43 protein-coding genes and 1 pseudogene are annotated in these 43782 nt (G+C 70.9%); 21 read left to right on the top strand and 23 right to left on the bottom strand.

Going from position 1 to position 43782, the window contains the following annotated elements:
• From AC1DU4_RS16675 to yhjD, 3 genes and pseudogenes are all read left to right on the top strand, one after another.
• Window positions 1–214 (top strand): annotated as a pseudogene (locus AC1DU4_RS16675) (hypothetical protein); the annotation flags it as partial.
• A gap of 63 nt (window positions 215–277) precedes the next feature.
• Window positions 278–1336 (top strand): tryptophan--tRNA ligase, encoded by a 1059-nt coding sequence (trpS, locus tag AC1DU4_RS16670; RefSeq protein WP_477841608.1) that lies wholly within the window; start codon window positions 278–280, stop codon window positions 1334–1336.
• A gap of 19 nt (window positions 1337–1355) precedes the next feature.
• Complete coding sequence (gene yhjD / locus AC1DU4_RS16665) at window positions 1356–2384, top strand: inner membrane protein YhjD (RefSeq protein ID WP_477841606.1); 1029 nt, start codon at window positions 1356–1358, stop codon at window positions 2382–2384.
• A 1-nt stretch (window position 2385) separates the two neighbouring features.
• Here yhjD and AC1DU4_RS16660 read toward each other — a convergent pair whose 3' ends face one another.
• Genes AC1DU4_RS16660 through AC1DU4_RS16645 form a run of 4 tightly spaced genes read right to left on the bottom strand, consistent with a single transcriptional unit; the run spans window position 2386 to window position 5637 of the window.
• On the bottom strand, window positions 2386–3693 hold the full coding sequence (locus tag AC1DU4_RS16660; protein WP_477841604.1) for a D-alanyl-D-alanine carboxypeptidase family protein: 1308 nt from the start codon (window positions 3691–3693) through the stop codon (window positions 2386–2388).
• A complete protein-coding gene (locus tag AC1DU4_RS16655; RefSeq protein ID WP_477841602.1) occupies window positions 3690–4697 on the bottom strand; it encodes a hypothetical protein in 1008 nt (335 codons plus the stop codon). Before AC1DU4_RS16655 ends, AC1DU4_RS16660 begins: the two co-directional genes overlap by 4 nt.
• A complete protein-coding gene (locus AC1DU4_RS16650; RefSeq protein ID WP_477841600.1) occupies window positions 4694–5209 on the bottom strand; it encodes an ImmA/IrrE family metallo-endopeptidase in 516 nt (171 codons plus the stop codon). The genes AC1DU4_RS16655 and AC1DU4_RS16650 overlap by 4 nt, the downstream gene beginning before the upstream one ends.
• Window positions 5209–5637 (bottom strand): hypothetical protein, encoded by a 429-nt coding sequence (locus tag AC1DU4_RS16645; RefSeq protein ID WP_477841598.1) that lies wholly within the window; start codon window positions 5635–5637, stop codon window positions 5209–5211. Before AC1DU4_RS16645 ends, AC1DU4_RS16650 begins: the two co-directional genes overlap by 1 nt.
• An 88-nt stretch (window positions 5638–5725) precedes the next feature.
• Here AC1DU4_RS16645 and AC1DU4_RS16640 point away from each other — a divergent pair, with 88 nt between their 5' ends.
• Window positions 5726–6106, top strand: a complete 381-nt coding sequence (locus AC1DU4_RS16640) for a hypothetical protein (RefSeq protein WP_477841596.1) — start codon at window positions 5726–5728, stop codon at window positions 6104–6106.
• Between the two features lie 370 nt (window positions 6107–6476).
• Here the strand turns inward: AC1DU4_RS16640 and AC1DU4_RS16635 are convergent, their stop codons facing one another.
• The 5 genes from AC1DU4_RS16635 to sdhC form a co-directional block, all read right to left on the bottom strand.
• Window positions 6477–6896: a helix-turn-helix domain-containing protein gene (locus tag AC1DU4_RS16635; protein WP_072843700.1), complete on the bottom strand. Its 420-nt coding sequence runs from the start codon at window positions 6894–6896 to the stop codon at window positions 6477–6479.
• 247 nt (window positions 6897–7143) lie between these two features.
• Window positions 7144–7917, bottom strand: coding sequence for a succinate dehydrogenase iron-sulfur subunit (locus tag AC1DU4_RS16630; RefSeq protein WP_072843699.1), 774 nt, complete (start codon window positions 7915–7917; stop codon window positions 7144–7146).
• Window positions 7917–9668, bottom strand: a complete 1752-nt coding sequence (gene sdhA, locus AC1DU4_RS16625; protein ID WP_072843698.1) for a succinate dehydrogenase flavoprotein subunit — start codon at window positions 9666–9668, stop codon at window positions 7917–7919. Before sdhA ends, AC1DU4_RS16630 begins: the two co-directional genes overlap by 1 nt.
• 15 nt (window positions 9669–9683) lie before the next feature.
• A complete protein-coding gene (locus AC1DU4_RS16620; protein WP_072843697.1) occupies window positions 9684–10121 on the bottom strand; it encodes a succinate dehydrogenase hydrophobic membrane anchor subunit in 438 nt (145 codons plus the stop codon).
• A gap of 1 nt (window position 10122) precedes the next feature.
• A complete protein-coding gene (sdhC, locus tag AC1DU4_RS16615) occupies window positions 10123–10527 on the bottom strand; it encodes a succinate dehydrogenase, cytochrome b556 subunit (RefSeq protein ID WP_072843696.1) in 405 nt (134 codons plus the stop codon).
• A 265-nt stretch (window positions 10528–10792) separates the two neighbouring features.
• On the opposite strand from sdhC, the gene AC1DU4_RS16610 reads away from it, so the two are divergent.
• From AC1DU4_RS16610 to AC1DU4_RS16600, 3 genes are read left to right on the top strand one after another with little or no spacing between them, the layout of a single operon-like run.
• On the top strand, window positions 10793–11203 hold the full coding sequence (locus tag AC1DU4_RS16610) for a cytidine deaminase (RefSeq protein ID WP_072843695.1): 411 nt from the start codon (window positions 10793–10795) through the stop codon (window positions 11201–11203).
• Window positions 11200–12501: a thymidine phosphorylase gene (locus AC1DU4_RS16605; protein ID WP_477841593.1), complete on the top strand. Its 1302-nt coding sequence runs from the start codon at window positions 11200–11202 to the stop codon at window positions 12499–12501. Before AC1DU4_RS16610 ends, AC1DU4_RS16605 begins: the two co-directional genes overlap by 4 nt.
• Entirely contained in the window at window positions 12498–13589 is a 1092-nt protein-coding gene (locus AC1DU4_RS16600) for an adenosine deaminase (protein ID WP_477841591.1), read from the top strand. Before AC1DU4_RS16605 ends, AC1DU4_RS16600 begins: the two co-directional genes overlap by 4 nt.
• Before the next feature lie 32 nt (window positions 13590–13621).
• On the opposite strand, the gene AC1DU4_RS16595 is transcribed toward AC1DU4_RS16600, so the two are convergent.
• The 5 genes from AC1DU4_RS16595 to AC1DU4_RS16575 are packed head-to-tail and all read right to left on the bottom strand — an operon-like array spanning window position 13622 to window position 17123.
• Window positions 13622–14890 carry a primosomal protein gene (locus AC1DU4_RS16595; RefSeq protein ID WP_477841589.1) on the bottom strand — a complete coding sequence of 423 codons (1269 nt, stop codon included), beginning with the start codon at window positions 14888–14890 and terminating at the stop codon, window positions 13622–13624.
• Between the two features lie 10 nt (window positions 14891–14900).
• Entirely contained in the window at window positions 14901–15176 is a 276-nt protein-coding gene (locus AC1DU4_RS16590) for a hypothetical protein (protein ID WP_477841587.1), read from the bottom strand.
• A 23-nt stretch (window positions 15177–15199) separates the two neighbouring features.
• On the bottom strand, window positions 15200–15586 hold the full coding sequence (locus AC1DU4_RS16585; RefSeq protein ID WP_477841585.1) for a hypothetical protein: 387 nt from the start codon (window positions 15584–15586) through the stop codon (window positions 15200–15202).
• On the bottom strand, window positions 15583–16797 hold the full coding sequence (locus tag AC1DU4_RS16580; RefSeq protein WP_477841583.1) for a C40 family peptidase: 1215 nt from the start codon (window positions 16795–16797) through the stop codon (window positions 15583–15585). The genes AC1DU4_RS16585 and AC1DU4_RS16580 overlap by 4 nt, the downstream gene beginning before the upstream one ends.
• 2 nt (window positions 16798–16799) lie before the next feature.
• Window positions 16800–17123 (bottom strand): type VII secretion target, encoded by a 324-nt coding sequence (locus AC1DU4_RS16575; RefSeq protein WP_477841581.1) that lies wholly within the window; start codon window positions 17121–17123, stop codon window positions 16800–16802.
• Window positions 17124–17217: 94 nt separating this feature from the next.
• Here AC1DU4_RS16575 and upp point away from each other — a divergent pair, with 94 nt between their 5' ends.
• Window positions 17218–17847, top strand: a complete 630-nt coding sequence (upp, locus tag AC1DU4_RS16570) for a uracil phosphoribosyltransferase (protein ID WP_477841579.1) — start codon at window positions 17218–17220, stop codon at window positions 17845–17847.
• 12 nt (window positions 17848–17859) lie between these two features.
• Here upp and AC1DU4_RS16565 read toward each other — a convergent pair whose 3' ends face one another.
• From AC1DU4_RS16565 to AC1DU4_RS16555, 3 genes are read right to left on the bottom strand one after another with little or no spacing between them, the layout of a single operon-like run.
• Complete coding sequence (locus tag AC1DU4_RS16565; RefSeq protein ID WP_477841578.1) at window positions 17860–18513, bottom strand: hypothetical protein; 654 nt, start codon at window positions 18511–18513, stop codon at window positions 17860–17862.
• Between the two features lie 22 nt (window positions 18514–18535).
• Window positions 18536–20059, bottom strand: coding sequence for a phospho-sugar mutase (locus tag AC1DU4_RS16560; RefSeq protein ID WP_477841577.1), 1524 nt, complete (start codon window positions 20057–20059; stop codon window positions 18536–18538).
• Complete coding sequence (locus AC1DU4_RS16555) at window positions 20056–20841, bottom strand: purine-nucleoside phosphorylase (RefSeq protein ID WP_477841576.1); 786 nt, start codon at window positions 20839–20841, stop codon at window positions 20056–20058. Before AC1DU4_RS16555 ends, AC1DU4_RS16560 begins: the two co-directional genes overlap by 4 nt.
• 53 nt (window positions 20842–20894) lie before the next feature.
• Here AC1DU4_RS16555 and AC1DU4_RS16550 point away from each other — a divergent pair, with 53 nt between their 5' ends.
• From AC1DU4_RS16550 to AC1DU4_RS16540, 3 genes are all read left to right on the top strand, one after another.
• Window positions 20895–21593: an enoyl-CoA hydratase-related protein gene (locus AC1DU4_RS16550; protein ID WP_477841574.1), complete on the top strand. Its 699-nt coding sequence runs from the start codon at window positions 20895–20897 to the stop codon at window positions 21591–21593.
• 61 nt (window positions 21594–21654) lie between these two features.
• Window positions 21655–22830: an amidohydrolase gene (locus AC1DU4_RS16545; protein ID WP_477841572.1), complete on the top strand. Its 1176-nt coding sequence runs from the start codon at window positions 21655–21657 to the stop codon at window positions 22828–22830.
• Complete coding sequence (locus AC1DU4_RS16540) at window positions 22827–23987, top strand: M20 family metallopeptidase (RefSeq protein ID WP_072843684.1); 1161 nt, start codon at window positions 22827–22829, stop codon at window positions 23985–23987. Before AC1DU4_RS16545 ends, AC1DU4_RS16540 begins: the two co-directional genes overlap by 4 nt.
• Window positions 23988–24038: 51 nt before the next feature.
• Here AC1DU4_RS16540 and AC1DU4_RS16535 read toward each other — a convergent pair whose 3' ends face one another.
• The gene (locus tag AC1DU4_RS16535; RefSeq protein ID WP_072843683.1) at window positions 24039–24512 is read right to left on the bottom strand and encodes a gamma-glutamylcyclotransferase family protein; all 474 of its coding nucleotides are present in this window, start codon (window positions 24510–24512) and stop codon (window positions 24039–24041) included.
• 162 nt (window positions 24513–24674) lie between these two features.
• Here AC1DU4_RS16535 and AC1DU4_RS16530 point away from each other — a divergent pair, with 162 nt between their 5' ends.
• From AC1DU4_RS16530 to AC1DU4_RS16520, 3 genes are all read left to right on the top strand, one after another.
• The gene (locus AC1DU4_RS16530; protein WP_477841570.1) at window positions 24675–26078 is read left to right on the top strand and encodes an NAD(P)H-quinone dehydrogenase; all 1404 of its coding nucleotides are present in this window, start codon (window positions 24675–24677) and stop codon (window positions 26076–26078) included.
• Window positions 26079–26265: 187 nt separating this feature from the next.
• Window positions 26266–27441, top strand: a complete 1176-nt coding sequence (locus AC1DU4_RS16525; RefSeq protein WP_477841568.1) for an aminotransferase-like domain-containing protein — start codon at window positions 26266–26268, stop codon at window positions 27439–27441.
• Window positions 27442–27773: 332 nt separating this feature from the next.
• Window positions 27774–28472, top strand: coding sequence for a type II toxin-antitoxin system prevent-host-death family antitoxin (locus AC1DU4_RS16520; RefSeq protein WP_477841566.1), 699 nt, complete (start codon window positions 27774–27776; stop codon window positions 28470–28472).
• A 13-nt stretch (window positions 28473–28485) separates the two neighbouring features.
• On the opposite strand, the gene glpK is transcribed toward AC1DU4_RS16520, so the two are convergent.
• The gene (glpK, locus tag AC1DU4_RS16515) at window positions 28486–29982 is read right to left on the bottom strand and encodes a glycerol kinase GlpK (RefSeq protein WP_477841564.1); all 1497 of its coding nucleotides are present in this window, start codon (window positions 29980–29982) and stop codon (window positions 28486–28488) included.
• A 55-nt stretch (window positions 29983–30037) separates the two neighbouring features.
• Here glpK and glpD point away from each other — a divergent pair, with 55 nt between their 5' ends.
• Window positions 30038–31783 carry a glycerol-3-phosphate dehydrogenase gene (gene glpD / locus AC1DU4_RS16510; protein WP_477841562.1) on the top strand — a complete coding sequence of 582 codons (1746 nt, stop codon included), beginning with the start codon at window positions 30038–30040 and terminating at the stop codon, window positions 31781–31783.
• A 13-nt stretch (window positions 31784–31796) separates the two neighbouring features.
• Here glpD and AC1DU4_RS16505 read toward each other — a convergent pair whose 3' ends face one another.
• Entirely contained in the window at window positions 31797–32291 is a 495-nt protein-coding gene (locus AC1DU4_RS16505; RefSeq protein WP_477841560.1) for a hypothetical protein, read from the bottom strand.
• Between the two features lie 283 nt (window positions 32292–32574).
• Window positions 32575–33240: a TetR family transcriptional regulator gene (locus AC1DU4_RS16500; protein ID WP_477841558.1), complete on the bottom strand. Its 666-nt coding sequence runs from the start codon at window positions 33238–33240 to the stop codon at window positions 32575–32577.
• A gap of 82 nt (window positions 33241–33322) precedes the next feature.
• Here AC1DU4_RS16500 and AC1DU4_RS16495 point away from each other — a divergent pair, with 82 nt between their 5' ends.
• The 4 genes from AC1DU4_RS16495 (at window position 33323) to AC1DU4_RS16480 (ending at window position 36560) form a co-directional block, all read left to right on the top strand.
• Entirely contained in the window at window positions 33323–34090 is a 768-nt protein-coding gene (locus AC1DU4_RS16495; RefSeq protein ID WP_477841556.1) for an SDR family NAD(P)-dependent oxidoreductase, read from the top strand.
• Between the two features lie 90 nt (window positions 34091–34180).
• On the top strand, window positions 34181–34765 hold the full coding sequence (locus AC1DU4_RS16490) for a TetR/AcrR family transcriptional regulator (protein WP_477841554.1): 585 nt from the start codon (window positions 34181–34183) through the stop codon (window positions 34763–34765).
• Window positions 34766–34848: 83 nt separating this feature from the next.
• Window positions 34849–35214 carry a PadR family transcriptional regulator gene (locus tag AC1DU4_RS16485; protein WP_477841552.1) on the top strand — a complete coding sequence of 122 codons (366 nt, stop codon included), beginning with the start codon at window positions 34849–34851 and terminating at the stop codon, window positions 35212–35214.
• Entirely contained in the window at window positions 35214–36560 is a 1347-nt protein-coding gene (locus tag AC1DU4_RS16480; RefSeq protein WP_477841550.1) for a permease prefix domain 1-containing protein, read from the top strand. The genes AC1DU4_RS16485 and AC1DU4_RS16480 overlap by 1 nt, the downstream gene beginning before the upstream one ends.
• A gap of 7 nt (window positions 36561–36567) precedes the next feature.
• Here AC1DU4_RS16480 and AC1DU4_RS16475 read toward each other — a convergent pair whose 3' ends face one another.
• Entirely contained in the window at window positions 36568–37356 is a 789-nt protein-coding gene (locus AC1DU4_RS16475; RefSeq protein WP_477841548.1) for a DNA-formamidopyrimidine glycosylase family protein, read from the bottom strand.
• A gap of 2 nt (window positions 37357–37358) precedes the next feature.
• A complete protein-coding gene (locus AC1DU4_RS16470; protein ID WP_477841545.1) occupies window positions 37359–41897 on the bottom strand; it encodes an ATP-dependent helicase in 4539 nt (1512 codons plus the stop codon).
• Window positions 41898–41978: 81 nt separating this feature from the next.
• Between AC1DU4_RS16470 and AC1DU4_RS16465 the strand changes: the two genes are divergently transcribed.
• The gene (locus AC1DU4_RS16465; protein WP_477841543.1) at window positions 41979–42383 is read left to right on the top strand and encodes a DUF7144 family membrane protein; all 405 of its coding nucleotides are present in this window, start codon (window positions 41979–41981) and stop codon (window positions 42381–42383) included.
• 24 nt (window positions 42384–42407) lie between these two features.
• Window positions 42408–43782, top strand: a 1375-nt coding sequence (locus AC1DU4_RS16460; RefSeq protein WP_477841541.1) for an alpha/beta hydrolase, incomplete at its 3' end; no start/stop codon positions are given.

Raw genomic sequence — 43782 nt, 5'->3', positions numbered from 1 at the left:
GCGTGGCCTGGTGGTCGTGGTCCGGGACGCCGGCGAGCTGCTCGCCGCCGAGCCCGACGAGCTGCGCTGGTTCGCCGAGGCCGTCGACGACCGCGCCGCGGCCGCGGCCGCGGCGGCGTTCCGGCTGATCCTGCAGGCGGACGAGGACGCCGGTGCGTCGTTGACCGGGAGGTGGGTCGCGGCCGGGCACCGGCTGACCACGCTCGAGTCCTGACCGGTCCCGGCGCCGACGGGGCGTGGCGGTGGGGCTCGGTCGGGACATGAAAGGATCGAGCGCATGTCGAGTTCCGAATCCTCTGCACCAGCGACTTCCGCGCCCACCGGCACCGCCGCCCGCCACCGAGTGCTCTCCGGCATCCAGCCGACCGCCGACTCGTTCCACCTCGGCAACTTCCTCGGTGCGCTGCAGCAGTGGGTGCCGCTGCAGGACGAGTTCGACGCCTTCTACTTCATCCCCGACCTGCATGCGATCACCGTCCCGCAGGACCCGAAGGAACTGCGCCGGCGCACCAAGATCGCCGCGGCCCAGCTGCTCGCGCTCGGCATCGACCCCGACCGGTCCACCCTGTTCGTGCAGAGCCAGGTCCCCGAGCACGCCCAGCTGGCGTGGGTGCTCAACTGCATCACCGGGTTCGGCGAGGCCAGCCGAATGACGCAGTTCAAGGACAAGTCCGCCAAGCAGGGCACCGAGGCCGCCACCGTCGGCCTGTTCACCTACCCGGTGCTGATGGCCGCCGACATCCTGCTCTACCGCCCCCACCGGGTGCCGGTCGGCGAGGACCAGCGTCAGCACCTGGAGATGGCGCGCGACCTGGCGCAGCGCTTCAACACCCGGTTCGGCAAGGCGTTCGTCGTCCCGGAGGCGCAGATCGTCAAGGGCACCTCGAAGATCTACGACCTGCAGGACCCGTCGTCGAAGATGAGCAAGTCCGGACCGTCGCCCGCCGGCCTGATCAACCTGCTCGACGACCCGAAGGTCTCGGCGAAGAAGATCAAGTCCGCGGTCACCGACAACGAGCGTGAGATCCGCTTCGACCGGGAGACGAAGCCGGGCGTGAGCAACCTGCTCACCATCCAGTCGGCGCTCTCGGGTCGCAGCATCGACGAGCTGGTGCTCGGTTACGAGGGCAAGGGCTACGGCGATCTCAAGTCCGACACCGCCGAGGTGCTGGTCGAGTTCGTGACGCCGCTGCGGGCCAAGGTCGAGGGCTACCTCGCGGACGAGGCGGAGCTGGACCGGATCCTCGAGGCCGGCGCGGACCGCGCCCGCGAGGTGTCGGCCCGAACCCTCGCTACGGTGTACGACAAGGTCGGTTTCCTGCCCCAGAAGGCCTGACGGAAGAGGCTGAGACATCGTGCCGGACGTGAAGGCTTTTCTCGAGCGTCAACGGGCGGCACGGCCGTGGCTGGATCACCTGATCCGGGCGGGCGGGCGCTACCAGGACCAGAAGGGCGACTACTTCGCCGCCGGGATCACCTACTTCAGCGTGTTCGCGTTGTTCCCGCTGCTGATGGTGGGGTTCGCTGCGGCCGGTTTCATCCTGGTGCAGCACCCGGACTGGCTGGTGTCGATCCACGACGCGATCAGCAAGGCGATGCCCGGCAACCTGGGCGATCAGATCAACGAGTTGGTCACCGCGGCCATCGACGCCCGCGCCCGCGTCGGGGTGATCGGCCTGGTCGTCGCCGCGTACTCCGGGCTCGGCTGGATGGCGAACCTGCGTGAGGCGCTCAGCGCCATGTGGAACCAGCGGCACCCGGCGACCAACTTCGTGCGTACCAAGTTCAAGGACCTGGTCAAGCTGCTGGGCCTGTTCGGCATGCTGGCGGTGTCGGTGGGGCTGACGGTCATCGCCGACGGCGCCGTGACCGGGGCGGTGTTGACCTGGCTGGGCATCGACGACGTGGGCTGGGTGTCCGTCGTGGTCCAGGTGCTGACCTCGCTGCTGGCGGTGGTGGCGACGTGGGCGCTGTTCGTGTGGACGATCGCCCGGCTGCCGCGGGAGCCGGTGACCGTGCGCAGTGCGGCGGCCGCGGCGCTGTTCGCGTCGGTCGGCTTCGAGGTGTTCAAACGGATCGGCGTCGTCTACCTGCAGGCGGTGACCAACTCGCCCGCCGGGGTGACGTTCGGGCCGATCATCGGCCTGCTGGTCTTCATCTACTTCACCGCCCGGCTGCTGCTGCTGGCCACCGCCTGGGCGGCCACGGCGTCGGAGAACGAGGCGCTGGCCTTCGTGCCGCCGCCGGACCCCGTGGTCCTCGCGGTGAGCGCGCCGCCGGCCAGCGGCCCGACGCTGGCCGAGGCGGTGGCGCTGGTCGGCGTCGGCGCCGCGGCCACCCTCGGCCTCGGTGGGCTGCTGCGCCGTCGTCGCGAACGGGACTGAGTCAGCGGCGGCGACGCTGCAGTCGGTACGCCGCGAGCAGCAGCACCGCGACGAGGACCGCGCCGACCAGAGTGACGGTGGTCCGTGAGATGTCGGTGTCCCCGGCGGTGCCGGGCCCGGCCGCGGACACCTCGCTGGCCGTCTGGGAGACCGTCGGCCGGGCGGCCACGGTGACCGGGGCCGCGCCGGAGGTGGTGGTGCTGCCGGGCTCCACCAGGACACCGACCTGGGCGCCGCTGGGCAGCGCGAATCCGTAGTCGAGCAGGCGGACGGCCTGCTCCCACGGCCGGATCGGGAGGACGTCGCCGGCCATCAGCGTCACCGCGAGCTTCCTGCCGTCCCGCTCGGCGCCGCCGACGAAGGTCTGCCGCGCGTCGTCGGTGTAGCCGGTCTTGCCGCCGAGCGCGCCGTCGTAGTTGTAGAGCAGCTTGTTGTCGTTGGCGAGGGTGAAGCCGGGGTGCTCGGTGTCGTCCGGCTTGGTCGGGTCCTTCGGGAAGCCGGGGAACGGCACGGTCTCGGTGCGGATCAGATCGGCAAAGGTGCTGTTGCGCATGGCCGCCCGGAAGACAACCGCGAGGTCGTAGGCGGAACTGGACATGCCGGGGCCGTCGAGCCCGGACGGGGTGGCGGCGCGGGTGTCCAGCGCGCCGAGCGAGCGGGCCCGCTCGTTCATCTTGGCCACCGTCTCGTCGTCGCCGCCGAGCTGCGCGGCCAACGCGTGCGCGGCGTCGTTTCCGGACGCCATCACCAGGCCCTGCATCAGCTGCCGGTTCGTGTAGTGCCCGCCGCGGCCCAGGCCGACGGCGCTGCCCTCGGTGTTCGCGTCCTCCTCGGTGGCCACGACGGTGCGGTCCAGGTCGAGCTCGTCGAGGGCGACCAGTGCCAGCAGGATCTTGATGGTGCTGGCCGGTCGGTAGCGGCCGTGCGGGTCCTTCGCGGCGAGGACGGTGCCGGAGTCGAGGTCGGCGAGCACCCAGCCGGTGGCGGAGATGTCGACCGGCAGCGGGGGAGCGCCTGCGGGGGCGAGCGCGCCGCACTCGCCGAGTCGGCCGCCGCCGACCGGGTCGGCAGGGACGGGAAGGGGCGAGGGCGCGGCCTTCCCGGGAGCCGGGACCTCGGAGAGGTCGATGGCCGGCGGCGGCGAACTGCGGTGCGGGCAGCCGTCGGTGTTCGGCGTGGCGTAGGGCGTCGTGGTCACGGTGCTGCTGCCGGGGGCCGCGGGCATCGGTTGGGCCGCCGCGGGGGCGCCGATCAGTGCGATCGAGGCCGCGGTGATCAGTGTGGCGAGGGATCGTCCGCGTGCAGTCATCGAGTAGGCAGGGTATCCGATGCCGTGCCGATTGCCGAGGCCGAAGGACCCGCGGCGTAGGCGGTCGCGACGGCGACGACCCAGTCGCGGTCGCTGAGGTGGTCCGGGGTACTGAGCCAGGCGGGGTCGATCAACTCCACCGCGGTGGCGGTGCGGTGCAGCCACTGTGCGACGGCGTCGGCGTGCTCGGACGGCGTGGCGGGCGGGGGTGTGTCGCCCGCCCGGACCAGGCCGCCGCCGGCGTGCAGGTAGAGGCCGTCGAGGATCTGCGAGATACGGTCGCTCGAGGTCAGGGCCGCGGTCGCGGACCGGTAGTCGGTGTCGAGGAGTTCGGGATGCGCGGTGGTCAGCATCGACCACAGGCCGAACGTGCGGCGCAGGTCCGACTTGGCCCGGAACCAGGCCTCCACCATCACCGACGAGCAGCCGGCGCTGATCAGGACGATCGCGACCGACCACCACGGGTTGGAGAGTTCCAGGACCTGCGACGGCCCGGCCACCAGGGCCCGCAGGCTCGCCGCGGCGACGACGAGGGAGCCGGCGCAGAACAGGCCGATCGCGCGGCCCAGCGGGTTCCACCGACACTGCCGAGCGCCGGCGCCCACCGCGAACAGCATGGTCGCGGCCAGGTACAGGTCCGTCACCATGCTGTGACCCGCGTCGAGCAACTCGACGGCCGTCACCGCGAGCCCCGTGACGACGGCGCCGGCCGAGGGCAGCCACTGCGGCCAGGCGCTCACCCGGGGCAGGGAGACGGCGGCGATCAGGGCCGTCGCGGTGGCGAAGACGATCCAGGCCACCGTGAACGTGGTCTCGGCGGTGCCGAGACCCGTGGAGTCAAGCATGTCGATCATCGTGGGGGTGCGTACCGTCGCGGCAACCGTGACCGCGATCGCCGACAGCGCAATGGACACCCGGGCCAGGGACGGCGGGCGGACGGTGAGTCGACCGATTCGCGCGCCGACGGCCGCGGAGCAGATCAGCGCGATGACCCAGGTGATCATCCGAGGGCCTCGTCGTAGCAGAGCAACGGACGCCAGTTCTGGTCCTGCTCGAAGTGCCCGAGCCGCTGGAGCAGTCGCGCGGCGAAGGCCTCGGCCTCCCACTCGTGCAGCGCCTCGTGCGAGACGTCGGCGGACGCCGCGGCCCGCTGGCTGAGCATGTAGGCGATCAGGTCGTCGTCCGCGGCGAGGGTGGTCTCCGCGGTCTCGGCACCGGGATGGCGGAAGACGATGTGACCGATCTCGTGTGCGAGGGTGCGCTCGACGCTGGGCAGGCTGCGGGCGAGCACGATCTCGTCGCGGTCCGAGAATTCGCGACGCTGCCCCCAGACGCCCGGGCCGAGGTCCGCGAACTCGATCTGGATGGGACGGCGCCTGGTCTCGGCGAGCGCGGCGGCGATGTCCTCGATGGTCACCGCGTGTGTCTGCGCGGCCATGTCGAGGACGGCGTCGACCGCCGCGAAGACGCGGCGGTGCGAGCGGATCGGGCGGCTTCCCGACTCGGTTCCAGGCATCAGAGTGGCTCCAGGAACTCGGCGCGGGCCAGGTTGAGGCGCGTGCGGGTGGCCCGGGCACTGCGGAAGCTGGCGAAACCGGTGGCGCCCGCGGCGACCAGCACGGCGCTGACGCCTGCGGTGGCCGCGCCGACGTCACCACGGGGCAGGGCGGGAGCCGCGGAGAGCTCCGTCGCCTCGGCCTCGGTGGTGCGGGCCTGGTGCGGCGCGACGGCCGACGAGATGGACGACGGCGCGGTGCCGATACGTGCGGTGAGCGCTTCGAGTCGGACGTCCGCGGGACGGGCTTCAGACGCCGGGTCGTCGGGCCGTGAGCCATCGGGCCGTGGGTCGGCCGGTGACTGCGCGTCGGGCGCCGTCTCGGGGTGCCCGTCCGGCGACGGCGGGTCCTGGCCCGGGCCGCTCTGCCCCGCATCGTCGCCGGGCACGGCCGGCGCCTCGGTCTTGTCGGGCGCCTCGGTCTTGTCGGGCGGACTGGCCGGGTTGCCGGCAGAAGTCTTGGTGGAGGTCGTGGGCTTGGCCGACGACGTGGGCTTGGCCGACGACGTGGGCTTGGCGGAGGAAGTGGGCTTGGCCGACGACGTGGGCTTGGCGGAGGTCGTAGGCCTTGTCGCCGACGTGGTGGGCGCGACTGACGTGGTGGGTGCGACCGACGTGGTGGGCGCGACGGTGGTGGTGGGCGGGACCGTGGTGGTGGGCGGGACCGTGGTGGTGGGCGGGACCGTGGTGGTGGGCGGGACCGTGGTGGTCGGTGCGACCGTGGTGGTCGGTGCGACCGTGGTGGTCGGTGCGACCGTGGTGGTCGGTGCGACCGTGGTGGTGGGCGGGACCGTGGTGGTCGGTGCGACCGTGGTGGTCGGCGGGACCGACGTGGTCGGATTACCGCCACCGCAGTGATCGTGGTGGTGGTGGCGGCGGCGATCGTGATCGTCGTCGCGGTCGTCGTCGTGATCGTGGTCATGATCGTGGTCATGATCGTGATCGTCGTGGTCGCCAGGCTGGCCGCAGCCGGGCCGTCCGCCGCCGTGTTTGTCTCCGGATTTGCTGACCTCGACGGCCGCCTCGCCGGAGTGTGCGGGCGCTGCGGCGGACTGCGCAATCACGAACGCCGGCAGGACCACGGTGGTGGACACGAGCAGGCCGACGGCAAATGCGCGTCGGGCAGCCCGACCACGGCGTCTCGTCGTCACGATTTCAATCCCCCATCGCAAATTCTCGAACACCGTACGCGAAAGGGGCCGGGTGCGATGCACCCGGCCCCTTTCGGCTATTCGGTGGAGTCCGGGGGAGTGGCCGGTAGGCCCTCGCTGCGCCGGAGCTTCTCGGCCATCGCGGTCAGTAGCTCCTGGGACTCGGAGGACAGGTCGAATGCCCGGGCCGAGAGCCGGCGCAGTCCGTAACCCCGAAGCTGCGCAAGCAATTCCAAGTCGTGGTCGATGCGCGCTGCGTAGATGTCGTCGAAGAAGTAGTCGGACTTGACCTTGAAGAACTGCGCGAGCGCCGCGACCGTCTCCGGCGACGGGTTGGTCCGCTGGCCGTTGCGCAGCTGCGAGATGTAAGGCTTCGAAATTCGATGCCCGGCCGCGTTGAGTGACTCGGCAACCTCGGTGTTTGTGTGCGGTTTCCGTCCGGCCGGGTGCACGGTCTCGAAGAGTTTGTTCAGTCGAGATGCGAAGTCTGACTCCATTGCCGTGGTCCCCGGTCCCTTCGTGAGTGCGACCTCTGACCGAGGGCGCATCGTTCGTACATATCAGGGTAACCGATTGGTAGCCGACTGGACATCGGAAAAGGCACGGTTCTCGTTACATGAGAACCGTGCCTTTTCTTGTTACATACCAGATGTTGAGATTCGAACTACCGGGCGCTGTGCCGTAGTTCGCGGCTTGCCGCTTCGCTACCGCGCGCTGTGCTGTAGTTCGCGGCTTGCCGCTTCGCTATCGCGCGAAGAGCAGCGCGCGCTTGACTTCCTGGATCGCCTTCGTCACCTGGATGCCGCGGGGGCACGCGTCGGTGCAGTTGAAGGTGGTGCGGCAGCGCCACACGCCTTCCTTGTCGTTCAGGATGTCCAGACGCTCGGCGGCGCCCTCGTCACGGCTGTCGAAGATGAACCGGTGTGCGTTCACGATCGCGGCCGGGCCGAAGTAGCTTCCGTCGCTCCAGTACACCGGGCACGAGGTGGTGCAGCACGCGCACAGGATGCACTTGGTGGTGTCGTCGAACCGGGCGCGGTCGGCCTGCGACTGGATCCGCTCGCGGGTCGGCTCGTTGCCGGTGGTCATGAGGAACGGCTTCACGGCGCGGAACGCGTCGAAGAAGGGCTCCATGTCGACCACGAGGTCCTTCTCCACCGGCAGACCCTTGATCGGCTCGATGGTGATGGTGACCGGCTTGCCGTCCTTGGGCAGCATGTCCTTCATCAGGATCTTGCAGGCCAGGCGGTTGACACCGTTGATCCGCATCGCGTCCGAGCCGCACACGCCGTGTGCGCAGGAGCGACGGAACGTCAGGGTGCCGTCCAGGTAGCCCTTCACGTACAGCAGCAGGTTCAGCATGCGGTCGGTCGGCAGGGCCGGGACCTGGAAGCTCTCCCAGCGCTGGCCCTCGCCGTCCTCCGGGTTGAACCGGGCGATCTTGAGGGTGACCATGACGGCGCCCTCGGGCACGGGCGGCAGGGCGGGTGCGTCTTTGTCTACAACGGGTGCGGACATCAGTACTTACGCTCCATCGGCTCGTAGCGGGTCTGGACTACCGGCTTGTAGTCGAGACGGATGTCGGAGAGCAGGCCGTCGCCCTCCTTGTATGCCATCGTGTGCTGCATGTACTCGGCGTCGTTGCGATCCGGGAAGTCCTCGCGGGCATGGCCGCCACGCGATTCCTTGCGGTTGAGCGCGCCGACGACCGTGACCTCGGCCATCTCCAGCAGGAAGCCGAGCTCGACGGCCTCGAGCAGGTCGCTGTTGTAGCGCTTGCCCTTGTCCTGCACGGTGATGTGGTTGTACCGCTCCTTGAGGGCGCGGACGTCCTTGAGCGCGTTGGTCAGCGTGGTCTCGGTGCGGAACACGGACGCGTTGTTGTCCATGGTCTGCTGCAGCTCGGTGCGGATGTCCGCGACGCGCTCGTGACCGTGGTCGGAGAGGATGACCTCGAGCCACTCCTCGACCATCTTCGCCGGGTTCTCCGGCAGCGGCACGAAGTCGGTGTTCTCGGCGTGCTCCGCGGCGGCGATGCCGGCGCGGCGACCGAAGACGTTGATGTCGAGCAGCGAGTTGGTGCCGAGACGGTTCGCGCCGTGCACGGAGACACAGGCGCACTCGCCGGCGGCGTACAGGCCGGGGACGATGTCCTCGTTGTTGCGCAGCACCTCACCGCGGATCTTGGTGGGGATGCCGCCCATCACGTAGTGGCAGGTGGGGTACACGGGGACCAGCTCGGTCACCGGGTCGACACCCAGGTAGGTACGTGCGAACTCGGTGATGTCGGGGAGCTTCTCCTCGAGCACCTCCTCGCCGAGGTGGGTCACGTCGATGTAGACGTAGTCCTTGTTCGGGCCGGCGCCGCGGCCCTCGAGCACCTCGAGCACCATGGAACGGGCCACGATGTCGCGGGGCGCGAGGTCCTTGATGGTGGGGGCGTAGCGCTCCATGAACCGCTCGCCGTCGGCGTTGCGGAGGATGCCGCCCTCGCCACGCACGGCCTCCGAGATCAGGATGCCGAGGCCGGCGAGTCCTGTCGGATGGAACTGGTGGAACTCCATGTCCTCCAGGGGCAGGCCCTTGCGGAAGATGATGCCCATGCCGTCACCGGTGAGGGTGTGGGCGTTGGACGTCGTCTTGTACATCCGGCCCGAGCCGCCGGTGGCGAACACGATGGACTTCGCGTGGAAGACGTGGATCTCGCCGGTGGAGAGCTCGTAGGCGATGACACCGGTCGCGACCGGGCCGTCCTCGGTCTCGGTCAGCGCCAGGTCGAGGGCGTAGAACTCGTTGAAGAACTCGACGTCGTGCTTGACGCAGTTCTGGTACAGCGTCTGCAGGATCATGTGACCGGTGCGGTCCGCGGCGTAGCAGGCCCGGCGGACCGGCGCCTTGCCGTGGTCGCGGGTGTGACCACCGAAACGACGCTGGTCGATCTTGCCCTCGGGGGTGCGGTTGAAGGGAAGACCCATCTTCTCCAGGTCCAGCACCGCGTCGATGGCCTCCTTGGCCATGATCTCGACGGCGTCCTGGTCGGCGAGGTAGTCGCCGCCCTTGACGGTGTCGAAGGTGTGCCACTCCCAGTTGTCTTCCTCCACGTTCGCCAGTGCGGCGCACATGCCGCCCTGGGCCGCGCCGGTGTGGCTACGGGTGGGGTAGAGCTTGGTCAGGACCGCGGTGCGGGCGCGGGGGCCGGACTCGATGGCTGCGCGCATCCCGGCGCCGCCGGCGCCGACGATGACGACGTCGTAACGATGTTCCTGCATGAAGTTTCTGCTCCCCTAGGCCGTGATGTTGGGGTCGAAGGTGAAGATGACGTAGGTGCCGAGAGCCATGATCAGGATCATGGACACCACGAGGATCGTGTTCAGCCAGAAGCGCGTCGAGTCCTTGCGCGAGTAGTCCGCGATCACCGTGCGCAGTCCGTTACCGCCGTGCAGCTGGGCGAGCCAGAGCATGGACAGGTCCCACATCTGCCAGAACGGGCTGGACCAGCGGCCGGCCACGAACGCGAAGTTGATCCGGTGCACACCCTCGTCGACCATCAGCATGATGAACAGGTGGCCGAGGACGAGCACGATCAGCGCGAGACCGGACAGGCGCATGAACAACCAGGCGTAGAGCTCGAAGTTGTTCTTGGACTCGCGACGCGGCGAGCGCGGGCTGTCCAGGCTGGCGGGACGGTCGTAGGACGTGCCGAGTGATTTGGCTTCAGTCATGTCAGTGCCCCGCAAACATGTTGTAGAAGATGCGCGCCGCGCCGGGAATCATGACCACGAACCAGATCGCGATGATGATCCAGAGCATCGGGCGCTGGTACTGCGGACCCTTCGACCAGAAGTCGACGAGCATCACGCGGACGCCGTTGAGCGCGTGGTAGAGCACCATCGCGACCAGGGCGAGCTCCATGAGCCCGACGAGCGGGTTCTTGTAGGTCTCGATGACCTTGTCGTAGGTGTCCGGATTGACTCGCACCAGCGCGGTGTCGAGCACGTGGACAAAGAGAAAGAAGAATGTCGCGACGCCCGTGATCCGGTGTAGAACCCAAGACCACATTCCGGGGTCGCCCCGGTATAGCGACCGTGTGCGCTCCTTTGCCGGAGCGGCTTCAGTCGTGCTACTCATCGAGTGCTGTGCCTCCAACGTCATTGATGGACGCGTCGCACCCCTAGTGGCTGTTTCTGGGGACGACCCTGGAGTTTTCAGCCTTGGCGCGACGAGAACCTGAACCGACTCCCTGCACTGTAATCCTCTGCCAATGTGGGAACTAATTTGACGGGCGGTTCGTACGAGCGAATCGGACACATCTTAGGTTTGCCTGCCCGAAGGTTCTGGAGCCACCCGGGCGATCTTCTGCATCCATTCAGTTGGCGTGCCAGGATGGTCAACCGTGACGGAAATCGACTGGAATGCGTTGCGGTACAAGGCGGATCAGGCGATGGGGGGTGCCTATGCGCCCTATTCGCGGTTCCCGGTGGGGGCGGCGGCACTGGTCGACGACGGCCGAATTGTGGTCGGGTGCAATGTGGAAAATGTCTCATACGGCCTGAGCCTGTGCGCCGAATGTGGACTCGTCAGTAACTTGCACACTACCGGTGGCGGACGGTTACGGGCGTTCACCTGCCGGGACGCCTCGGGCCACATCCTGATGCCGTGCGGCAGGTGCCGGCAGTTGCTGCTCGAGCACGGAGGATCCGCGCTGTTGGTCGACACCCCCACGGGCGCTGTATCTCTCGCGGATCTGCTGCCCTCGGCGTTCGGCCCGGAGGACCTCGGCCGGGTACGGGGGCCGCAGTCGTGATCGACGCGATCTCGGTCATCACCGCCAAACGCGACGGCCGCGAGCTCACCGACCGGCAGATCGACTGGCTGATCGACGCCTACACCCGCGGCGAGGTCGCGGACGAGCAGATGTCGGCCCTGGCCATGGCCATCGTCTTCCGCGGGCTGTCCCGTGCCGAGACCGCCCGCTGGACTGCGGCCATGATCGCCTCCGGACGGCGGATGGACCTGTCCTCGCTGCCCTTGCCCACCGTCGACAAACATTCCACCGGCGGAGTGGGGGACAAGATCACCCTGCCGCTCGCCCCGTTGGTCGCCGCCTGTGGCGCCGCGGTGCCGCAACTCTCCGGCCGGGGCCTCGGCCACACCGGTGGCACGCTCGACAAGCTCGAGTCGATCCCCGGCTGGCGGGCCGAGCTGACGGGCGGGGAGATCCTCGAAATTCTCGCGAATCCCGAGGTCGGGGCCGTGATCTGCGCCGCCGGGGAGGGCCTGGCGCCCGCGGACCGGAAGCTCTACGCGCTGCGCGACGTCACCGGCACCGTCGAGTCCGTCCCGCTGCTGGCCAGCTCGATCATGAGCAAGAAGATCGCCGAGGGTGCCGGGGCGCTGGTCCTGGACGTGAAGGTGGGGGCGGGAGCCTTCATGAAGACGCTGGCGGGGGCCCGGGAACTCGCCACCGTGATGGTCGAGCTCGGCGTGGACGCCGGGATGCGCACCGTTGCGCTGCTCACCGCGATGGACAACCCGCTCGGGTACACCGCGGGCAACGCGCTCGAGGTGGCCGAGTCGGTGGAGGTGCTCGCGGGCGGCGGGCCGTCCGACGTGGTGGAGCTGACCCTGACCCTGGCCGAGGAGATGCTCGCCGCGGTCGGCCTGCATGCGGCCGACCCCGCGGCGGCGCTGCTCGACGGGCGGGCGATGGACCGCTGGCGGGCGATGGTGCGGGCCCAGGGCGGCGACCCGGCCGCGCCGCTGCCGCGTGCACGGGAGAGCGAGGTGGTGTCCGCGACCTGCTCCGGCGTCGTGACCGGGCTGGATGCGATGGCCGTCGGGATCGCGGCCCGGCTGCTCGGGGCCGGCCGGCTGCGTCAGGGCGAACCCGTGCAGGCCGGCGCCGGCGTGCGCTGGCACGTCCGGCCGGGCGACCCGGTGCGGGTGGGGCAGCCGCTGTTGACCATGTACACCGACGATCCGTCACGGTTCGGGGCCGCGCGCACCGCGTTGGACGGGGCCTGCTCGGTCGGCGACACGTACGTTCCGGCGCCACTGGTCATCGAACGGATCGGACCCGAGCGCGCTAGCGTCGGGTCATGAGCACCTTTCCGCTCGACCTTCCCTCACTGCGCACCGCGCCGAAGGCACTGCTGCACGACCACCTCGACGGCGGGCTGCGTCCGGCGACGGTGCTCGAACTCGCGCACGACTGCGGGTACGACGGCCTGCCGGCGGACGACGCCGCGAGCCTCGCCGCGTGGTTCGCCGACGCCGCGGGCAGCGGTTCGCTCGTGCGCTACCTGGAGACCTTCGAGCACACCGTCGCGGTCATGCAGACCCCGGCTGGCCTGGCTCGGGTGGCGCGGGAGTGCGCGCTCGACCTGGCCGCGGACTCGGTGGTCTACGCGGAGGTCCGGTTCGCGCCGGAGCAGCACCTCGAGCGGGGACTCACCCTCGACGAGGTGGTGCACCACACCCTGACGGGCTTCGACGAGGGCGTCGCGATGGCCCGGGACCTCGGCAAGGAGATCCGGATCGGGTGCCTGCTCACCGCGATGCGGCACGCGGCCCGGTCCCGGGAGATCGCGGAGTTGGCGGTGCGGTTCCGGGACCGCGGCGTGGTGGGATTCGACATCGCGGGCGCCGAGGCCGGGCACCCGCCGAGCCGGCACCTCGACGCATTCGAGCACATGCGGGCGAACAACGCGCACTTCACAATTCACGCGGGTGAGGCGTTCGGGCTGCCGTCGATTCACGAGGCCATCGCGTTCTGCGGCGCGGACCGGCTCGGTCACGGGGTACGGATCACCGACGACATCACGGTCTCGTCGGACGGCGCCGCGAGCCTGGGTCGGCTCGCGAACTACGTGCGGGACAAGAGGATTCCGCTGGAACTGTGCCCGAGTTCGAACGTCCAGACCGGGGCGGTGGCGAGTCTCGAGAAGCACCCGTTCGACCTGCTGGCCCGGCTGCGGTTCCGGGTCACCGTCAACACCGACAACCGGTTGATGAGCGCGACCAGCATGAGCGAGGAGATGCTCAAGCTGGTCCAGACGTTCGGCTACGGATGGTCCGACCTGGAACGGTTCACCATCAACGCCATCAAGTCGGCGTTCATCCCGTTCCCGGACAGGCTGCGGCTGATCGACGAGGTGGTCAAGCCGGGCTATGCGGTGCTGATCGGCTGACCGGTGTCGAGGTCGGCCGCCGGTCCGCCGGGTCAGTCGGTGCGCAGCCGGCCCTCGAACTCACGCTCGAGGGCGCGCCAGGCCTCGGCCTCCGCGTGGTACGGCGCGGACGGCGCCAGCCGGGTGGGGTCCGGGTTGAGGGTGTACGAGACGTACCAGCCCAAGGGCGTGGAGGCGGCGAGCGCCGCCTCGGTGCTCGGGTCCTTCGCGTACTCCGCGGCGTCGGTGAACAACTCGACCGCCAGGTCCAGCTGGTCGACGTCCACGGCCTGCGGACCCGCGGCCAGGTCGTCGACCAGGCCGGGCAGCACGTAGATGTTCTCGTCCGTCACCTCGACCTCGAGTGCGCCGTCGACGGCCGCGGCCTGCACGTCCGAGTAGGTGCTCACCCTCGCGAGGTCGTGGTCGTGGTTGTCGGCGAGGTACCGGGCCAGTGCGCGCTCCGAGGTGAACACCTGGATCCGACCGGCCCGGCCGAGGAAGACCGGCTCGTCGCCGAGATAGCAGCGCAGGGTGTAGTAGGTCTCCGCGGCGGTGATGATCTTGATCGGGTCGATGCCGACCGACGTCCAGAACGTTTCCTCTTCCGCCGCAAGGGCAATCGGATCCGTGGTGTCGTCGTCGAGGTCGAGCGTCATGAACTCGAGGTCCTCGTCGGACTCGTCGTCGCCCGCCGCGTCGTCGGCGTCGACGGTGTTCTCCTCGGCGGCCAGGATCTCCGCCTCGGCCTCCGCGACCGCGGCTGCGTCGACCGCCGGCGTGGCGACCACGGCGTCGATCGCGTCCAGCACGTCGTCCCAGCCGTCGGCCAGGGCGGCGCCGACCTTCGCCCACAGCTGCTCGCCCTCACGGTCCTCGAACGTGCCGGGCGCGCCCGGCAGCGCACCGAGGAGGGGGTGCGAGCTGAAGAACCGGGTGACGACGTCGAGGTCGCAGACGTCCCCGAGGCTCTGGGCCATCTCGAGGGTCTCCGCGAGCTTGGTCAGGACGTCCGGGTCCGGATCCTCGGCCGCCAGTTCCGGCGCCCCGATCAGGTCGTAGACGTTCGCCTCGTCCGGCTCGAGTTCGGCGGCGGAGAGCGCGACGACCGTCGCCCACGACGGATGCTCGACCAGGTCGTGCTCCGAGTTGCCGCGGACGAACGCGGCGAGTTCGGCGGCCGACTCGAACGCGTAGAGGTTCTCCTCGTGACCGAGGAACGCTTCCCACTCGTCGTCGCCCTCCCGCCAGCGCGGAGCCCACAGAGTAACGAGGTCTCCGTCGGTCAGACCGAGCTGAATCGGGACGATGTCTCCTGCCATGGCGGGAAGCCTAGTAGGTGAACACGTCGTGAAGCGATGCCAGGATCCGATCTCGTTGCGTGGAGACCACATCCGCGGCGCGGGCAGCGGTCTCCGTGACGGCCCGGCCCAGGTCAGTGGCGTCGACTCGGTCGAGGGACTCGGAGATCCACAGCCCCGTCATGCCGCCGTTCTCGTCCACCTCGACGCTCACCACGCCGGAGCCGTGGGTGACCCGGGCCCGCAGGCCGCCCAGCAGGTGCAGCGCCGTCTCCAGTGATTCGAGCCGGGCGGCGGCGGCGGACACGACCCGGTCCATCTCGGCCCCGCTCACAACGGCCGCAGCCAACTGGTCGGGGCGGCCCGGTCGGCGTCCGCGGTGCGCTCGGCCTCGGCCAGGGCGGCGCGGGTGGGCAGGCCGAGGGCGTCGAGGACGTCGGGGGGCACGCCGGCGTCGGCGAGTTCGATGCGCCGCCGGGCCCTCGCCTCGGCGGTGGCGAGGCGGCCGACCTCGAGGATGGTCGTGGCGAGGCGGCCGCCGCCGAACCGCAGTTCGCGGGGGTCGAGGCGTACCTCCAGCGGCAGGCCGCGGTCGCTGCAGCGCACCGTGACGGTGCCGGCCGGGTTGTGCGCCGTCGCCGTCGCGACGTCGGACCGCAGGAGCGGAGCCTGCGGAGCGACCGGAGGCTGCAGGAGCGGAGCCTGGTCGGCGCTCACGTCGTGGGCCGGTAGAAGCCGTGGAAGCCCATGCCGATGTTCTCGGTACGCACGGAACTGACCTGCACCGGGTCTCCTGCCTCGACCATCTGGCCGTTACCGATCACCATCGCCACGTGCCCGTCCCACACGGCGAGGTCACCGGGCATCAGCTCGGACCGGTCGACCGCGATCCCGATGTCCTGTTCCTGCGCGAGCCTGGGCAGCTGCACCCCGGCCTCGCCGTACGCCCACTGGGTCAGGCCGGAGCAGTCCAGACCCTGCCCCGGGGTGGTGCCGCCCCACGCGTACGGCACCCCCTGCTGGCTCAGCGCGTTGCGCACGGCGTCGGCGGCCTCCTGGTTCGGGGCCATCGCGGTGCTGCCGTCCGGCAGGAACACCTCGACGCTGCCGCCGCTGCTGCCCGCGGACCCGCTGTCCGAGCTGCCGAAACCGGAGCCGCCGAAACCTGGGCCGCCGTAACCCGAACCGGCCGCACCCGGGCGCCCCGGACCGGCGACCCGACCACCGGACCTCGCGGGCATCGGGGCGCCGCCGGCGAATCCCGGGTAGGCGTCACCGGGGGCGGCGGCCGCGTTCGCGAAGCTGCGACCGAAGCCGCTGAACGCGTCACCGCGCTGCTGCAGGCCGGCGGTGTCCACCGTGGGGCCGGCGCCGGACGGCCGGACCGCGGCCGTGACGGCGCCGGGATCGGCCGGGTCCACGCCCGGATCGGGGGCGGTCAGCGCGGTCATCGCCCCGGTGTGTGCGGTCAGTTCCGCCCGCACCCGCGCGACCACGGCGAGGCCGCGGGAGAGGTGGTCGAGCGCGGCCGCGATGATCATCACCTGGCCGGCGGGCGTGGTGAGCGCCGGACCGGCGGCCGTCGTCACCGACACGAACGACTGCACCACGGCCTCGAGTTCGGCGACACCGGTGTTCACGTCCTGCGACGCCGCGGTGAGGACCGTGGCGATCTCCTGGCCGCGGTCCGAGAGCTGCACCTGCTGCACCTGCGTCTGCTCGGCCTTCGCCGCCGCGGCCCCCGCGGCGGCGCCCGACCACACGCCGCCGAGTTCGGCGAGGCCACGACTGGCGACGGCGTAGGCGGCGTCGAGCGCCACCGAGGCGACCCGCAGCGCGTCCGCCGGGCCGTCGGGCGGCATCACCCCGGTGCCGAAGGTCTCGAGCAGGTCGAGCAGGGGCCGGGCCAGGACGTCGACGCCGAGCATGCTCAGGCCTCCAGCCCGGCGCCGGTGGTGCCCAGCGCGGCCGCGACGCCCTGGTCGGCCGCGTCGTACGCGTCGGCAGTGGCCGTTGCGGCGCCGCCCATGCTGTCGAGGACCCCGGCCAGCGCGCCGAGCGCGCGCACGTGTCCGCCCTGCGCGGCCGCGAAGGCCGCCACGAAGTCGGCGCCGATCAGTCCGAATGCCGGACCGAGCAGGGCCGGTCCGGCCGCCGCGGCCCCCACCGCTGCGCCCTGCACCCGTGTGGCCATCGCTCCCGCCGCGGCGCCGAAGCCGCGGATGCCGTCCGTCGCCGCCGAAAACTCGTTCATCTCGGTTCCCCCCCGGGCTGAATGAAGTGTCCTGTCATCGGGTTGGACGCTTGCTGCCCCGCACCGGTTCCCCTCGGCGCATATTGTTGGCGGCATGGAGACGCAACTCGTCGATCATCCGCTGGCGGCCGCGCTGTTGACCACGATGCGTGACGCCCGCAGCGACAACCCCACCTTCCGGTCCGCGCTGCGTCAGCTCACCCAGATGCTCATCTACGAGGCCATCCGGGACGCCGAGATCGAGGTCTTCGACGTGCAGACCCCGGTGGCGACGACCCGCGGGGTGCGGTTGGCCAAGCCGCCGCTGCTGGTGCCGGTGCTCCGCGCCGGACTCGGCATGGTCGAGCAGGCCAGTTCGCTGATCCCGCAGTCGCAGGTCGGGTTCGTCGGCATGGCCCGCGACGAGCAGACCCACGAGCCGGTGCCGTACCTCGAGTCGCTGCCGGACGACCTGTCCGGTATCCCGGTCTACGTCCTGGACCCGATGCTGGCCACCGGCGGTTCCATGGTGCACACCATCGAACTGCTCGTTGCCCGCGGAGCCACCGACATCACCGCGGTCTGCGTGGTCACCGCCCCGCAGGGTGTTGCGGCGCTGGAGAACTCGGGGTTCCCGGTCCGGTTGGTCGCCGCCGCCGTCGACGAGGGCCTGAACGAGGACGCGTTCATCGTCCCCGGGCTCGGCGATGCCGGGGACCGGCAGTTCGGCCCCCGTTGGATCTGAGGTCCTGGCCGCTCAGCGTGACCAGTACTCGATCGCGGGCTCCTGCGAGAGGGCGTTCCCCCAGCGGCTGACGGTCAGCCCGTTCGGGGACACGAAGTAGGCGTAGCTGCCGGTGCGCGCGACGAAGCCGTCGCCGGCGGCCGCCGCGCCGCCCACCTCGAGCGGGGCGCCGTCGCGCAGTCGCAGCGCCCGGTAGTAGCGACCGCCGTCGTCGGCCTCGCAGATCACCGCGCGCGAATTCTCGGTCCGCACCACGGCCACCGCGGGATGGCCGGACCGGCAACTGGCGGCCGCGAACCCGAGGAAGCCCTGCGCGTCGGTGCCGTCCACCGTGGGTGCCGCGAGGGCGGGGGCGGGCTGTGTCTCGACGGGCGGCGCCGCGACGGGCGGCGCCGGGGGCTCGGCCGGAGGTGCCGGCGGCAGGGGAGCCGCGGGCACCGTGATGTAGACGGTGCTCGGCGGTGCGGCGACGACCGGGGAAACCGCGAGGGTGGCCCGCTCCGGGGCGGGCATCCAGATCATGGCTGCCGCGACGATCCCGGCCGCCGCGAGCAGGCCCACGGCGAACGCCGCGATCAGCATCGGCGCCCTGTGATGCCGGGGCGCGGGCGGATGCGGGGGGTCGGGGTGCACTGCCGCGTCGAGCAGCATCGGGTCCTCGTTCATCGCCACGAAGTGTAGGGACCAGTCACAACCGGAGGGCGACTTCGGTCAGCGCACGCAGGCGGGCGGCGGCGCCGGCGCGGCCGCGCGGCAGGTCGGCGTGGTTCGAGACCGCTTCGACGACCTCGAGATAGCACTTGAGTTTCGGCTCGGTTCCAGACGGGCGCACCACCATCCGGGTGCGGCTGCCCTGCAGCACCACCGCGTCGGTCCGCGCCTGGCCCCGCCGGTCGAGGAGGTCGTCGGCGGTCACCGCGTCGCCGGCCAGTTCGGTCGGTGGTGCCGCCCGGAATCGCTCCATCATCGCGGTGATCTCTTCGAGCCGCTCGACCCGGTGCGAGACCTGCACGGTGGCGTGCACCCCGAACTGCACGGCGAGTGCGTCCAGCCTGTCGAGCAGGGTGTGGCCCCGGACCTTCCAGCCGGCCGCGATGTCGGCGACGACCACCGCCGCGGAGATGCCGTCCTTGTCGCGCACCGCGTCGGGGTCGACGCAGTGCCCGATCGCCTCCTCGTAGGCGTACACCAGGCCAGGCCCCGAGCGCACCAGCCACTTGAACCCGGTCAACGTCTGCGCGAACCGCGCGCCGTGGGCCGCCGCGATCTTCGACAGCAGTTGAGACGACACGATGGTGGTGGCGACGAGGGGGTTCGAGCCGGGGTCCTGCACGCCGATCAGGTACTGGCCCAGCAGGGCGCCGGTCTCGTCGCCGGAGAGCATCCGCCAGCCGTCGGGCCCGGGCACGCCGACCGCGCACCTGTCGGCGTCGGGGTCGAGCGCGATCGCGAGGTCCGCGTCCACCCGCTCCGCCAGCGCGAGCAGCGCATCGGTGGCCCCCGGTTCCTCGGGGTTCGGGAAGTCGACGGTGGGGAAGTCCGGGTCCGGCTCGAATTGTTCTGTGACGGTGTGCAGGTCGGTGTATCCGGCCGCGGTGAGCGCGGCGACCACGGTCTCGCCGCCCACCCCGTGCAACGGCGTCAGCGCGATTCGCAGTCGTCGCGCCGTGCCGCGGGGGAGCGACGCCACCCGGGCGAGGTACTCGGTGAGCAGCGCGTCGTCGGCGGGTTCGACCGGCAGGCGAGGCACCTCCGAAGCGGGACCGATCGACGCGACGGCGCGCTCGATCTCCCGGTCGGCCGGCGAGACCAGTTGCGCCCCGCCGTCGAGGTACACCTTGTACCCGTTGTCCGTCGCCGGGTTGTGCGACGCCGTGATCTGCACCCCGGCCTGCGCGCCGAGGCGACGGACCGCGAAGGCCAGCACCGGTGTGGGCAGCGGCCGGGGCAGCAGGACCACGGAGAAGCCGGCGGCCGCGAGCACCTCCGCCGCGGCCGCTGCGAACTCCGCGGACCCGTGGCGGGCATCGCGCCCGACCACCACGACGCTGCCGCCGAGGCAGCGGCCCTGCAGCCATGCGGCCAGGCCGGCGGTGGTGCGGGTGACGGTCTCGACGTTCATCCCACCGGGCCCGGGGCGAAGCGGGCCGCGCAGCCCGGCGGTGCCGAAGGCCAGCGGGGCCTCGTCGGTCGGTGCGGCCTCGTCGGTCACAGTGCGGCCACCACGGATCGCAGCAGGGCGCCGACCGCCGCCGCGGAGGCGGCGCCCGCCGCGAGCACCTCGGTGTGGTCGAGCGGTTGGCCGGTGATCCCGGCGGCCATGTTGGTCACCAGGGACAGGCCCAGCACCCGGGCGCCGACCGCGCGGGCGGCGATCGTCTCGTGGACCGTCGACATGCCGACCAGGTCCGCACCCAGGGTGCGCAGCATCCGGATCTCGGCGGGCGTCTCGTAGTGCGGTCCGGGCAGGCCCGCGTACACGCCCTCGGTGAGGGAGGGGTCGACGCGGCGGGCCAGCGCCCGCAGGCCGGGGGAGTAGGCGTCGACCATGTTCACGAACTCGGCGCCCGTCAGCGGCGACCGGCCGGTCAGGTTGAGGTGGTCGGCGATCAGCACCGGCTGCCCGACCTCCAGGTCCGGCCGGATCCCGCCGGCGGCATTGGTCAGGATCACCGTGCCCGCGCCCGCCGCGCAGGCGGTGCGCACCGGGTGCACCACCCGGGACAGGTCGTGGCCCTCGTAGGCGTGGGTGCGCCCGAGCAGGAGCAACACGGGGGTGTCGCCGACGCGGACCGAGCGGATCTGGCCGGTGTGCCCGGCCGCGGACGGCGCGGCGAAGCCCGGCAGTTCCGCCATCGGCACCGTGGCGACCGGTTCGCCGAACGCGTCGGCGGCCTCCTGCCAGCCGGATCCGAGCACGATCGCGATGTCGTGCCTCGGGGCTCCGGTGCGTTCGCCGATGACGCGCGCGGCCTGCTGTTCGAGATTGCCCATGACCGGACACAGTACTGACGACACGGGAAGTTACCCGTAGGTAGTATTCGGCCATGCCTTATCTCGAGCGCGACGGTGACGTCTTCATCCTGTACCTCGGCAACGCAGGTCAGACCGACAGCGAGAACCGCTTCCACCCCGACTGGATCGACGCCGTGCACGCCCGCCTCGACGAGGTCGAGGCCCACGAGGGTCCCGCGGCGTTGGTCACCACCGCCACCGGCAAGTTCTTCACCAACGGTCTCGACACCGACTGGCTGTTCGGGAACCTCGACAAGGCGCACTGGTACCTGGACCGGGTCCACACCGTGTTCGCGCGGCTGCTCGAGTTCCCGATGACCACGGTCGCGGCCGTGCAGGGCCACGCCTTCGGCGCCGGCGCCATGCTCGCCACCTCCCACGACCAGCGGGTGATGCGCTCGGACCGCGGCTTCTACTGCCTGCCCGAGGCCAACCTGAACATGGGCTTCACGATCGGTATGAACTCGCTGATGACCACGCAGCTGCCGCGCGCGACCGCGGTGGAGGCGATGACCAGCGCCCGCCGCTACGGCGGACCCGACGCGGTCGTCGGCGGCATCGTCCACGAGGCGGTCGAGGGCGACGGCGTCCTGGCGGCAGCGGTGGCCCGGGCCGCGGCGTCGACCAACGTCCGCGGGGACAACCTGGGGCGCATCAAGGCCGGCATCCACGCGCCGATCCTCACCGCGCTCGCCGTTCCCACCGACGCCGGCAACCTCAAGCTCGGCTGAGCCGTCCGGCCCGGCCGAGTCGTCGGCGCGGCGTGGCGGCGGAGAGTGAGAGACTGACCGTGTGAACTCGGAAGTGGACGATGCGATCGCCTCGGCGAAGACCGACCTGATCGCGCTGTCGCATTCGATCCACGCGGACCCGGAGCTCGCGTTCGAGGAGCACCGCAGCGCCGCGAAGACCGCGGAGTTGCTCGCCCAGCACGGTTTCGAGGTCGAGTCCGGGGTCGCGGGGCTGCCGACCGCCTTCAGCGCCAGTTTCGGCAGCGGCGAGCTCGTGATCGGGATCTGTGCAGAGTACGACGCGCTGCCGGAGATCGGACATGCCTGCGGGCACAACATCATCGCCGCGTCCGCGGTCGGTGCGGGACTGGCGCTCGCGCTGCTCGCGGACCGGCTCGGCATCACCGTGCGAGTGCTCGGCACCCCGGCCGAGGAGAGCGGTGGTGGGAAGGTGCTGATGCTCGAGCGGGGCGTGTTCGACCCGCTCGGGGCGGCGATGATGGTCCATCCCGGACCGGAGGACATCGCCGGCGCCACCTCCCTGGCCATGGCAGATCTCGCCGTCACCTTCAGTGGTCGTGAGTCGCACGCCTCGGCCGCTCCGGAACTGGGCCGCAACGCGGCCGACGCGGCGACGGTCGCCCAGGTCGGCGTCGGGCTGCTCCGCCAGCACCTCTATGCGGGCCAGCAGTTGCACGGCATCGTCAGCGACGGCGGCATCGCGCCGAACATCGTGCCCGCGCACGTGGAGATGCTGTACTACTTGCGGGCCCGCAGCGTCGAGTCGCTGGGCAACCTCAGCGAGCGGGTGCTGGCCTGCTTCGCCGCGGGGGCGCTCGCGGCGGGCTGTACGCACGAGATCCGCACCGTCTCACCGGACTACGCCGAGCTGGTGCCGGATCCCTGGATGGTGCAGGCCTACCGTGAACTGATCGAGGAGATGGGGCGCAGTCCGCTGGCCCCGATGTGGGAAGGGCTGCGTCCGTTGGGAAGTACCGACATGGGAAACGTGACACACGTGCTGCCGGGCATTCACCCGGTGATCGGCCTCGAGTCCGGCGGCGCCGCCACCCACCAGCCTGCCTTCGCGGCGGCCTGCGTGACGGCGTCCGCGGACCTGGCCGTCCTGGACGGCGCACGGGCCCTGGCCGGGACCGCCGTCGCGGTGGCCTCGGACCCGGCGCAGCGACAGCGACTGCTCGAGGGCGTCGAGCGTCGCCGGGCGGGCCGACAGTGAGCGAGTGGCTCGACCGGTGGGTCGCCGAACACGAGACCGACCTGTCGCTGTGGCGCAGGCACATTCATGCCAACCCGGAACTTGCGCGCCGTGAGTTCGCGACCACGGAGTTCGTCGCCACGCGACTGCTCGCGGCCGGGCTGGCCCCGCAGGTGCTGCCCGGCGGCACCGGGCTGACCTGTGATCTGGGTCCGGAGACCGGTCCGCGGATCGCGCTGCGCGCGGACATGGACGCGCTGCCCATGCAGGAGGACACCGGACTGCCGTTCGCGTCCGCGGTGCCCGGCGTCTCGCACGCGTGCGGTCACGACGCGCACACCACCATCCTGCTGGGCGCCGGCCTCGCGCTGGCGCAGGCGCCGGAACTGCCGGTGGGGGTGCGGCTGGTGTTCCAGCCCGCCGAGGAGGTGATGCCGGGCGGCGCGCTCGACGTCATCGCCGCGGGCGCGATGGACGGTGTGTCCAGAATCTTTGCGCTGCACTGCGACCCGCGTCTCGAGGCGGGCAAGGTCGGGGTGCGGCTCGGCGCGATCACCTCGGCCGCGGACACGGTCGAGCTGGTGCTGGACTCGCCGGGCGGACACACCTCCCGGCCGCATCTGACCACCGACCTGGTGTACGCACTGGGCACGGTCATCACCGGCCTGCCGGGCCTGCTGAGCCGGCGGATCGACCCGCGCACGGGCACTGTGATGGTGTGGGGCGCGGTGAGCGCGGGGCAGGCGCCGAACGCCATCCCGCGGTCGGGCCGGTTGGTCGGCACCGTGCGCACCGGCGACCACGAGACGTGGGCGCTGCTCGAGCCGATGGTCCGGGAGATCGTGGACGGGCTGCTCGCGCCGACCGGCGTGCGGTACGAGCTGAACTACCGCCGCGGGGTGCCGCCGGTGGTCAACGACGTGGTGTCCACGCGGATGGTCGAGCAGGCGGTCGCCACGCTGGGCCCCGACGCGCTCTCGGACACCCCGCAGTCCGGCGGCGGCGAGGACTTCTCCTGGTACCTCGAGGAGGTGCCGGGCGCGATGGCGCGGCTCGGTGTCTGGTCCGGGGTCGGTGACTGCCTCGACATCCACCAGCCGACCTTCGACCTGGACGAGCGCGCGCTCGCGGTCGGCGTTCGGGTGCTGGCGAATCTGGTGCTGGCCGACGCCGGGTAGGCGGGGCGGGCGGAGCAGGCGGGCGGGCCGGCGGCCGGTCGGGGCGGGGCGTCAGCCGGAGAAGCCGGGCGTGCCGGGCCCGACGTTGCGGCTGTTGCGGGTGCGCAGGTCGCGGACGTAGTCGGCGGGGGCGCCCGCGATCTCCGCGGCGTCGGCCATCACACCCAGGTAGCGGGCCGAGGGCAGTCCGCCCTCGTAGGCGTCCAGCACGTAGAGCCAGGCGAGTACCGGTTCGCCCCCGGTGTCGACGCGCAGCCGGATCTTGCGGTGCATCCCGAACTCGGAGCCCTCCCACCGGTCGAGGCTGGCCTCGTCCTCGTCGGGGACGTCGTAGAGCACCACGAAGACCTTGGAGTCGGCGTCCTCGACGACCGTCGCGAGGGCGCCCTCCCAGCCGATGTCGCCGCCGCTGAAGGTCAGCCGCCACCCGTGCAGCCAGCCCGTTCCCGCCATCGGCGAGTGCGGGCAGCGTTCGAGCATCTGTTCCGGATGCATGTTGGATCCGTAGGCGGCATAGATCGGCACGACAAAAGCCTAAACCGTCGGATCACCGCCGCGAACCGGACATGGCGGTTTCGTGTGTGCGGCCCCACTCGAACGTGGGCCAGCGTGCGCGGGCGATGCCCGGTGCAATAGCGTGGACTCACCGAAAAAGTGTGTGATGTGCTGCCGAAACATGGAGGACAGATGACCCGGATCGTGATCATTGGTGGCGGGCCGGCCGGCTACGAGGCTGCGTTGGTGGCCGCGCAGCACGGGGCCGGTGTGACGCTGATCGACTCGGACGGACTCGGTGGCGCCTGCGTGCTGTGGGACTGCGTGCCGTCGAAGACCTTCATCGCGTCCACCGGCGTGCGCACCGACATGCGTAAGGCCACCGACCTCGGCATCACCCTCGACATCACCCAGGCGACGATCTCGCTGCCCCAGATCAACTCGCGGGTCAAGTCCCTGGCCCAGGCCCAGTCCTCGGACATCCGGGACCGACTCCAGACCGTGGGGGTGGAACTGCTCGCCGGCACGGCGGAGATCGTCGACTCGGTGATCGGGATGGCCGCACACCAGGTCAAGGCCACTCTCGCGGACGGCAGCGAGCGACTCTTCGACGCCGAGGTGGTGCTCATCGCCACCGGCGCCTCGCCGCGGGTGCTGCCCGGCGCGCAGCCCGACGGCGAGCGGATCCTCAACTGGCGTCAGCTCTACGACCTCGAGGCGCTGCCCGAGCACCTGGTGGTGGTCGGTTCCGGCGTCACGGGCGCCGAGTTCGTTTCCGCGTACACCGAGATGGGCGTGCACGTCACGATGGTCTCGAGTCGTGACCGGGTGCTGCCGCACGAGGACGAGGACGCGGCGCTCGTGCTCGAGGAGGCACTCTCCGAGCGGGGTGTGACGCTGGTCAAGCATGCTCGCGCGGACGTCGTCGAGCGGACCGCGGACGGCGTCGTGGTGCGACTGTCCGACGGGCGCACCGTCGAGGGCAGCCATGCGCTGATGACGGTCGGGTCGACGCCGAACACCTCCGGACTCGGGCTCGAGAAGGTGGGCATCGAACTGGACCGCGGCGGATACCTGCGGGTCGACCGGGTCTCGCGCACCACGGTGTCCGGGATTTACGCGGCGGGCGACTGCACCGGCCTGCTGCCGCTGGCCTCGGTCGCGGCCATGCAGGGACGCATCGCGATGTACCACGCGCTCGGCGAGGGCGTGACGCCGATCAAGCTCAAGACGGTGGCGTCGGCGGTGTTCACCCGGCCGGAGATCGCGACGGTCGGTGTCAGCCAGGCTGTCATCGACGCCGGTGAGGTACCCGCGCGGACGGTGATGCTGCCGCTGAACACCAACCCGCGCGCCAAGATGTCGGGTCTGCGTCGCGGTTTCGTGAAGATCTTCTGCCGCCCGGCCACCGGTGTGGTGATCGGCGGCGTGGTGGTCGCTCCCACCGCCTCCGAGCTGATCCTCCCGCTGACGATCGCGGTGCAGCACAACCTGTCGGTCAACGACCTGGCGCAGACGTTCTCGGTGTACCCGTCGCTGGCGGGGTCGATCACCGAGGCCGCGCGCCAGTTGATGCGCCACGACGACCTCGACTGAGCTCCGAGCGGGACCCCACAAGAGCAATTTGTCTCAAAGCATGAGAATTGATATTCACATGGTGGATATCGCTGTGGAATAGTGGCGGGGTGGCCGGCACGACCGGCCCCTCGCCGCCCCCGCCCCGCAGATCCGGGACGACCAGGTGTTCCTGCCTTGTCCGTGCTGTCTGCCCCCGGGAGTTCCCATGTCGCTCGTGCTCGCCCGACGAATGCGCGCACTGCGCAGTTCCGCCATCCGTGACCTGCTCACCGTGACCGCGCGTCCCGACGTGATCAGTCTTGCCGGAGGCCTTCCGGACCCGGAACTCGTTCCGCGGGAACGGATCCGCGAGTCGGCCGACCGTGCGCTGAGCACCTCGGAGTCGGTGCAGTACACCGAGACCGCGGGCTGGTTCGGGCTGCGCGAGGTGGTGGCCGACAGGGAGAGCATGGCCCGGCCGACCGCGGTGGACCCACAGCGGGTGGTGATCACCCACGGCTCGCAGCAGGCGCTGAGCCTGTTGGCTCAGGTACTGCTCGACCCCGGCGCCACCGTCGTGGTCGAGGAGCCGGCCTACACCGGCGCCCTGCAGGTGTTCCGGACGGCGGAGGCAAGGGTCCTGACCGTGCCGTTGGACGCGGACGGGATGTGCACCGATCGCCTCGAAGAGCTGCTGGCGTCGGGGGAGCGGCCTGTACTCGTGCACACGGTGAGCAACTTCCACAATCCGCGCGGGGTGACCCTGTCCTCGGTCCGCCGTGGCCGGCTCGCCGCGCTGGCCGAGCGTTACGGCTTCTGGGTGATCGAGGACGACCCGTACGGCGAGATCTGGTTTGGCGGACCGCCGCCGGAACCTGTTGCCGCGCATTCGGATCGGGTGATCCGGTTGTCGAGTGTGTCGAAGGTCCTGGCGCCGTCGTTGCGGGTCGGCTGGCTGTGCGCACCGGCCGAGATCTGCGCGGCGGTGGAACTGGTGAAGCAGGGCGCCGACCTGTGCGGCTCGAGCCTGACCCAGCAGGTCGCGGCGGAACTACTGGCCGACGGTCCGTGGCTGGCGGCGCACCTGACGAGGATCCGGGCCGAGTACGGGCTCCGGGCGACCGCCCTCAGCGACGCGGTGGCCGCGCGATTCGGGGACACGGTCGACGCGACCGCCGTCGGCGGCGGGATGTTCAGCTGGCTGGGGTTCCGGGACGGCACCGACACCGGCCGGCTGCTGGCCGCCGCGGTCGAACGCCAGGTCGCCTTCGTGCCGGGCTCCGCGTTCGCGGTCGGCGACGGCCACCGGCACAGCCTCCGCCTGTGTTTCACGACGAACGGCCCGGACACGCTGCGTGAGGCCGTCGCCCGGCTGGGTGACGCGCACGAAGCGCTGACCTGAGCCGCCCGGCGTCGCGAGCGCGCGCCGGAGGGGTCGGTGGGCGGCGGCCGGGGCCGAGAAAACACCATGCGACACCGAACTCGAAAGGTACGACTCGCCGAATCGGTACGACGCGCCGAATCCGTACCGAATCCGCGTTTTGTACGTACTCGGCGTGTCGTACCTTTTCGGATTTCGATCAGTCTGTTGCTCTCGGGCTCTCGGGCTCTCGGGCTCTCGGGCTCTCGGGCTCTCGGGCTCTCGGGCTCTCGGGCTCCCGCTTCGGTGCGGGGCCCCGGCCGGGACCTGATCCGAAGCCCGAACCTGTCGGTGCCCGCTCCTACTATCCCGACATGAAGTCGATGACGGCGACATTCGGGCAGGCACGAGCGGAACTGCGAGACCTGGTCTCGCGGGTGGCCTACGGGGGTCAGCGGATCACGATCACCAGGAACGGGACTCCGGCGGCGGCCCTGGTGTCCATCGAGGATCTCCGGGTGCTCGAGACGATGACCGCGGACGGCGGGCAGGCGACGGCACCCGCGGACCCGGACGAGTCCGTCACGATGCGAGCGAGCCTGCAGGAGGTCTGGGACTCCGTCACGCGGTACTGGCCGGCCGCGAGGTGGTGGCCCGGCTTCGAACTGAACGGGGCCTACGAGCAGGCGAGAATGCCGTGGGATTCCCGTCCGGGGGTCGTCCTGGAGTTCGTCCCGGGCGAGACGGTCCTGATGGTCTGGGGCTGGCGTGAGGACTCGGGCGGCCCGCGCATCGAGGTTCGCTTCGACTTCGAGGTGGTCGGTCCGGCCGGGGACGCCGACGAAGCCGGGAACGCCGACGAAATCGGAAACGCCGACGAAATCGGGTACGCCGACGAAATCGGGTGTGCGCAGGAATCCGGGGACGCCGGCACCGATGAGCGGGTCACGGTGCGGATCACACAGACGGGGCCGGGGCCGGCCGCGGACTACTGGCGCGAGCGACTGCAGACGTGGCGGGCGGAGGTCGAGCGCACTGCCGGGCCTGATCTGGCCCGGCCCCGCCCGGCATAGGCACCGGCCGTCGTCAGTCGACCCAGTCGTAGGTGCGCTCGACCGCCTTGTTCCACTCCCGGTACAGGCGATCGCGTTCGGCGTCCGGCATTGCGGGTGTCCAGGTCTGCCCGACCTCCCAGTTGTTGCGGATGTCGTCCTCCCCGGACCAGAAGCCCACCGCCAACCCGGCCGCGTAGGCGGCACCGAGCGCGGTGGTCTCGTTCACCACCGGCCGGATCACCGGGACGTCGAGGATGTCCGACTGGAACTGCATCAGCGTCTGGTTGAGCACCATGCCGCCGTCCACCTTGAGTTCGGTCAGCGCCACCCCGGAGTCCGCGACGCAGGCCTCGATCACCTCGCGGGTCTGGAACGCGGTGGCCTCGAGCGCGGCCCGCGCGAGGTGCCCCTTGTTGACGAAGCGGGTGAGCCCCACGATCGCACCGCGCGCGTCGGGTCGCCAGCGCGGGGCGAACAACCCGGAGAAGGCCGGCACGAAGTAGGCGCCGCCGTTGTCCGGAACCGTGGTCGCCAGCACCTCGACCTCCTTGGCGGAGTTGATGATTCCGAGGTTGTCGCGCAGCCACTGCACCAGCGACCCGGTGACCGCCACGGAGCCCTCCAGGGCGTACACGGCCGGCGCCGCGCCGATTCGGTAGCAGAGCGTGGTCAGCAGGCCGTGCTCGCTGAACACCGGTGTGGTGCCGGTGTTGAGCAGCAGGAAGTTGCCGGTGCCGTACGTGTTCTTGGCCTCGCCCGGGCGCAGGCAGGCCTGCCCGAACATCGCGGCCTGCTGATCGCCCAGGATTCCCGCGATGGGTACGCCCGCGAGGATCCCGCGCGGGCGGACCTCGCCGTACTTCTCGGAGGAGCTGTGGATCTGCGGCAGCATCGAGGTCGGGATCCGGAGGTCGGCGCAGATCTGCTCGTCCCACGACAGGGTCCGCAGGTCCATCAGCATGGTGCGCGAGGCGTTGGTCACGTCGGTGATGTGCAGCCCGCCGTCGATGCCGCCGGTGAGGTTCCACAGGATCCAGGTGTCCATGGTGCCGAAGCAGAGTTCGCCGGCCTCGGCGCGCTCGCGCACACCCTCGACGTTGTCGAGGATCCAGCGGACCTTCGGTCCGGAGAAGTAGGTCGACAGCGGCAGCCCGACGGTGGGGCGGTAGCGGTCCGCGCCGGCGTCGCCGGCGAGTTCGGTACACAGTTCGTCGGTGCGGGTGTCCTGCCAGACAATGGCGTTGTACACGGGTTTTCCGGTGTTCCGGTCCCAGACGACGGTGGTCTCACGCTGGTTGGTGATGCCCACCGCGGCGATGTCGTGGCGGGTCAGGTCCTTCTTGGAGAGGGCGGCCGCTGTCACCTCCCGGACGGCCTGCCAGATCTCCGTCGGGTCGTGTTCGACCCAGCCGGCGCGCGGGAAGATCTGCTGGTGTTCCTGCTGGGCCGAGGTGACCACCCGGCCTGCGTGATCGAAGATCATGCAGCGGCTCGAGGTGGTGCCCTGGTCTATGGCGGCGACATACACGGCTCGAAACTACTAGCCTGGGTCCGAATCCGCCGTCAACACACAGGAGCCCGCGTTGAGCGCACAGCCGGGAACACAGTTTCTCAGTCCGAGCCAGCGTCAGGAGGCATGGGACCGGCTCGGGTCCGAGCAGTTCGACGTCGTCGTGGTCGGCGGTGGGGTGGTCGGCGCGGGCGTGGCACTCGACGCCGCCACCCGCGGCCTCCGCGTGGCGCTGGTCGAGGCCCGCGACTTCGCGTCCGGGACGTCGTCCCGGTCGTCGAAGATGTTCCACGGCGGCCTGCGTTACCTCGAGCAGCTCGAGTTCGGCCTGGTGCGAGAGGCGTTGCGCGAGCGTGAGCTGTCGTTGACGACGCTGGCCCCGCACCTGGTCAAGCCGCTCGAGTTCCTGTTCCCGCTCACCCACCGGGTGTGGGAGCGGCCCTACATCGCGGCCGGCATCTTCCTGTACGACCAGATGGGCGGCGCCAAGTCGGTACCCGCCCAGAAGCACCTGACCCGATCCGGTGCGCTGCGAATGTCGCCCGGGCTCAAGCGCTCCGCGCTGATCGGCGGTATCCGCTACTTCGACACCGTGGTCGACGACGCCCGGCACACCATGACGGTGGCCCGGACGGCGGCGCACTACGGCGCGGTGGTCCGCACCTCGACGCAGGTGGTCGGCTTCCTCCGTGAGGCGGACCGGGTTTCCGGTGTGCGGGTACGGGATTCGGAGAACGGGCAGGCCACTGAGGTGCGCGGCCACGTGGTGGTCAACGCCACCGGCGTGTGGACCGACGAGATCCAGGCGCTGTCGAACCAGCGCGGGCGGTTCCGGGTGCGGGCGAGCAAGGGTGTGCACATCGTGGTGCCCCGCGACCGGGTGGTCAGCGAGGCGGCGATCATCCTGCGCACCGAGAAGTCGGTGCTGTTCGTGATCCCGTGGGGTGGGCACTGGATCATCGGCACCACCGACACCGACTGGAACCTCGACCTCGCGCATCCGGCCGCCACGAAGGCGGACATCGACTACATCCTCGGCCAGGTGAACAAGGTGCTGGTCACCCCGCTCACCCACGACGACATCGACGGTGTGTACGCGGGGCTGCGGCCGCTGCTGGCGGGGGAGAGCGACGAGACCTCGAAGCTCTCGCGTGAGCACGCGGTGGCACGGGTGGCGCCGGGCCTGGTGGCCATCGCGGGCGGCAAGTACACCACCTACCGGGTGATGGCCGAGGACGCCGTCGACCTGGCCGCCGAGGACGTCCCGGCGCGGGTGGCCTCCTCGATCACCGAGAAGGTGCCGCTGGTCGGCGCGGACGGCTACTTCGCACTGGTGAACCAGACCGTGCAGGTCGGCGAGCAGTACGGGCTGCACCCGTACCGGGTCAAGCACCTGCTCGACCGCTACGGCTCGCTGATCCACGAGGTGCTGGGGCTCGCGGACGAGGCACCCGAACTGCTGGCGCCCATCACCGATGCGCCCGACTACCTCCAGGTGGAGGCCGTGTACGCGGCGGCCGCGGAGGGGGCACTGCATCTCGAGGACATCCTGGCGCGGCGCACCCGCATCTCGATCGAGTACCCGCACCGCGGCGTGAACTGCGCCGAGCAGGTCGCCAACCTGGTGGCGCCGGTGCTGGGCTGGGACGAGGCCACCGTGGACCGGGAGGTCGAGACGTACCGGGCGCGGGTGGAGGCGGAGGTGCATTCTCAGGCCCAGCCCGACGACACGTCGGCGGACGCGCTGCGGGCGGCGGCCCCCGAGGCGCGCGCGGAGATTCTCGAGCCGGTGCGGTCCGTGGCGCAGCCCGGAGAGTAGGTCGTCCGGACTGTCAGTGGGTCAGCAGCAGCTTGACGGCGACGACGACCATCGCGATCAGGGCCAGCCCGATGGAGGCGGCCAGGGTGCCCCGGTTGGGGCGTTCGCCGCGCAGCCGCGTGATGATGTAGGTGATGCCGGCGATGCGGGTGACGACCCAGATCTCGGCGAGCATCAGTGCGGTACGCAGGTCGATCCATCCCAACGCGCCGAGTCCCACCAGCGCGGCGGGGATCACGGCGGAGGTGAGGACCGGCACCGAGTCGCGCAGCTCGGCCAGGCGTTCCATCTTCGTCAGCGGTCGCCCGGAGCGGGTGCTGCGCCCGACGGACTCGGCGAAGGCGTGCGCGATGAAGGTCGACAGCCCGGTGCCGATGATGGTCAGCCCCGCGTGCACCACGCTGGTGTTGTGCAGTGGCACGAGTGCGGCCAGGATCAGCACGTTGCCGTAGACGTATGCGCTGACTCGGCTGGCGTAGTCCTCGGCGGACAGGGGCTTGCGCGGCATGCGTTACAGCTTGGCATGTTCCAGCTCGGGGCACGCGCACAGCCCGGCCCGTCCCGGCCCGTCAGTGCGTGCGCACGACGCTTCGGGGCGCCGAGCGGGCGAGGTGGCCGGAGATCGCCATGACGAGCAGGGCGACGACGGCGAGGGGTGCGGTGAACATCTCGAGCCTTCCCGTGCGGGAGTTTCCCGGACCGGTTCCACCCTGCCGCCTCCACCCGTGACGCACATCGGCGTCAGGTGTGAACTCGCTGAGAATGCGGTGGTCCGTAAGTCGGAGGCCGCGTCATCCCTGAGGCGTACGCACACCCGCAGCCGCGACGCCGGCGGTCAGGGTGCGGATGCACCGGACGGCGATGTCCGCGGGGCTCGGTCCGGCCTCCTCGCCTGCGGCGGTGTCGCCGGTCCCGGCCCAGGTCTGGACGGCCAGGCGCATCGCGGTGTTGCCCGCCACCGCGAGCAGTCGGACCTCGAGCGGGTCCGCGCCGGGGCCGAGTCGCTCGCCGAGCACCGACACCAGCGCCTCCTCGGTGTCGTGCACCACCCGGAACCACACCGACTCGAGGGCTGGGTCGCCCGGCACGGCGCGCAGCAGCGCGCGGGTCAGGCGCAGCGCGCCCACGCCGAACCGGTCGGTGCGGGTCAGGGTGCGACGGGCGGACGACTCGAGTGCCGCGACGGCAGTGAGCTCGCGGGGAGCGGCCGCCAGGTCGGCGATCCAGCCGCTGACGCCGCCGGCGAGCAGCGGCGTGACCGCCTCCTCCTTCGTGCGGAAGTAGCGGTAGAACGTGCGCAGCCCGATGCCCGCAGCGGCCGCGATCTCGTCCGCGGTGACCGCCGCGGTGCCACGCTCGGCGAACAGACCGGCGGCGCAGCGGGCGATCTCCAGCTGGGTCTGGGCCTTGCGCCGCTCGGTGAGTGAGCGGGGGACTTGCGCTGTGGGGTCCGCCATGCGCACCATCATGGCACGTTGTGCCATCTTGGCGTAGCTTGCAGTCAAGGGCATGTTGACCACACGAGAAGGAGTGCAGGACATGAATCGTTTCGAAGGCCGCAAGGTGCTGATCACCGGTGCCGGCTCGGGCATCGGGCAGGCGACGGTCGCCCGGATCCTCGCCGAGGGCGGCATCGTCGCCGCCGCGGACGTGTCCGAGGACGGGCTGGCCCTCACCCGTCAGCGCGCCGAGGAGGCGGGCGTCGCGGACCGGCTGAGCACGGTCGTCGCGGACATCTCCGACGAGAACTCGGTGCGGGACGCGCTCGGTGGCGCGATCGCCGAGCTCGGCGGCCTGCAGGTGCTCGTCAACGCCGCCGGCATCCTGCGGTCCTCGCACACCGCGGAGACCACGCTGGACTTCTGGAACACCATGATCGGGGTCAACCTGACCGGCACCTTCCTGGTCACGCGGCAGGCGCTGCCCGCGCTGCTCGAGTCCGGCAAGGGCGTTGTGGTGAACTTCAGCTCCACCTCCGCGTCCTTCGCGCACCCGTACATGGCGGCCTACGCGGCCACCAAGGGCGGCATCCGGTCCTTCACCCACGCCATCGCCCTCGAGTACGCCAAGCAGGGTCTGCGCGCGGTCGCCGTGGAGCCCGGCTCCATCGCCTCGGGCATGACCAGCAACCCGGGATTCCCGGAGGAGGGCGTCGACCCGAGCCTGATCGGCAAGCTGTACCCGTGGATCGGCGAGGGCTTCGCGCCGCCGGAGGACGTCGCCGGTGTGATCGCGATGCTCGCCTCCGATGACGGAAAGTTCGTCACCGGCACCGAGATCCGGATCGACGGCGGCACCCACATGTGACGCAGGCGCCTTCGGCGCTCGTGCGCGGTTGACGGGTCTGTGGACCCGTCAACCGCGCACGAGCAGCGGAGCTGCCTAGACTTTGCGGCGATGACCAGTGACCGCCCCGGCCTCGACCAGCGCCGCCTGCAGCGACGGACGCGGCTGCTCGAGGTCGGGGTGGATCTGCTCGGCGCCGGTGACGGTCCGGCCGTGAGCGTTCGCGCCGCCTGCCGGGCGGCCGGCGTCACCGAGCGCTACTTCTACGAGAGCTTCGCCGACCGCGACACCTACATCCGAGAGGTGTACGCGGAGGTCGGCGAGCGGGCCCGTGCCGCCCTGGTGACCGCGGTTTCCGGCGCCGAGACCCCGACGGAGACCGCCGAACTCGCGGTGCGCGCGTTCGTGGCCCTCGTCCTCGACCACCCCGAAGCCGGCCGGGTTCTGCTGCTGGCGCCGCTGCGGGACCCCGCGCTGGGCGGACGCGGCCTGGAGTTGGCCCCGAGTTTCGTTGTGCTGGTCCAGGATCAGCTGCGCGGCGTTGCCGATCCCGACGAACGCGCCCTGCGGGCGGTCGGTCTCGTCGGCGCCCTGACGAGCCTGTTCATCGGCTACCTCGACGGCACCGTCACCGTGCCCCGGGAGCGGCTGATCCGGCACTGCCTCGATCTGCTCGACCGAGCGGCCCGCCCGTGACCGACGTCGGTTCGTCTGTTCCTGCCTCCCATACCTAGAACTGCTAGGGTTCATGGCTAGCAGATCTAGGTATGGGAGGTGCTGTGCACATCGACAAGGATCTGGTGGCTGCCTCGGCGACGCTGCTCGTGCTGGGCATCCTGGTGGACGGCGAGTCGTACGGGTACGCCATCCTCAAGCGGGTCCACGACCTGTCCAAGGGACAGATCCAGTGGACGGACGGGATGCTGTACCCGCTGCTGCACCGCCTGGAGCGGTCCGGGTACGTCTCGGCGTCGTGGGGAACCTCGGACGCCGGGCGCCGGCGCAAGCACTACGCGATCACCGAGGCGGGCCGTGCGGTGCTCGCCGAGCGGCGCGGCCAGTGGGACGTCGTCGCGGACGCGCTGAACCAGGTGTGGCGCAGTGCGCAGTTGCCGCCGACCGCCGTCGCGCAGGGGTGGTCGTGATGGCCGACGCCGCACTGGAGTCCCAGATCGGCCAGTGGCGCGGCTACGTCGAACGGCATCGCGTGATCTCGTCCGCGGACGTCGACGAGATGGAAGACCATCTGCGCGACCGGATCTCGGACCTCGCCGCCGCCGGACTGGCCGACGACGAGGCCTTCCTCGTCGCGGTCAAACGGATGGGCAGTGTGGACGCCATCTCCCGCGAGTTCGCCCGGGAGCATTCCGAACGGCTCTGGAAGCAGTTGGTGCTCGTCCAGGCGGAGACCGGCACGAGCACGCACCCGCCCCGTCGTGAACTGTTCGTCGTTCTCGCACTCGCCCTCTGTGCGGGTGCCACCCTCGAGCTGGCGCGGTGGGCGGAACTGGACGACAACGTCTTCGCGCGCAACGTCAGCGTGTTCATCCTGCCCTTCCTCGCGGGCTACTTCGCGTGGAAGCGCCGGGTGACCACCCGGGTCGCGGCCGCGCTCGCGGTGCCGTTCGCGGGGGCCGCACTGGTGCTGAATCTCTTTCCGTTCGATCCGGAGGGATCGACCGAGATCATCGCCGCGATCCACGTACCGGTAGTGCTGTGGTTCGCCGTCGGACTGGCGTACGTCGGCGGCGACTGGCGCTCCGACCGCAGACGGATGGACTTCATCCGGTTCACCGGCGAATGGGTCGTGTACCTGACTCTCCTCGCGCTCGGCGGCGGCGTCCTCATCGGGCTGACGGTCGGCGCGTTCACCTCGCTCGGCACCGACATGGAGTGGGTGATCGAGGACTGGGTGCTGCCGTTCGGCGCGGCCGGTGCCGTCATCGTCGCGGCGTGGCTCGTAGAGGCGAAGCAGAGCGTGGTGGAGAACATCGCGCCCGTCCTGACCCGCGTGTTCACGCCGATCACGATCGTGATGCTGCTCGTCCTGCTCGCCGCGTTCGCGGTGGACGGCAACGTCGGTGACGTCGACCGGAACCTGCTGATCCTGATGGATCTGATCCTCGTGGTCGTGCTGGGACTGGTGCTGTACGCGACGTCGGCGCGGGACCCGCTGGCGCCGCCGGACCTGTTCGACCGACTCCAGTTGGTCCTCGTCGTCAGTGCGCTGGCAGTCGACCTGATGATGTTGGCGGCGATGCTGACCCGGATCGCGGAGTTCGGTTTCACACCGAACAAGGTGGTCGCGCTGGGACTGAACCTCGTCCTGCTCGTGAACCTCGTGTGGTCGGCCCGCCTGTTGCTCGGATTCGTCCGCGGCCGAAGCGGATTCGAGGCGACCGAACGCTGGCAGACCCGCTACCTGCCCGTCTTCGGGGCGTGGGCGGCACTGGTCGTCCTGCTGGTGCCACCGCTCTTCGACTTCGTGTGAGCGCGGGTCAGGTCCGGGCGGGCTGACAGCGCGCGCACCAGAAGATCTGCCGCTCCGGCGCCGCGTCGTCGCCGAGGGGTCCCGACTCGACCAGGGTGCCGCAGCGCAGGCACGGCCTGCCGGCCCGGCCGTACACCCACGTGGTCCGGCCGCGGCGACGGTCGCCGGTGGTGACGCGGACGGTGCGGTCCCGGTTCGCCACCAGCAGCCGGTGCGCGAGCTCGGCCCAATCGAGGAGTTCGCCCGCGGCGGCCACCGGGGTCGCCGGGTGCACTCCGCGCAGGAAGCACAGCTCGTTGCGGTAGACGTTGCCGACACCGGCCATCACGCGCTGGTCCAGCAGGGCCAGGCCGATCGGGCGGCCGGGGTCCGCTGCCAGGTTCGCCGCGGCGCGGCCGGCGTCCCAGTCGGGGCCGAGCAGGTCCGGGCCGAGGTGCCCGACCACGCCGGCCTCGTCGGCCCGGGGGACGACCTCGACGATCCCGAGCTGGAATCCGACCGCCAGAAAATCGTCGGTGCCCAGCAGGACCCGGGCCTGCCAGCCGGGCCGTCGCCACCGCGTGCCCGCCGGGTAGACGTGCCACGCGCCCTCCATCTTCAGGTGGGTGTGCACCGTGCTCTCGCCGATCCGGATCAACAGGTGCTTGCCGCGGCTGAGCACCTCCTCGACCGGTCCCGGCGTCAGGTCCACCGTCGCGTACCGCGGCACCCGGAAGTCGCTGACCGTCAGCGCCTTCCCAGCCAGCGCGGTGCGCAGCCGGGCCGCGGCCTGCCAGACGGTGTCACCTTCGGGCACGGTCAGCCCCGCGCGTAGGAGGTCCGTTTGCGCAGCCCGCGCGGGGTGGCGGAGAACCCGGCCTCGACCAGGGCGGGGGAGAGCCCGCTGGTGTGCACCGACTCGCCGTCCACCTTCTCGATGACGATCTTCTCGACGCCGCCCCCGTCCACCAGGTCGGCCAGCGCGATCGCGGCGGTGTGCAGGTCACCGGGGTCCGCGGTGAAGGTGAGCATCGTCTTGCCGCCCCGCTCGACGTACAGCGCGAGCTCGCCGCCGACCAACACGACCAGGGCGCCCGCCTTGCGTCCTGGCCGGTGCCCGCCGTCGACGGTGGGCCAGGGCAGCGCCGCGCCGAACGGGTTCGCCGGGTCCGTCGACGCCAGCGCCACGGCGGTGCGCGCAGGCTCGGCGACCGCGCCGTCGCCGTATCCGCGCAGTCGGTCCACCACCTCGGAGGTCGAGAACTGGGCGGCGCCGAGGGTGTTCACGAAGTAGCCGCGGCGGCACCGGCCGCTGTCCTCGAACCCGCGCAGCACCTTGTACATCAGGGCGAAGCCGCCGGGCACGGACTCGGCCACGACCGAACCCCGGGTGAGGACCCCGTACCGCTCGAGCAGCAGGTCGGCGCGGGCGTGGGCCCGGACGGTCGGGTCGGCCTCGAGCTCCGGCAGGATCGACCAGCGTCCGGCCACCGTCGGGGGTCCGGTCCGGGTGGGCAGCGTGGGTCGCGCGAGCGCGCGGTATGGGCGGGCCCGTGGGGTTCGGCGCGGCGCCCGGTGGCTGGGGGTGGACCGGGTGGTGCCCGACATCAGCGCGCGCAGCGGGGCGAACGAGTCGCCGCTCACGTGTCCCGACCACACCAGTTCCCACAGCGTGGCCACGAGGGACTCGTCGTCCGTGGACCCGACCTGATCGGCGAGGTTTCGGAAGAAGAAGGCGCCGCCCGAGCCGAGCACGTCGAGAATCGCGCGGGCCTGCTCGGACAGCTGGGTGGAGTCCGCCGGCGTCAGTGTCAGCGGCGCCGCGTCGGCGGGATGCAGGCACACCCAGCCGTCGCTGCCGGAGATCTGCCCCGCGCCCGACCACAGCACCTCGCCGGTGGTGGTGAGCTCGTCGAGCATCGCCGGCTGGTAGTCGCGCACCCGCGACCGCAGCACCGTCGACTCCCAGGCCGAGGCCGGGATCGGGACGCCCGCAAGCTGTTCGATCACGGCCGCGACGCCGTCGATACCGCGCAGGCCGCCGCCCACGTGCTGCCAGTCGGGCAGGAAGCGGCCCAGCGCCGCCGGTTCGACCGGCTCGACGTCCCGCCGCGCGGCGGCCAGCGAGCGGCGCCGCAGCCGGCGCAGCACCTCGGCGTCACACCACTCGCTGCCCGATTCCGCGGGCCGGAACTCGCCCTCGACGACGCGCTTGTCGACGGCGAGGCGGCGCAGCACGTCCCGCACGACGGAGGTGCCGAGTCCGAACCGGGCGGCGGCGTCGGCGAGCGCGAAGGGGCCGTGGCTGCGCGCGTACCGGCCGACCAGGTCGCCGAGCGGGTCCAGGGCCGGCTCGATGAACGCGGCGGGCGTCCCGATCGGCAGCGGCACCCCGAGGGCGTCGCGCATCCGGCTGGCGTCCTCGATCGCCACCCACCACCGGCGGCCCGCGAAGGCGACCCGCATGACGCGTTTGCGGGCTTCCAGTTCGGCCAGCCACTCCCGCGGCTCGGCGACAGCCCGCGCCGCGATCTCCTCCGTGGTCAGGGGCCCGAGCAGGCGCAGCAGGTCGGCCACGCCCTCCGCGTCCCTCGCCTTGCGGTCGGGGACCAGGCGCTGCAGTTCGCGTTCGGTGAGGTCGATGACGTCCGCGTCGAGCAGTTCACGCAGCTCCACCCGGCCGAGCAGTTCGGCGAGCAGGGTCGAGTCCAGCGACAGTGCGGCGGCGCGGCGTTCGGCGAGCGGGCTGTCTCCCTCGTACATGAACGCGCCGACGTAGTCGAAGAGCAGCGCGCCGGCGAACGGGGAGGGCGAGGCGGTCTCCACCTCGACCAGCCGGATCTGCTTGCGGCCGACGGCGTCGAACAGCCGGGTCAGCGAGGGCAGGTCGTACACGTCCTGCAGGCATTCGCGCACCGTCTCGAGCAGGATCGGGAAGGTCGGGAACTTGCGGGCCACGTCGAGCAGCTGCGCGGACCGCTGTCGCTGCTGCCACAGCGGCGCCCGCTTGCCGGGGTTGCGACGCGGCAGCAACAGGGCACGGGCCGCGCACTCGCGGAACCGGGACGCGAACAGGGCGGAGTGGCCGACCTGTTCGGTGACGATGTCCTCGATCTCGTCGCGGTCGAAGACGAACAGGTCCACGCCGGGCGGCGCGTCCTCGGTGTCCGGCAGCCGGACGATGATGCCGTCGTCGGATGCCGTTGGCGTGGAGTCGATCCCGTAGCGATCCTGCAGTCGGGCGCCGACCGCCAGTGCCCACGGTGCGTGCACCGGCAGCCCGTACGGCGAGTGCAGCACCAGTCGCCAGTCGCCGAGCTCGTCACGGAACCGCTCCAGCACCAGGGTCCGGTCCGTGGGCACCTGGCCGGTCGCGGTCCGTTGCTCCTCGACCAGCGCCAGCAGATTGGTGGTGGCGTTGGTGTCCAGGCCCTGGTCGGTGAGGCGGGTGCGCAGGTCGGCGGCGTCGCCGAGCGACATCTCGCGCAGGAACTCGCCGAGCGCGGCACCGAGTTCGGCGGGTCGGCCGAGGCCGTCGCCGTGCCAGAACGGAAGCCGGCCGGGCAGTCCGTACGCGGGGCTGACCAGGACCCGGTCGTGAGTGATCTCCTCGATCCGCCAGCTGGTGGCGCCGAGCGCGAAGACGTCGCCGACGCGGGACTCGTAGACCATCTCCTCGTCGAGTTCGCCGACCCTGGACTGTTTCTCGCCGACCATGTAGACGGTGAACAGGCCGCGGTCCGGGATGGCGCCGCCCGAGGTGACGGCGAGGCGCTGCGAGCCGGGCCTGCCGGTGAGCACGTCGGCGTCACGGTCCCACACCAGCCGCGGGCGCAACTCGGCGAACTCGTCGGAGGGGTACCGACCCGCGAGCAGGTCGAGGGTGGCGTCGAAGGCCGAGCGCGGCAGGGCGGCGAAACTCCCGGTGCGCCGGACCACGTCGAACCAGACGCCCGCGTCGAGCGGGTCGAGCGCGCAGGCGGCGACGGTGTGCTGGGCGAGGATGTCGAGCGGGTTGGCCGGCACCGCGAGCGACTCGATCTTGCCCGCGGTCATCCGCTCGACGGTGACCGCGCAGTGGATCAGGTCGGTCCGGTGCTTGGGGAAGAGCACCCCGCGGGAGATCTCGCCGACCTGGTGCCCGGCCCGGCCGACCCGCTGCAGTCCGCTGGCCACCGAGGGCGGCGCCTCGACCTGCACGACCAGGTCGACCGCGCCCATGTCGATGCCGAGTTCGAGGCTGCTGGTCGCGACCACGCAGCGCAGTCGCCCCGACTTGAGGTCGTCCTCGATGATCGCCCGCTGGTCCTTGCTCACCGAGCCGTGGTGGGCGCGGGCCAGCAGCGGGTCCGCGCCGTGGTTCACCTCGGTGGGGGCGCCGATCTGCGCCGCGGGCCGGTGGACGGTGTCGACGGGGGCGCCGAGCCGCTCGGCGTAGACCTCGTTGAGCCGGGCGGTGAGCCGCTCGGCGAGTCGGCGCGAGTTCGCGAACACGATCGACGAGGAGTGATCCAGGACCAGGTCGACGATCTGTTCCTCCACGTGCGGCCAGATCGAGCCCTGTTGTGGCGCAGGAGAGTTCGAGTCGTCGGATGCTGCCGTGACCCCGAGCTCCGTCATGTCCTCGACCGGTACCCGCACCGTCAGGTCGAAGGTCTTCGGTGCGGGCGGGCACACGATGTGTACCGGCGCCGCGCCGGCCAGGAACCGCGCGACCTCCTCGTGCGGCCGGACGGTGGCGGAGAGCCCGATTCGCTGGGCGGGACGCTCGAGCAGCATGTCGAGCCGTTCGAGCGAGAGAGCGAGATGCGCACCGCGTTTGGTCGCCGCGACGGCGTGCACCTCGTCGACGATGACGGTCCGCACGGTGGCGAGCGATTCGCGGGCCGCCGAGGTGAGCATCAGGAACAGCGACTCGGGGGTGGTGATGAGGATGTCGGGGGGTGTGCGGACCAGGGCGCGGCGGTCCGCGGGCGTGGTGTCGCCGGAGCGGACGCCGACGGTGATCTCCGGCGGCGCCAGCCCGAGTCGCTTCGCGGTCTGGGTGATCCCGACCAGCGGTGCGCGCAGGTTGCGTTCGACGTCGACAGCGAGGGCCTTGAGCGGCGAGATGTACAGGACCGTGGTGCCCGGTGGACGCTTCTCGTCGTGCGGACGGGTGGCCAGCTGGTCGAGTGCCCACAGGAAGGCGGAGAGGGTCTTTCCGGATCCGGTCGGGGCCACGACCAGTGCATGTGAGCCGTCCGCGATCGCCTCCCAGGCCCCCAGTTGGGCGGCGGTGGGTGCGGGAAAGGCGCCGGCGAACCACTCCCGGGTGGGGGCGGAGAACCTGCCGAGCACCGTGTCCATGGTGTCCATAGTGCCTCGGCCCACCGACACGGGCGGATGGGCGCACACTGAGGGGGCGCAGCGCTTCCGAGTCCGGAGAGGTGAACCGTCGTGTCCGATCAGTTGAGCCACAAACAGCATGTCGCGGCCGGCACGTCGATCGGGGCCGCGGTCCTCTTCGTCACCGTCGGTATCCTCCAGGTTCTTCAGGGGATCGCCGCGGTCGCCGGCGACGAGGTCTTCGCCGTCGGTGCCGACTACACCTACGAGTTCGACCTGACGGTGTGGGGCTGGATCCACCTCGTGCTCGGTGTGCTGATCGCGCTGGTGGGGGTCGCCCTGCTCAGCGGCGGCATCTGGGCGCGGACGCTGGCCGTCGTCATCGCGGCACTGTCGATTGTCGTCAACTTCCTGTGGCTGCCCTACCACCCGGTGTGGGCCAGCGTGATCATCGCGATCGATGCCGTCGTCATCTGGGCGATATGGACGTGGATTCCGAGCTCCGGCTGGGAGTAGCCGTAGCGGTAGGCGGAGGTTGCCATGGAGCAGAAGGTCCTGGATTCGCCCGGCGGTCCGTCCGCCGCCGGAGTCGACGACGGTGCGCCGCCCGAGTCCGGCGAGCGCCGGAAGCTGCTGTACGCCACCCTTCCCGGTTGCTGGGGTGCACTCGTCTTCGCCTGTCTGTCGTTCACCCCGTCGCTGCTTCCGCGTGGGGGCGTGCTGCAGGGAGTGGTCTGTGGAATCACCGCCGCGATCGGGTACGGGCTGGGAGTGTTCGCGGCCTTCGTGTGGCGGGCGTTCGCCGACCGGTCTCTGCGGCGTCCGGGGCGCCGGCCCTGGCTGGTCTTCCTCGTCAGTGCGGTGGTGCTGTTCGCCGTCTCGTTCGGCGTAGGGCAGTACTGGCAGCACCAGATCCGCGCGTTGATGGGAGTCACCGAGTACAACATCCCGCTCGTGGTCCTCGCGCCCGTCGTCGCGGCGGTGGTGTTCTGTCTCCTCCTGGCGATCGGACGCGGCATCCGCGGCCTGTACCGTGCGAGCGCGAGGCTGCTCAACCGGTGGATCGGGCGGCGGGCCGCGGGGGTGGTCGGCTGGTTTCTCATCGCGGGGCTGGTCTACGCGGTGGTCTCGGGAGTACTGCTCGGCGGTCTCGTCGGCATCGCCAACGAGGCCTTCTCGTTGCGCGACACGATGACTCCGGAGGGTGCGGCGCAGCCGGCCACCAGCCTGCGGTCGGGTGGCCCGGGATCGGTGGTGCCGTGGGATTCGCTGGGATGGCAGGGGCGCAGCTTCATCGGCGACGGCCCGTCCACCGACCAGATCGGCCAGTTCGTCGACCGCCCGGCCCTGGAACCGATTCGCACCTACGCCGGTCTGGCGTCGTCGGCGGACTCCGAGTCCCGGGCGGCGTTGGCGGTAGAGGACCTCAGCCGGGCCGGAGGTTTCCAGCGCGGCAACCTGCTCGTGGTCACCACGACCGGGAGCGGCTGGGTGGACCCGGCCCTGGTGGACAGCTTCGAGTACCTCACCGGCGGCGACGCGGCGACCGTGGCGATCCAGTACTCGTACCTGCCGTCGTGGATTTCCTACCTGGTCGACCAGTCGAAGGCACGGGAAGCCGGGCGCGACCTGTTCGACGCGGTCTACGACGTGTGGTCGAAGCTGCCGCCGGACAACCGTCCCCAGCTGTTCGTCGCCGGGGAGAGCCTGGGCTCGTTCGGCGGCGAGACCGCCTTCAGCGGTGAGTACGACCTGCGCAACCGCACCTCGGGAACGTTGTTCGCCGGCCCTCCCAACTTCAACACGCTGTTCCGTGAGTTCAGCGACCGGCGGGAGCCGGGGAGCCCGGAAGTCGAGCCGGTCTACAAGAACGGGCGGACGGTGCGGTTCAGCAACGACCCCGATGCCGGAATTC

The organism is Rhodococcus sp. P4_F5, from assembly GCF_056401315.1.
This window is presented reverse-complemented; position numbering and strand designations above follow the sequence as displayed.

Bases quoted from the DNA above. Each gene is read 5' to 3' on its own strand.
- trpS (WP_477841608.1), top strand. From the start codon at position 278: ATGTCGAGTTCCGAATCCTCTGCACCAGCGACTTCCGCGCCCACCGGC.
- AC1DU4_RS16660 (WP_477841604.1), bottom strand. From the start codon at position 3,693: ATGACTGCACGCGGACGATCCCTCGCCACACTGATCACCGCGGCCTCG.
- AC1DU4_RS16655 (WP_477841602.1), bottom strand. From the start codon at position 4,697: ATGATCACCTGGGTCATCGCGCTGATCTGCTCCGCGGCCGTCGGCGCG.
- AC1DU4_RS16650 (WP_477841600.1), bottom strand. From the start codon at position 5,209: ATGCCTGGAACCGAGTCGGGAAGCCGCCCGATCCGCTCGCACCGCCGC.
- AC1DU4_RS16635 (WP_072843700.1), bottom strand. From the start codon at position 6,896: ATGGAGTCAGACTTCGCATCTCGACTGAACAAACTCTTCGAGACCGTG.
- AC1DU4_RS16630 (WP_072843699.1), bottom strand. From the start codon at position 7,917: ATGTCCGCACCCGTTGTAGACAAAGACGCACCCGCCCTGCCGCCCGTG.
- sdhA (WP_072843698.1), bottom strand. From the start codon at position 9,668: ATGCAGGAACATCGTTACGACGTCGTCATCGTCGGCGCCGGCGGCGCC.
- AC1DU4_RS16620 (WP_072843697.1), bottom strand. From the start codon at position 10,121: ATGACTGAAGCCAAATCACTCGGCACGTCCTACGACCGTCCCGCCAGC.
- sdhC (WP_072843696.1), bottom strand. From the start codon at position 10,527: ATGAGTAGCACGACTGAAGCCGCTCCGGCAAAGGAGCGCACACGGTCG.
- AC1DU4_RS16600 (WP_477841591.1), top strand. From the start codon at position 12,498: ATGAGCACCTTTCCGCTCGACCTTCCCTCACTGCGCACCGCGCCGAAG.
- AC1DU4_RS16595 (WP_477841589.1), bottom strand. From the start codon at position 14,890: ATGGCAGGAGACATCGTCCCGATTCAGCTCGGTCTGACCGACGGAGAC.
- AC1DU4_RS16580 (WP_477841583.1), bottom strand. From the start codon at position 16,797: ATGCTCGGCGTCGACGTCCTGGCCCGGCCCCTGCTCGACCTGCTCGAG.
- AC1DU4_RS16575 (WP_477841581.1), bottom strand. From the start codon at position 17,123: ATGAACGAGTTTTCGGCGGCGACGGACGGCATCCGCGGCTTCGGCGCC.
- upp (WP_477841579.1), top strand. From the start codon at position 17,218: ATGGAGACGCAACTCGTCGATCATCCGCTGGCGGCCGCGCTGTTGACC.
- AC1DU4_RS16565 (WP_477841578.1), bottom strand. From the start codon at position 18,513: ATGAACGAGGACCCGATGCTGCTCGACGCGGCAGTGCACCCCGACCCC.
- AC1DU4_RS16555 (WP_477841576.1), bottom strand. From the start codon at position 20,841: ATGGGCAATCTCGAACAGCAGGCCGCGCGCGTCATCGGCGAACGCACC.
- AC1DU4_RS16550 (WP_477841574.1), top strand. From the start codon at position 20,895: ATGCCTTATCTCGAGCGCGACGGTGACGTCTTCATCCTGTACCTCGGC.
- AC1DU4_RS16530 (WP_477841570.1), top strand. From the start codon at position 24,675: ATGACCCGGATCGTGATCATTGGTGGCGGGCCGGCCGGCTACGAGGCT.
- AC1DU4_RS16525 (WP_477841568.1), top strand. From the start codon at position 26,266: ATGTCGCTCGTGCTCGCCCGACGAATGCGCGCACTGCGCAGTTCCGCC.
- AC1DU4_RS16520 (WP_477841566.1), top strand. From the start codon at position 27,774: ATGAAGTCGATGACGGCGACATTCGGGCAGGCACGAGCGGAACTGCGA.
- AC1DU4_RS16505 (WP_477841560.1), bottom strand. From the start codon at position 32,291: ATGCCGCGCAAGCCCCTGTCCGCCGAGGACTACGCCAGCCGAGTCAGC.
- AC1DU4_RS16500 (WP_477841558.1), bottom strand. From the start codon at position 33,240: ATGGCGGACCCCACAGCGCAAGTCCCCCGCTCACTCACCGAGCGGCGC.
- AC1DU4_RS16495 (WP_477841556.1), top strand. From the start codon at position 33,323: ATGAATCGTTTCGAAGGCCGCAAGGTGCTGATCACCGGTGCCGGCTCG.
- AC1DU4_RS16490 (WP_477841554.1), top strand. From the start codon at position 34,181: ATGACCAGTGACCGCCCCGGCCTCGACCAGCGCCGCCTGCAGCGACGG.
- AC1DU4_RS16480 (WP_477841550.1), top strand. From the start codon at position 35,214: ATGGCCGACGCCGCACTGGAGTCCCAGATCGGCCAGTGGCGCGGCTAC.
- AC1DU4_RS16470 (WP_477841545.1), bottom strand. From the start codon at position 41,897: ATGGACACCATGGACACGGTGCTCGGCAGGTTCTCCGCCCCCACCCGG.